Annotated in this window: 42 protein-coding genes (1 of these 42 running past the window's edge); 20 read left to right on the top strand and 22 right to left on the bottom strand. The window is 40.1% G+C overall.

The window, feature by feature from the left end; translation table 11 throughout:
* The 4 genes from ASU03_RS06410 to ASU03_RS06395 all read right to left on the bottom strand — a co-directional run.
* A protein-coding gene (locus ASU03_RS06410; protein ID WP_057831062.1) for a hypothetical protein crosses the window boundary here: on the bottom strand, positions 1–826 show its 5' portion. The gene continues 2 nt to the left of window position 1, outside the view; the window shows 826 of its 828 coding nt (coding positions 1–826); it begins with the start codon at positions 824–826; its stop codon straddles the left edge of the window (only 1 of its three bases is visible, at position 1).
* 122 nt (positions 827–948) lie between these two features.
* Positions 949–1,635, bottom strand: coding sequence for a LysE family translocator (locus tag ASU03_RS06405; protein ID WP_057831061.1), 687 nt, complete (start codon positions 1,633–1,635; stop codon positions 949–951).
* Positions 1,636–2,174: 539 nt separating this feature from the next.
* A complete protein-coding gene (locus ASU03_RS06400; protein WP_082627178.1) occupies positions 2,175–2,777 on the bottom strand; it encodes a DUF1415 domain-containing protein in 603 nt (200 codons plus the stop codon).
* Positions 2,778–2,877: 100 nt separating this feature from the next.
* Positions 2,878–4,689, bottom strand: a complete 1,812-nt coding sequence (locus tag ASU03_RS06395) for an ABCB family ABC transporter ATP-binding protein/permease (RefSeq protein ID WP_057831060.1) — start codon at positions 4,687–4,689, stop codon at positions 2,878–2,880.
* Positions 4,690–4,910: 221 nt separating this feature from the next.
* Here ASU03_RS06395 and ASU03_RS06390 point away from each other — a divergent pair, with 221 nt between their 5' ends.
* Positions 4,911–5,897, top strand: coding sequence for a sodium:calcium antiporter (locus tag ASU03_RS06390; protein ID WP_057831059.1), 987 nt, complete (start codon positions 4,911–4,913; stop codon positions 5,895–5,897).
* A gap of 476 nt (positions 5,898–6,373) precedes the next feature.
* Here the strand turns inward: ASU03_RS06390 and ASU03_RS06385 are convergent, their stop codons facing one another.
* The 6 genes from ASU03_RS06385 to ppsA all read right to left on the bottom strand — a co-directional run bounded on the left by ASU03_RS06385 (position 6,374) and on the right by ppsA (position 16,986).
* Positions 6,374–6,667 carry an integration host factor subunit alpha gene (locus tag ASU03_RS06385; protein ID WP_057180728.1) on the bottom strand — a complete coding sequence of 98 codons (294 nt, stop codon included), beginning with the start codon at positions 6,665–6,667 and terminating at the stop codon, positions 6,374–6,376.
* A 3-nt stretch (positions 6,668–6,670) separates the two neighbouring features.
* A complete protein-coding gene (gene pheT / locus ASU03_RS06380) occupies positions 6,671–9,106 on the bottom strand; it encodes a phenylalanine--tRNA ligase subunit beta (protein WP_057831058.1) in 2,436 nt (811 codons plus the stop codon).
* A gap of 11 nt (positions 9,107–9,117) precedes the next feature.
* The gene (gene pheS / locus ASU03_RS06375) at positions 9,118–10,113 is read right to left on the bottom strand and encodes a phenylalanine--tRNA ligase subunit alpha (RefSeq protein ID WP_057831057.1); all 996 of its coding nucleotides are present in this window, start codon (positions 10,111–10,113) and stop codon (positions 9,118–9,120) included.
* Between the two features lie 252 nt (positions 10,114–10,365).
* Positions 10,366–10,527 (bottom strand): hypothetical protein, encoded by a 162-nt coding sequence (locus ASU03_RS21075; protein ID WP_442855131.1) that lies wholly within the window; start codon positions 10,525–10,527, stop codon positions 10,366–10,368.
* A 613-nt stretch (positions 10,528–11,140) separates the two neighbouring features.
* Entirely contained in the window at positions 11,141–14,302 is a 3,162-nt protein-coding gene (gene ydiJ / locus ASU03_RS06370) for a D-2-hydroxyglutarate dehydrogenase YdiJ (RefSeq protein ID WP_057831056.1), read from the bottom strand.
* Positions 14,303–14,592: 290 nt separating this feature from the next.
* Positions 14,593–16,986, bottom strand: a complete 2,394-nt coding sequence (gene ppsA / locus ASU03_RS06365; RefSeq protein ID WP_057831055.1) for a phosphoenolpyruvate synthase — start codon at positions 16,984–16,986, stop codon at positions 14,593–14,595.
* Between the two features lie 359 nt (positions 16,987–17,345).
* Between ppsA and ppsR the strand changes: the two genes are divergently transcribed.
* On the top strand, positions 17,346–18,155 hold the full coding sequence (gene ppsR / locus ASU03_RS06360) for a posphoenolpyruvate synthetase regulatory kinase/phosphorylase PpsR (RefSeq protein ID WP_057831054.1): 810 nt from the start codon (positions 17,346–17,348) through the stop codon (positions 18,153–18,155).
* 186 nt (positions 18,156–18,341) lie between these two features.
* Complete coding sequence (locus ASU03_RS06355) at positions 18,342–19,397, top strand: 3-deoxy-7-phosphoheptulonate synthase (protein WP_057831053.1); 1,056 nt, start codon at positions 18,342–18,344, stop codon at positions 19,395–19,397.
* Positions 19,398–19,494: 97 nt separating this feature from the next.
* Here the strand turns inward: ASU03_RS06355 and ASU03_RS06350 are convergent, their stop codons facing one another.
* Positions 19,495–19,977: a low molecular weight protein-tyrosine-phosphatase gene (locus ASU03_RS06350; protein WP_057831052.1), complete on the bottom strand. Its 483-nt coding sequence runs from the start codon at positions 19,975–19,977 to the stop codon at positions 19,495–19,497.
* 952 nt (positions 19,978–20,929) lie between these two features.
* On the opposite strand from ASU03_RS06350, the gene ASU03_RS06345 reads away from it, so the two are divergent.
* The 5 genes from ASU03_RS06345 (at position 20,930) to ASU03_RS06325 (ending at position 26,559) form a co-directional block, all read left to right on the top strand.
* Entirely contained in the window at positions 20,930–21,907 is a 978-nt protein-coding gene (locus tag ASU03_RS06345; protein ID WP_057831051.1) for a DUF1852 domain-containing protein, read from the top strand.
* A 41-nt stretch (positions 21,908–21,948) separates the two neighbouring features.
* On the top strand, positions 21,949–22,998 hold the full coding sequence (locus ASU03_RS06340) for a methionine synthase (RefSeq protein ID WP_057831050.1): 1,050 nt from the start codon (positions 21,949–21,951) through the stop codon (positions 22,996–22,998).
* 164 nt (positions 22,999–23,162) lie between these two features.
* Positions 23,163–23,993 (top strand): sulfite exporter TauE/SafE family protein, encoded by an 831-nt coding sequence (locus ASU03_RS06335; RefSeq protein WP_057831049.1) that lies wholly within the window; start codon positions 23,163–23,165, stop codon positions 23,991–23,993.
* 257 nt (positions 23,994–24,250) lie between these two features.
* Positions 24,251–25,135 carry a LysR family transcriptional regulator gene (locus ASU03_RS06330; RefSeq protein WP_057831048.1) on the top strand — a complete coding sequence of 295 codons (885 nt, stop codon included), beginning with the start codon at positions 24,251–24,253 and terminating at the stop codon, positions 25,133–25,135.
* A 449-nt stretch (positions 25,136–25,584) separates the two neighbouring features.
* Entirely contained in the window at positions 25,585–26,559 is a 975-nt protein-coding gene (locus ASU03_RS06325; protein ID WP_057831047.1) for a transposase, read from the top strand.
* 255 nt (positions 26,560–26,814) lie between these two features.
* Here ASU03_RS06325 and ASU03_RS06320 read toward each other — a convergent pair whose 3' ends face one another.
* The 3 genes from ASU03_RS06320 to ASU03_RS21065 form a co-directional block, all read right to left on the bottom strand.
* Complete coding sequence (locus ASU03_RS06320; protein WP_057831046.1) at positions 26,815–27,525, bottom strand: DUF4336 domain-containing protein; 711 nt, start codon at positions 27,523–27,525, stop codon at positions 26,815–26,817.
* Positions 27,526–27,648: 123 nt separating this feature from the next.
* Positions 27,649–27,798 carry a hypothetical protein gene (locus ASU03_RS21070; protein ID WP_197411209.1) on the bottom strand — a complete coding sequence of 50 codons (150 nt, stop codon included), beginning with the start codon at positions 27,796–27,798 and terminating at the stop codon, positions 27,649–27,651.
* A gap of 12 nt (positions 27,799–27,810) precedes the next feature.
* Positions 27,811–28,023 (bottom strand): NADPH-dependent FMN reductase, encoded by a 213-nt coding sequence (locus tag ASU03_RS21065; RefSeq protein WP_197411208.1) that lies wholly within the window; start codon positions 28,021–28,023, stop codon positions 27,811–27,813.
* Here ASU03_RS21065 and ybaK point away from each other — a divergent pair.
* The gene (gene ybaK / locus ASU03_RS06315; RefSeq protein ID WP_057831045.1) at positions 27,997–28,458 is read left to right on the top strand and encodes a Cys-tRNA(Pro) deacylase; all 462 of its coding nucleotides are present in this window, start codon (positions 27,997–27,999) and stop codon (positions 28,456–28,458) included. The two genes, ASU03_RS21065 and ybaK, sit on opposite strands and share 27 nt — an antisense overlap.
* 93 nt (positions 28,459–28,551) lie before the next feature.
* On the opposite strand, the gene ASU03_RS06310 is transcribed toward ybaK, so the two are convergent.
* Complete coding sequence (locus ASU03_RS06310; protein WP_057831044.1) at positions 28,552–30,225, bottom strand: M28 family metallopeptidase; 1,674 nt, start codon at positions 30,223–30,225, stop codon at positions 28,552–28,554.
* Positions 30,226–30,462: 237 nt separating this feature from the next.
* On the opposite strand from ASU03_RS06310, the gene ASU03_RS06305 reads away from it, so the two are divergent.
* From ASU03_RS06305 to ASU03_RS06295, 3 genes are all read left to right on the top strand, one after another.
* Positions 30,463–30,786, top strand: coding sequence for a hypothetical protein (locus ASU03_RS06305; protein WP_057831043.1), 324 nt, complete (start codon positions 30,463–30,465; stop codon positions 30,784–30,786).
* A gap of 66 nt (positions 30,787–30,852) precedes the next feature.
* Positions 30,853–31,266 carry a hypothetical protein gene (locus tag ASU03_RS06300; RefSeq protein WP_057831042.1) on the top strand — a complete coding sequence of 138 codons (414 nt, stop codon included), beginning with the start codon at positions 30,853–30,855 and terminating at the stop codon, positions 31,264–31,266.
* A 269-nt stretch (positions 31,267–31,535) separates the two neighbouring features.
* Entirely contained in the window at positions 31,536–31,790 is a 255-nt protein-coding gene (locus tag ASU03_RS06295) for a hypothetical protein (RefSeq protein ID WP_231731507.1), read from the top strand.
* Positions 31,791–32,002: 212 nt separating this feature from the next.
* Here the strand turns inward: ASU03_RS06295 and ASU03_RS06290 are convergent, their stop codons facing one another.
* Positions 32,003–32,242, bottom strand: coding sequence for an RNA recognition motif domain-containing protein (locus ASU03_RS06290; protein ID WP_057180676.1), 240 nt, complete (start codon positions 32,240–32,242; stop codon positions 32,003–32,005).
* Positions 32,243–32,441: 199 nt separating this feature from the next.
* Here ASU03_RS06290 and ASU03_RS06285 point away from each other — a divergent pair, with 199 nt between their 5' ends.
* Positions 32,442–32,792 (top strand): 5-carboxymethyl-2-hydroxymuconate Delta-isomerase, encoded by a 351-nt coding sequence (locus tag ASU03_RS06285; protein WP_057831040.1) that lies wholly within the window; start codon positions 32,442–32,444, stop codon positions 32,790–32,792.
* A gap of 100 nt (positions 32,793–32,892) precedes the next feature.
* On the opposite strand, the gene ASU03_RS06280 is transcribed toward ASU03_RS06285, so the two are convergent.
* The 6 genes from ASU03_RS06280 to ASU03_RS06255 all read right to left on the bottom strand — a co-directional run bounded on the left by ASU03_RS06280 (position 32,893) and on the right by ASU03_RS06255 (position 52,661).
* Entirely contained in the window at positions 32,893–33,231 is a 339-nt protein-coding gene (locus ASU03_RS06280) for a hypothetical protein (RefSeq protein ID WP_057831039.1), read from the bottom strand.
* Positions 33,232–33,384: 153 nt separating this feature from the next.
* Complete coding sequence (locus tag ASU03_RS06275) at positions 33,385–34,983, bottom strand: PfaD family polyunsaturated fatty acid/polyketide biosynthesis protein (protein WP_057831038.1); 1,599 nt, start codon at positions 34,981–34,983, stop codon at positions 33,385–33,387.
* Between the two features lie 152 nt (positions 34,984–35,135).
* Positions 35,136–41,111: a hotdog fold thioesterase gene (locus tag ASU03_RS06270; RefSeq protein ID WP_057831037.1), complete on the bottom strand. Its 5,976-nt coding sequence runs from the start codon at positions 41,109–41,111 to the stop codon at positions 35,136–35,138.
* Positions 41,112–41,267: 156 nt separating this feature from the next.
* Positions 41,268–43,856 (bottom strand): PfaB family protein, encoded by a 2,589-nt coding sequence (locus tag ASU03_RS06265; RefSeq protein WP_057831036.1) that lies wholly within the window; start codon positions 43,854–43,856, stop codon positions 41,268–41,270.
* Positions 43,856–51,667, bottom strand: a complete 7,812-nt coding sequence (locus ASU03_RS06260; protein WP_442855130.1) for an SDR family NAD(P)-dependent oxidoreductase — start codon at positions 51,665–51,667, stop codon at positions 43,856–43,858. Before ASU03_RS06260 ends, ASU03_RS06265 begins: the two co-directional genes overlap by 1 nt.
* Before the next feature lie 130 nt (positions 51,668–51,797).
* Complete coding sequence (locus tag ASU03_RS06255) at positions 51,798–52,661, bottom strand: transcriptional regulator (RefSeq protein ID WP_057831035.1); 864 nt, start codon at positions 52,659–52,661, stop codon at positions 51,798–51,800.
* Between the two features lie 34 nt (positions 52,662–52,695).
* Between ASU03_RS06255 and ASU03_RS21740 the strand changes: the two genes are divergently transcribed.
* The 7 genes from ASU03_RS21740 (at position 52,696) to ASU03_RS06225 (ending at position 57,547) form a co-directional block, all read left to right on the top strand.
* On the top strand, positions 52,696–52,824 hold the full coding sequence (locus ASU03_RS21740) for a hypothetical protein (protein ID WP_269432995.1): 129 nt from the start codon (positions 52,696–52,698) through the stop codon (positions 52,822–52,824).
* Between the two features lie 309 nt (positions 52,825–53,133).
* On the top strand, positions 53,134–53,997 hold the full coding sequence (locus tag ASU03_RS06250; protein ID WP_057831034.1) for a 4'-phosphopantetheinyl transferase family protein: 864 nt from the start codon (positions 53,134–53,136) through the stop codon (positions 53,995–53,997).
* A gap of 484 nt (positions 53,998–54,481) precedes the next feature.
* Positions 54,482–55,285: an ankyrin repeat domain-containing protein gene (locus ASU03_RS06245; RefSeq protein WP_057831033.1), complete on the top strand. Its 804-nt coding sequence runs from the start codon at positions 54,482–54,484 to the stop codon at positions 55,283–55,285.
* A gap of 109 nt (positions 55,286–55,394) precedes the next feature.
* A complete protein-coding gene (locus ASU03_RS06240) occupies positions 55,395–55,844 on the top strand; it encodes a hypothetical protein (RefSeq protein WP_057831032.1) in 450 nt (149 codons plus the stop codon).
* Between the two features lie 144 nt (positions 55,845–55,988).
* Positions 55,989–56,288: a DUF3088 family protein gene (locus tag ASU03_RS06235; protein ID WP_057831031.1), complete on the top strand. Its 300-nt coding sequence runs from the start codon at positions 55,989–55,991 to the stop codon at positions 56,286–56,288.
* 136 nt (positions 56,289–56,424) lie between these two features.
* Positions 56,425–56,997, top strand: coding sequence for a hypothetical protein (locus tag ASU03_RS06230; RefSeq protein WP_057831030.1), 573 nt, complete (start codon positions 56,425–56,427; stop codon positions 56,995–56,997).
* Between the two features lie 121 nt (positions 56,998–57,118).
* Positions 57,119–57,547 (top strand): hypothetical protein, encoded by a 429-nt coding sequence (locus ASU03_RS06225; RefSeq protein ID WP_057831029.1) that lies wholly within the window; start codon positions 57,119–57,121, stop codon positions 57,545–57,547.
* Positions 57,548–57,671 lie beyond the last annotated feature (124 nt).

The following is a 57,671-nucleotide window of genomic DNA, read 5'->3' as shown; positions in this document are numbered from 1 at the left end:
AAGCAGAAAAAGTATCATCTGAGCCATTATGACCAGTGTCTTTAGTCGTAGGCTTACCTAAGTCGCTCGCAGAGCCACTGTCGTCGGTATAGACGCCAAATATTTCCCGGTACAATACGCCTTTAACGTTGTAATACCAGGGTGCTAAATAAGATAAACCAAATAAAAATACCATAATAGCGAGGGGGGCCAAGCTCGACTCCATTAATAAAACGATGGGAACGAGCAGAAAGATTAATGACATAAATAGCACTAAATAAATAACGAACAAAGGCATAATTTTAAAACGTAATGCTTTGACCGAGAGAATAATAGCTTGCATTGGTGTTAGCTTTTTTTCGACCACTAAAGGTATGGTTAATGACAATAATACGCCTAACAACACCCCAGGAATGAGGAGTAATTGAAAGCCAATACTGATGAGAATAGAGGTTAACAACGCACAGAGCGCTACCCAACTACCGCGATGTAAGAAAGATAGCACCATTTTGCTCTGGGTTGGTTTATTAACGGCGTGGTACACGCCCATCATTTCAATGCCGGCGATAAATGGCCAAACAGCCATAGTAACAATGACATTGAGCAACTGCATCGACTGCGGGTCGGCGATAACCTGTTCGATACCACCAAAGAAACTACTGGCAATATACGACACTATCATGCCAAAAATCAACACAAAAAACAGCGCTAGATTAATCGACATTCTCGACTTTAAAGTTTGCTGCCACGCTTCACTAAGCACAGCTTTCACATCAATTGAGTATTCGCCTTTTACTGCGCGCTCAAGACTACCACCAATGGATGCAATTATATTTTTTTCTGGCAAAGCTAACCCTTTTAATACATTAATACTAGAATTTGTGCACTATTATACTGGAAATACCAACAGATTGCTCATGGCGTAAATAAACGACAGATTTAAGCGGTAAACTGAGTGCATACAATAGCTTATTGAAGATCACTTAATACGAGCTGAATGGCTAGTGCCAATAAAATCAACCCCATAACACGATCAAGAATATAACCTTTACGTTGTAAGACATAACTAACTCTTTCTTGCGTAAGTATATAAGAGAGGAAGCAAAACCATGCTGCTGTAGCCACAACTAGATAAGCACCATAGGCAATTTTAATACTTAACATTGTTTCAGGGGCAATGACCACTGAAAACAAACTGACAAAAAACAATGTTGCTTTGACATTTAAAGCATTGATTAAAAAACCATTAAGAAAGGCGCTTTTAGCCGATGGACAATGGCTATCCGCATCGGTTTTTGCTGTACCACTAGGTGAAAGCATAATTTTATCAGTCGCTTTACCTGTTGATGCTACTAACTCATTATCAGGCTTCTTCGACCTAAGGCAATGCCATGCTATATAACAAAAATAACTAGCCGCTAGATATTTTAATGCGGTAAATAAACGCTCATCACTAGCAATTAATAGCCCTATACCCACCAATGAATAAGTCACATGGACAATAATGCCTGCGGCGATACCAAAACTAGTGTAGACAGCGATACGTCGGTTATAACGGATACTCTGCTTTAATATAAGCGCAAAGTCGGGGCCAGGACTTGCTACAGCCAGAAAATGTACCATAGCAATGAGTAAAAACTGTTCTAAAGCAGGCATATTACCTCGAGGAGTTTAATGAAACGTGTGTCATTTTACCTAAGAAAGCAAATAAAGCGACCTAAGCCCAGTAAAAGTATCAATGCCTTCTGTAAGCAATTAACTACTAACTACTAACTACTAACTACTAACTACTAACTACTAAGAGTATCTTCCGTCTTGAATAATTATCAAGAAAGAGTTTACTTATACCCGTTACCATTCAAAGTGCTCGATTTCAGTGGGAATTAAAATGACTTTAGGCAAGGTAAATCATTGAAGCATAGTCATTCTATGGTTTAATTATTTAACGCGGTATAAAGTCATTTTAAACCCATCGAAGAAGCGTTTGAGCAACATCACTTCATCGTTGCTGTAACTCATAATGACGCTGCATGGATGCAGCTTGTTAGAGAATGCAGGAGCATATTCTCCTGAACAACCATTATTTCATCACAGCGCCTTGAATTGAAATTGCTCAAGCACTCTGAAACATGCATCTTGAATGGTTACGGGTATAACGACTTTATCACCAAGTATTTGATAAGGTTTTAAAAGGACTATTTTGGCTGGTGTTTTTGATGAATACGGCTCAAAACATTTTGAAAAAAAGCACTACCCTTTTGCTCTGCTAAGGCGATATTATTTTCAGGTATTTTTTCTGGTTCCTTATATAGAGCAAGCACTTTTGCCATACTTGCTTCACGAATTATATGAAGCATAGGATAAGGAGAGCGATTGGTGAAATTACTGGCGGCATCAAAATCATCATCGGCAAAACAATATTCTGGATGCATAGTTGCTAGTTGAAATATGCCTTCAAAACCTGAATCAATCAGTAAATCATTAGCATAGTCAACCAGATCAAGATAACGGTCAAAGCCACGAAAACCATCACTATAGATAATTAAAGTGGTTTCAATATCATCATGTTTCTGCAAATACTGACATTGCTCTAGTAACTCTTCTAGTGCGGGCTTAACTTGCTCAAGCGTCGACTGATGGTAACGAATGCTATTATTAACAAATTCTTTTTTAGCAAAGGGACAAAAATTTAAGCCGATGATAATTTCATCTAACCACTGTTTAGTGGCATTCACGGCTGCTGATCCTTGCTCAGGTGTTTTTTTCTGCGCTGTGCTTTCTTTATCTTCTTTATTCATAACGGAAACTCTAAGATTGCTGTAACTGCCACATTTTACTGTATTGCCCTTGCAGAGCGAGTAATTTTTGAATGAATTTTTTGTTCATAACTGCCTGACTCTACGATTGCTGTAACTGCCACATTTTACTGTATTGCCCTTGCAGAGCGAGTAATTGTTGATGATTGCCCTGCTCTACTATTTCACCATGACTCATCACAATTATGTTATCGCTATCAACTATGGTTGATAGTCGATGGGCAATCACTAAACTGGTACGATTCTTTGCCACTTCATTAATGGCCGTTAAGATGGCTTGCTCGGACTGACTATCAAGGGATGAAGTTGCCTCATCGAAAACCAATATTTGTGGGTTTTTCAAAATGGTACGCGCAATAGCGACCCGCTGTTTTTCACCACCGGAAAGTTTTAAACCACGCTCGCCCACCCTTGTTGCTAAACCATCGGGTAAACTGGCGATAAATTCCGATAAATGTGCGAGTTCAATGGCTTTTAATACCTGCTCTTTACTTGCCGTTGGACAGCCATATTGCACATTATTAAATAAAGTATCGTTAAAAAGTACCGTGTCTTGCGGCACAATACCAATATGAGCACGCAGTGAATGTTGGCTCACTTGACTAATATCTTGGCCATTAATGCGAATAACGCCTGAGTCAACATCATAAAAACGAAACAATAATTTCACTAAGGTTGATTTACCCGAGCCACTTTGTCCCACCACGGCGACTTTTTCTCCCGCTTTGATTTCAAATGAAATACCTTTAATGATCGGCCGCTTTTCATTATAGGCAAAAGCAATATTATCAAAGACGATACTGGCTTGACTGGTGGTACTATCCCCTAGCTCGGCCAAGCTTAACGCGGGAGCTTGTGGAACATCTTGTACCTTGGCTTTTTTAGCGAGTAAACCAAACAAATTTTCAATGTTAGCCAAAGAACCCTTGATCTCACGATAGACAAAGCCTAAAAAATTTAGTGGTATAAATAATTGCATCATAAAGGCATTAATCAAGACAAAATCACCTAAAGTCATCACGCCAGCAGCTACTTCCTTGGCAGCCAAGGCCAACATAGCCGTTATGGCAAAGGCTATAATCAACGCTTGCCCACCGTTAAGGGCAAACAATGATAAACGGTTTTTAATTTTAGCCTGCTCCCAAATTGACAGATGCTCATCATACGCCTGCGCTTCATACTCTTCATTAGTGAAATATTTTACCGTTTCGTAATTCAGTAAACTATCAATAGCGCGGGTATTGCTTGATGAGTCTGCTTGATTTGCCGCGCGGACATAACGTGTACGCAGCTCAGTGACGTAAACAGAAAAGGCGATATAGCTAATAATCGAAGATAAGGTAATTACAGCAAACCATATGCCGTAATTAACAAAGAGAATAGTCACCACCATAACGATTTCAAGTAGGGTCGGCACAATATTAAACACCATAAAGCGCATTAAAAAATTGATGCCGGTGGTGCCCCGCTCGATATCTCTGGATAAACCACCCGTTTGTCTATTTAAGTGAAAATCTAAATCAAGCGCATGAAGGTGGCGAAATACCTTTAAACCTATGCGCCGAATAGCGCGCTCAGTAACCCGGCCAAATAATGTATCTCTGATCTCAGCAAAGACCACTATCGAAAAGCGTACTACCCCATAGGTGGCAACTAAGGCTAGAGGCACAATCATCAGGGCAGAGTTTTGCTTATCGGTGTTATTAGCATCTAAGCTATCAACAATATCTTTGAGGATAAAAGGTAAATAAACACTGGCAATTTTAGTGAATATTAGACACAACATAGCGAAGGCGATGCGTTTTTTATACTCAAACAAGTAAGGTAAAATCAGTTTAAAAGCTTGCCAGTTAATAGAGCGGACTTCTTGGTCGGGATAACTAGAGGGGCGCATAGACTACCTTATGAAAGAAAAGCTAATGTATGAAAAGCTTATAAAAGAAAAAGCTATGATAAAATATAAAGGCAATATAACCTACCTATTATGTAATATTTCTTGCTTTTATAGGGATTTTTTCCTTAGAATTCAAATATTAAAAATACGTTATCCCTCAACTACGAGTACGTTCAAAATAACGTCACAAAACATCCATAATGATTTTCTAAGGAATAGAAATGTTAATGCAAGCCGGTATATTAATTGTCGCCATTATATTAGCTGTTTTCTCAGCACAAATCCTTGTCACTGGTGCTATTAGCATTGCCAAACGTTTTGCCATTCCAGAATTCATTATCGGGGCTTTTATTATCGGCTTTGGTACCTCCCTGCCAGAGTTTGCCGTTAATATTCAAGCAGCCCTTGAAGGAAATACCGAGCTAGCGATGGCTAACATTTTGGGTAGTAATTTATTTAATACCTGTGTCACCTTAGGTTTACTCGGATTATCTGGCCAGCTAATTATCAATAACAATGTCAGAATTAAAGATGCCCCCTACAACTTAATGGCCGCGTTCATGATAGCTGTCTGTGGCAATCAACTCTATTTAGATCATATAGACTATCATCAGCTGATGATGAGCCACGCATTAATTTTCTTATGTTTTTTTTGTATTTATGTTTATTACACTTTACTGGAAGTCAAACAAGGCGCGCCCCATAAACAACCACTACATAAACACCATCATCAAGCAATACAAAGCGATGCTCCGTCGTCTTCCTTTAAAGCTTTTTCCTACATTATCGCCGGCTTAATCGGCTTAGTTTTTGGTGGCGAATTAATCGTAAACTCGGCAGAGAAAATTGCTCACCTGCTAGGTTTATCCAACCGTTTAATCGGTTTATTGATTGTTGGACCTGGCACTTCAATACCAGAATTAATTGCCAGTTTGGTGGCACTACGTACAAAAAGCACCGCACTTATTTTAGGGAATATTATCGGTTCAAATATCTTCAACATATTTTTTACCCTAAGTATTACCGCCACCATACAACCGGTACCACTAGACTTTTCTCTCAACCAAGCAGTGTTCTTTAATATATTAGCAGCGGCGCTGCTCGCCATAAGCTTTTGGCTGGTGCCGAAAGAAAAAATAAGCAGAATAACGGCATTGTTATTGCTGCTTATTTATGGTGTTTATACCGTATTAGCTATCTACCAATAACAGATAACCACACGGTAAGTTTTTCCCTCGCTGAAAAGTTGCCTCAATGGGCATTTAACGATGGCAACACTGCATGGACGAAAAATACCACTCTGAGCCTTTCTATTAGCGACGCTAAAGCCTTAATTAAATAAATGGACACCAGAGTAGCCGTAAAAGTAAAGGTCGCAAATTTCAGAGCACACGAGCGTATTAACCTAAACCGTGATTAATAGCTGTGCATGAATACTTACCGGTAAAAATATCGCGAATAAAGACTGAGTATATTTTAAACAGAGCACGTTAAACATAAAAAACCCGCATCAGCTTTCGCTAATGCGGGTTTTATTCTTTATTCTTTATTCGGTATTAGTTGTTAGCTACCGTTTTGGCTCAGTATCTACTGAATTTCGCTCAAAACAAAGCAGAAACAGCGAGCAACAAAGCTCGCTCAGCTTAAACTAGCCAAACATACATTCCGTGTATTAGTCACTAGATTATTTGCTATTTCCTGCTTCTACACGGCTTTTCAGTTTCTGACCTGGTCTAAAGGTAACGACTTTACGGGCAGAAATTGGAATATCTTCACCAGTTTTAGGATTACGGCCAGGGCGTTCGCTTTTTTGTCGCAAGTCGAAATTACCAAAACCCGAAAGTTTGACTTGATCGCCACTTTCTAAGGTCTCGCGAATCTCTTCAAAAAATATTTCAACCATATCTTTTGCGTCACGCTTGCTCAGCCCAACTTTTTCAAATAAATGTTCTGCTACTTCTGCTTTTGTAAGCGCCATTGCTTAGTCCCTCAGTGATGCATTTAACTCTGTTTTTAAGGTTTCAACAACTCTATCGATAACATCGGTGATGTCTTTTTCTTCAAGAGTTTTACTGGTATCTTGTAATACTAAGGTGATGGCTAAACTCTTATAACCATCTTCAATTCCTTGACCTTGGTATACATCGAATAAGTTTAGATCAATTAAATAATTTCCGCCAACCTTTTCAATAAGTTGTAACACTTTTTTTGCATCAACGTCTTCTTTAACCACTATCGCTAGGTCGCGACGATTGGCAGGAAAGCGAGATATGTCGCTGGCTTCAGGAATTTTTTGCACCAGTACTTCTGATAATAATAGCTCGAAAACTAAAGTACGGCCGTTCAAGCCTAATTTTCTTTCTAATTCAGGGTGTAAGGTTCCAACATGACCTACCAAAACACCATTCTTAGTAATTTGTGCGGTTTGACCTGGATGTAAGGCCTCAACCTCAGCTTTTGAAAACTCATAAGCTTGAGCATCACCCGTAAGTGCTAATAAAGCTTCAACATCACCTTTAATATCATAAAAGTCGCTGGCTGCTTTTTCCATGCTCCAATGTTCATCAACACGAAGACCACCGATAACACCGGCTAACATGTTTTGCTGACGAACACCGTTTTCAACACTTTCATCGGGCACAAAACGCAAACCTGCTTCAAATAAACGCACGCGACCTTGCTGACGGTTTTGGTTATAAACCATAGACTGTAACAAACCCGTCCATAAACTTAAGCGCATTACCGACATTTCAGAAGAAATAGGGTGTGGTAACGTCATCACCTCGGCCCCTGGATGTAATAATGTTTGTACTTTCGGGTCAACAAAACTGTAGGTAATCGCTTCTTGATAATCACGATTGACTAAGACTAGTTTTAGGTTCATTAAAGAAAGCTTGGCTTCTTTTTGCTCACGCATTTTCAACATTGCTTTTGGCGCAACATTGGGGATATTGTTATAACCATAGATGCGGGCAACTTCTTCTATTAAATCGACTTCAATTTTAATATCAAAACGGTAAGCGGGCACAATCACTTGCCACACCCTAGCAACACCTTCACCCGTTGTGCTAACAGTAAAACCAAAACGGGTAAGAATTTCGCTAACTTGCTCATCATCAATGTGATGACCAATACGGCTATCTAACTTTTCACGACGTAAACTTACGTCTTTTGTTTGCGGAATGTCAGCCTCAGATTTAGCTTCTACCACTGGACCGGCTTGACCACCAACAATACTGAGTAATAACTCGGTGGCACGCTCTATGGCATCATGCTGTAACGTTGGGTCGATACCACGTTCATAACGATGGGAAGAGTCGGTATGCAAACCGTATTGACGTGCTTTACCTAAGATAGCTAGCGGTGCAAAAAAGGCACTTTCTAAAAAGATATCGGTAGTGTTACTGGTAACACCTGAGTCAAGACCACCAAAGATACCAGCCATGGCTAATGCCTTACTGTCATCGGCAATCACTAAAGTGCCTTCTTTTAGCGTAACTTCCTTCTCATCTAATAAGGTTAGCTTTTCGTCTTTATTAGCGAAACGGACGGTTACTGTGGCATTAACGCCGCCGTCTAGTTTGGCTAAATCAAACGCATGCATTGGGTGACCCAATTCAAGCAATATATAGTTGGTGACATCAACAACAGGGTCGATTGAGCGGGTACCACAACGGCGAAGTTTTTCCACCATCCACAGTGGCGTTGTTGCTTTTGGGTTAATGCCTTTGATAACACGGCCTAAGTAACGAGGACAGGCTTGCTTCGCTTCAACATTGATAGTCAGCACATCATCAATCGTTGGCACTACCGCGCTAATGGTTGGCTCAGTAACGGCTAAAGAGTTCAACACACCGACTTCACGGGCTAAACCTTTAATGCCTAAGCAATCACCACGGTTAGCCGTTAAATCAACGTCAATGGTAACGTCATTTAAATCTAAATATTCACGAACACAGGTACCTACTGGTGCATCATGGGCTAATTCCATAATGCCCGCTGAGTCATCGGCTAAACCAATTTCAGACTCACTACACAACATACCAAAAGAGGCAACACCGCGTAATTTTGCTTGCTTAATGTTAAAATCGCCTGGCAGTACCGCGCCGACTGTTGCCACCGCAACTTTTAAGCCTTTACGACAGTTTTTAGCACCACAGACGATAGCAATCAACTCGCCTTTTTCTACGGTAGCAGAGCTGTAATCGCCTAAACTGATTTTTGTTACTTGCAACTTATCCGCATCAGGATGTGGGCCACATTCAACCACTTCACCAATAATAACACCACTAAACTCGCCCGCTACTGGGTCAACACTGTCAACCTCTAGACCGGCCATGGTAATTTGATGCGCTAATTCATCAGAAGAAAGTGCAGGATTAACCCACTCACGTAACCAAGATTCACTAAATTTCATTATGAGTTTTCCTACTTGAACTGTTTTAAGAAACGAAGATCGTTTTCAAAGAATGCACGTAAATCATTTACGCCATAACGCAACATCGTTAGACGTTCAACCCCCATACCAAAAGCAAAGCCGGTATAAACTTCTGGGTCGATACCAACACTACGTAAAACATTTGGGTGTACCATGCCACAACCTAATACTTCTAACCATTTACCATTTTTACCCATGATATCTACTTCAGCAGAAGGTTCAGTGAAGGGGAAATATGAAGGACGGAAACGAATTTCTACCTCTTCTTCAAAGAAGTGATGCAAGAAGTCATGCAAAATGCCTTTAAGGTGAGTAAAGCTAACGTCTTTATCGACCATCAAGCCTTCTACTTGATGAAACATTGGTGTATGTGTTTGGTCATAATCATTACGGTACACTTTACCTGGAGAGATAATGCGTAGTGGCGGCTTTTCAACTTCCATGGTACGAATTTGTACACCGGATGTTTGCGTACGTAATACTAATTTTGGATTGAAATAGAAAGTATCATGATCTTGACGGGCCGGATGATGCTCTGGAATATTTAAGGCATCGAAGTTGTGATAATCATCTTCAACTTCTGGACCGACTTTAACTTCAAAACCTAAATCACCAAAGAAGCTTTCAATACGGGCAATAGTGCGCGTTACTGGATGTAAGCCACCTATTTTTGTACCGCGACCTGGTAAAGTGACATCGATAGACTCTGCCGCTAGTTTTTCTTTAATCTCTTGGGCACGTAATAATTCACCACGGTCGTTAAGTAATTTAAGTACAGCTTGTTTAGCCGTATTAATTACTTGTCCCATTTTAGGCTTTTCTTCTTTAGGTAATTTACCTAAGCCTTTCATCTGCTCGGTGAATGAACCTTTCTTCCCTAAAAAGTGAACGCGCACTTGATCAAGTGCAGTTGGATCTGACGCTGCCGCAATGGCAATTTCTGCCTCCGCAACAATAGCATCTATAGTGGTGGTGTCTAAGCTCATGATTTCCTCTAAAACGGGGGTAGATAAACGACTTTAATTAGCATTCTTATGAAAAGGCCAGCGAGGTAAAGTATTTACCAATAGACTAATTCATATAATAAAAATGCGATTGATTTTACACGAAAATCAGTTATTAGGTAGGAGAAAAAGCGGATTTTTCATGATTAAAGGTTATAAATAGTATATTTATGCGCTACAGACGCAAAAACACTTTTACCTGCTGAGTAAATAGTGACGGTTATAAGTCGCTATTTAGGAGTTTTCCTTGTTTTCCTTAGCGGCCTCAGCGTTTTTTTCCGCTTCTCGCTTCATTAAGATAAAGGTCAAATACATTTTAGTGGGCAAGGAAAAAACCATACCAAAGGCGAAACATGTGGCGCTAATGAGAATACCGGTCACCCCCAGTGAGGTCATATATACCCGTTACCATTCAAGATGCATGTTTCAGAGTGCTTGAGAAATTTCAATTCAAGGCGCTGTGATGAAATAATGGTTGTTCCATTATGAGTTACAACAACGATGAAGTGATGTTGCTCAAACGCTTCTTCGATGGGTTTAAAATGACTTTATACCGCGTTAAATAATTAAACCATAGAATGACTATGCTTCAATTATTTCCCTTGCCTAAAGTCCTTTTAATTCCCACTGAAATCGAGCACTTTGAATGGTAACGGGTATAAGCACTGAACAAATGCAAATAAATCCCTAGCAGTAATAGGCATAGCCCAATAGCCATAGAGATTTTTAGTAATAACATTAAGTACCGATCAGACAAAGTGACTATCTTTTAGGAAACAGTGAGCAAACGTTAGCAGACCAGCCTTTAGAAAACAAACATCATGCCAACTCCCGTAGCACTTTCACCAAGGTTACTGCTTGCCACTTGTCTTTCATTCGATGGGACATAACAAATGTATAACGAGAGAAGCCATCATTGATTTACGCCGTTGCTAACGAGGTTTCTTGTGCCTTGATTCAACTCCTTAAGTGTATAATGTCGCTTATCTAGCTATCTATCGGCTTTTTTTTACATAGCGGCAAGTATTGCAGCTACCGGATGTCTAGCTTTTAACGCGCTAAAACGCTTCACTTGCGAACGACATGAAAAACCGGTTACTAATATTTGCTCGCTATCTAAAGCCTCTACTTTAGTTTGCCAACTTAACTCATATATACCTTTAGAGTTCTCAAAGTTGACTTTTTCATGACCATAAGTCCCGGCCATACCACAGCAACCCACACTCACTTTTTCTAAGGCTAAACCAAAATGGGCAAAAATGCTTTGCCATTCATTTTCACTGTTGACTAAGGCCGTTTTCTCGGTGCAATGAGCAAACAGTTTGAAAGGCTTACCTTTTGAGCGCTCAGTTGAGAGCAATGTCGATTTAAAAGTACTATCTTGCTTAATAAAGTCTAATAACCATTCATGAGCCAGTAACACCGAAAAATCGCCGCGTTTTTCTTGCAAGGTTTTAGTGTATTCATCGCGATAACACAGCACCATGGACGCATCCATGCCCAGCATTGGGATATTAAGCTTGCTAAGTTGATTTAAAAACTCACTGCTTGATTTTGCCGTTTTAGCGAAACGCGCTAAAAAGCCTTTGACATGTTGCGCTTTACCATTGGGTTTAAAAGGCAATAATATTGGCTCTAAGCCCAGTTTTTTAATCAAGCTCATCATACTTTGTACCGTATTGGCATCGTAAAATGAGGTGAACGGGTCTTGTACTATCAGTACATGATTTTTACGTTGTACTGGGGTTAACGCTTGTAACTTAGCTAAGTCAAAACCTGAAAAACCGGCTTTATGCACTTGTTTTTTCAAGGTGGGTACCGACAACAACGGCGTATTAACATAGCCTATAGTTTTCGCTGAGAGCATCTCATAAGCTTTACTATTAAGGACCGCATTAACAATTCTTGGTACTTTGGCCATTAGCGGCGCAAGTATTTCCACGTTAGCAACCAAGTGATCTTTTAAGGGTCTAGCGTAACGTGAATAATATATATTGATAAAACGCGACCTAAAGTCAGGTACATCTACTTTTACCGGACATTGACTGGCACAGGCTTTACAGGCTAAACAGCCTTGCATGGCGTCCATTACTTCATGGGAAAAATCGCCATTACCGTTGTCATCTTGCTGTGGTTTACTGATGAAATTAATGCGCAATTTTTCCGCGGCACTACTCAGTATCTCTTTTATCGACCAAAAACTTTTCGAGCGATTAATATTGTCTTCCAGGGCAAGAATATCAACACCTTGTTTCTCTAATAAACGTAACCATTCACGCATTAAGCCAGCACGACCTTTAGGTGAATGTCGTCTATCGCCAGTAATTTTGCTCGACGGACACATGGTACTATCGGCATCATAATTAAAACATAAACCATTACCATTACAGTCCATGGCAGCGGTAAATGACTCTTTAACCGTGACTGGAATTTGTCTATCAAAGAAGCCACGTTTGGTATCATCTACACTAACTAATTGCTCATTAGAAGCAAATGGCGTACAAATTTTACCTGGATTCATTTTATTATGTGGATCAAAAACCGCTTTAATTTTTCTCAGCTCAGTAAATAATTTATCGCCAAAAAATTCTGGCCCATATTCAGAGCGGTAACCTCTACCGTGTTCGCCCCACATCAAACCACCATATTTGGCCGTTAATTTAACCACTTTATCAGATATGATCCGTAAGAGCTTTTCTTGCTCTGGGTCACACATATCAAGTGCTGGACGCACATGTAACACTCCCGCATCGACATGACCAAACATGCCATAATTTAATTTATAGCCATCGAGTAGCGCGCGAAATTCAACAATATAATCGGCAAGATTTTCTGGCGGCACGGCCGTATCTTCGGCAAAGGCAAGAGGTTTTTGACTACCGGCGGTTTTACCTAATAGACCAACCGCTTTTTTACGCATGGCATAAATTTTATTAATACTGCCAAGATCAGAAGTCACTTGATAACCAATTACGCCACAATTACCTGATAAAGCGCTATCAGAACTGTCACCTTGAGCAATCAAATCATCCAATACCGAGGTAAGCTCACTAACCTGTTCGGCTAAATCGGCAATGCTATCGCCGTTATATTCAACGATATTAATGCCATCCATCACTTTTCCTGGCACATCGGTGATTAAATCACGAACACTATGCCAAACGATGTCTTGCTTAGCCAGATCCAATACCCGTGAATCTATAGTTTCAACCGAAGTTGCCTTGGCTTTAACCAAGGCTGGGGAGTGACGCAAGGCCGAATCAAAACTGTCGTATTTTATATTAATGAGTGTTTTAGCAACACGGATAACATTAATGTTTAGCTTGGCTGAACAGACAAAAGCCAATGAGCCTTCGGAGCCGGTGATCAAGCGTGATAAATCAACGCCAATAATATCGCCGTCATCATTGGCCGTTAACACATGTTCTAAATCATAACCGGTTAAAAAACGATTTAAGCGGGGAAACTTCTCTAACACCAAGGCACGATTTTCAATACATGACTCAAGTACTTGCGCCATTATTTTAGCATAAGTCTGGCCATGACTACTTTCCAATCCAGCTAAGTCCTGTGCTTGCGCTAAATCCATCGGCTCCGTATTAAATTCCTCGCCATTAGCTAATACCGACTCAAGCGATAAAACATGGTTTGACGTTTTCCCATAAACTAACGAGCCTTGTCCTGAAGCATCGGTATTGATCATACCGCCTACGGTAGCGCGATTTGAGGTAGATAAATCAGGGGCAAAGAAAAAGCCATAAGGGCGTAAATAATCATTCAGTTGATCTTTAATGACACCGGCTTCAACACGGACCCACTTTTCCTCAACATTTATCTCTAACACCTTATTCATGTATTTAGATAAATCAACCACCACACCTGGGGTTAAACTTTGCCCGTTAGTACCAGTACCACCACCACGAGCACTGAATTTAATAGTCAGGTATTGCTCATTACTGGCTGTTTTGGCCAATAAAACAATATCGGCTGTTGTGCGCGGGTGAATAACAAGTTGCGGTAACTGCTGATAAATACTGTTATCGGTTGCGACAGCTAAGCGAGCGCTGTAACTGGCATTAATATCACCAGTAAAATTATCACCTTTTAATGAACGGATAAACTCGTCATATAAGGGCGGAAGATGATGTTGATGACTAATATGGGGAAGCATAACGACTTAACTTTAAAATTAAACAGGACAGTGGACTGAGTATATCATGGAAGAAATGGATTTTTACCCTAAAAACGACCCTATATTCAATATATGGCAACTAAAATGAATAGTTTTGTATACTTTATGCAATAAGTATTTATCTTATTATTAAGCTTTTGATTAACATTACGAAGTTAGCGCTTATTGAAACAACAGCAAAGGTAAGCCTTAAAAAGTAACATAAAAAAGCGACTTACCCAGTAACCCGAGTAAGCCGCTTATTTCTAATTATTTTTACTCAGCTAAAGCTAACTTTTAGCTTTATTGGCTAATTGTTCCGCAAGGTATAACCAGGTTGGTAATACGGTATCAGGGTTTAACGAAATACTATCGATGCCCTGCTCCACTAACCAAGCAGCAAAGTCTTCATGATCTGAAGGTCCTTGACCACAGATACCCACGTATTTACCGCGTTTTTTACAGGCTTTAATGGCCATAGATAACAACATTTTTATCGCTGGATCACGCTCATCAAATAAATGAGCGATTAAACCTGAATCTCTATCTAAACCCAGTGTTAATTGCGTTAAATCATTTGAACCAATAGAGAAACCATCAAAGTAATCAAGAAATTGATCGGCTAATAAAGCGTTTGATGGTAATTCACACATCATGATGACGCGTAAACCATTTTCACCACGTTTTAAGCCATTTTCAGCCAGAATATCAATAACCTCGGCCGCTTCTTCTAGGGTACGAACAAACGGGATCATCACTTCAACATTGGTTAAGTCCATGTCATTACGAACACGTTTTATTGCTTCACATTCCAGGGCAAAACACGCTCTGAAATCTTTAGAGATATAACGTGCTGCACCGCGATAACCTATCATAGGATTTTCTTCGTGCGGTTCATACGCTGCACCGCCAACAAGGTTAGCGTATTCGTTTGATTTAAAATCAGACATGCGCACTATCACTTTCTCTGGTGAGAATGCCGCCGCTAAGGTTGAGATACCTTCAGTCAATTTGGCGATATAAAACTCAACCGGACTGTCATAACCGGCGATAATGTCATTAATTTCATCTTGTAACTCAGCCGGCTGTTCATCAAAATTAAGTAACGCTTTCGGGTGAATACCAATCATTTTATTGATGATAAACTCTAAACGCGCCAAACCAATACCCGCATGTGGTAAACGAGCAAAAGAAAAAGCTCGGTCTGGATTACCAACATTCATCATGATTTTAAGCGGTAACTCTGGCATATCATTAATTTCAGATCTTTTCACCTGATAATCTAATTCGCCACTATAAATAAAACCGGTATCACCTTCGGCGCACGATACAGTTACCTTATCGCCCGTTTTAATCAATTCAGTGGCATTACCACAACCCACTACCGCAGGAATACCCATTTCACGGGCAATAATGGCGGCATGACAGGTTCTACCACCGCGATTAGTAACAATCGCTGAGGCGCGTTTCATGATAGGCTCCCAATCAGGGTCAGTCATATCGGTAACTAACACATCTCCGGGTAAAATTTGATCCATGTCAGCCAGTGACGATAATACTTTCGCTACACCACTGCCTATTTTATGACCAATTGAGCGTCCTTCACAAACCACGGTAATATTGTCATCTTTTTGTAAGTGGAACTGCTCCATGATATTAGCATTTTCACGACTCTTAACCGTTTCAGGACGTGCTTGTACAATATATAACTTGCCATCTAAGCCATCTTTTGCCCATTCAATATCCATTGGACGACCATAATGTTTCTCAATGATTACCGCTTGTCTAGCTAGCTCTTCAACTTCGCTATCGGTTAATGAAAAACGGTTAGAGTCCGCCGCATCAATATCAACAATTTCAACTTGCTTTGAATGCTCTTGGCTGTCTGTGAACACCATTTTAATGGCTTTGCTACCAATATTACGACGTATTACCGCAGGTTTACCTTTAGCAAGTGTTGGTTTATGAACATAAAATTCATCGGGGTTTACTGCCCCTTGTACCACCATTTCACCTAAGCCAAAGCTTGAAGTAATAAAGACCACTTGGTCAAAGCCAGACTCAGTATCAATAGAGAACATCACCCCTGAGGATGAAATATCACTACGCACCATACGCTGAATACCCGCAGACAGTGCCACGCCACGATGGTCATAACCCTGGTGAACACGGTATGAAATAGCTCTATTATTAAACAATGAGGCAAATACATGTTTAATGGCAACCATTACCGCGTCAAAACCCCGTACATTTAAGAAGGTTTCTTGTTGGCCGGCAAAAGAAGCATCCGGCATATCTTCAGCGGTGGCTGAAGAACGTACCGCAAAAGAGGCATCATCAGAGAAATCACCGGCAAGTTTTGCGTAAGCCGCGGCAATATCTTGCTGCATTTGCGGGAGAAATGGTGTGTCAATAATCCATTGGCGAATAGTAGCGCCACATTTGGCTAGCGCATTAACATCGTCAACATCTAAACCATCCAGTAATTGGTAAATTTTTTCATTAATTCCGCTTTGCTCTAAAAACTCATTAAAGGCAAATGACGTGGTCGCAAACCCCGTAGGCACTTGCACACCAACACTCGCTAGATTCGAAATCATTTCACCAAGTGATGCATTTTTACCACCGACGCGGTCAACATCATTCATGCCTAAGTTTTGATACCAAAGAACATTTTCTTGCACGACACTTCTCCAATTAAAAAATAAATTTGTTTAATCATACTAATTCTATTAAGTTAATTCTCAACTCAGAGCTTCATTCGTAAATTTAAAAGCATTACCATGCAGCATTATTGATTTTGATAAGAGAATAATCATTACCTTCAATCAATGCCTTGCCGCAAAGCCTTTTAATTATCACTGAGTGAGAAGCCACCTGATAGACTTGGTATTTTTTGTAGTTAAGTACATTCTACACTGCCAGTTATAGTAAATAAAAGTCATAATAAAATATAAGTTAAAAGTTTTCATACTCGCTTTCACAATAAATTCACTACTAATAAATAACTATTCAATTCACTATCAATTAAGACAATAAAATTATGCGTTCAGCTTTTTACATCTCTGATGGCACCGCCATCACTTCTGAAGTCTTTGGTCATGCACTGCTGTCTCTGTTCCCTACTGAATTTGAGCACCATACCATTTCATTTGTTGAAAGCACTGAAAAAGCGCAAGAAGCAAAAATACGTATAGATAAAGCAACACGCCGTGCAGGCAAACCGGCCTTGGTTTTTCATACTTTTGTTAATAATGATATCCGAGAAATCATTGAGAGTTGTGATGCTGTGCTTTATGATTTTTTAGAACCTTTCGTGGCGCCACTTGAACAAGAATTAGCCCTTAAAGCTAAACCTAAAACCCATAGAACTCATAGTATTCATGAAAAAACCTACGATTATCGGATAGAAGCAGTGAACTACGCACTGGCAAATGATGATGGTTCTAATATAAATAATTATGAAGAAGCGGATGTTATTTTAGTCGGTGTTTCCCGCTCAGGTAAAACACCAAGCGCGTTATATCTAGCACTGCAATATGGTATTAAAGCGGCAAACTACCCTTTTACTGATGATGATATGGAAGAGTTAAAAATCCCGGTATTTTTAATGCCATTCAAGAAAAAACTATTTGGCCTAACCATAAATGCACAGCGGCTAATGGATATAAGGGAAGGTCGTATGTCTAACAGTAAATATGCGTCGGCCAGACAGTGTCGTATGGAAGTCAGAGAAGTAGAAAAACTCTATAAGAATGAAAAGATACCTTTCATCAATACCACCAAGTTTTCAGTGGAAGAAATAACCGCTAAAATACTGTCTCAAACAGGCTTACAGCGTTACAAATATTAATTTCAGCGAACTAATAGCACGCTAATATCAACTTATGGTGATATTATCGCTGTTATCGCTTTTTATTAGTAATAACAGTTCACATTAGCGGCTAATTTAGCTATGTTAGCGCGCATAAATTAGTTTATGCGCGCCCTATTGCGAACCAAACTAAAGCCAAACTAAAACCAAAAACATTAGAATTTCATGACCATTAAAACCGATGAACTACGCACCACGCTAATTGAAAACTTAACATCTCCCGCTGAGCTTGCTGAACAAATTCCCCTAAGTGCTGCCACCGCAGCTTTTATTATGCAAAGCCGCAAAGAAATTGAAGCCATTATTCGTGGAGAAGACAAACGTTTACTGGTAATTATCGGCCCTTGCTCTATTCACGATACCACTGCCGCTATTGATTACGCTAAAAAACTAACGGTATTACGTGACAAGTATAAAAATGAATTACTTATTGTTATGCGTGTTTACTTTGAAAAGCCACGTACTACCGTGGGCTGGAAAGGTTTAATAAGTGATCCTGACTTAGATAAATCTTTTCACGTTGCCAAAGGGCTAAAATTAGCACGCGGCTTATTAGTCGCTATTAATGACTTAGGACTCGCGGCTGGTACTGAGTTTTTAGATATGGTTACCGGTCAGTATATTTCAGATCTGATCAGTTGGGGCGCTATTGGCGCACGTACTACTGAAAGCCAAGTTCACCGTGAATTAGCTTCTGCGCTGTCTTGCCCAGTGGGTTTTAAAAATGGCACTGATGGTAACGTTAAGATAGCCCTTGATGCGATTCAGGCGTCAAGAGTACCGCATGTCTTATATTCGCCGGATAAAAGTGGCCAGATGTGTATTTACCAAACCCATGGTAATCCGTTTGCTCACGTAATTTTACGTGGCGGCAAGGTCCCTAACTATCATAAGGCTGATATTAAAGAAACCTGTCAACAACTTGAAAAAGCATCATTATCACCAAGCATTATGGTTGATTGTAGCCACGGTAATAGCGATAAAGACCATAATAAGCAAATAGATGTTGCTCGCTCTATTGCTGAGCAAATCAGCCAGGGTGAAGAGAGTATTTTTGGTGTGATGATTGAAAGCTTTCTAGTTGAGGGCAAACAAGCGGTGAAAAAAGAAATACCGTTAACCTATGGACAAAGTATTACCGATGCCTGTGTTGATTTAACGGTCAGTGATGACATTCTGGCCTTACTGGCTGATTCGGTGAAAACGCGCTTCGCCAGTTAAACTGTAGGGCTTGACCTGCTCTACCACTGAGCAAAAACTATTAACTAGATAAAAAACCTTAGCTTTTGGCCAAGGTTTTTTTATTTTTAGTGGTGGTTTACATTTTTGCTAATAAACCATCACTGGCCGCCTCAACCAAATCGAGTACATAGTCAAAACCTTTAGCGCCACCATAATACGGATCGGGTACCTGCTCTTCTTCATGGCCAACAGCAAAATCTAACATTAAGTGTATTTTACCTAACATAGCCGGCGGTGCTATTTTTTTTAATTCGTCAATGTTGTCATGGTCCATCGCTAGTATGAGATCAAAATCGCTAAAATCTTGCACCGTCACCTGACGTGCTTTAATACCGTCAAAAGAATAACCACGGGCAATACCCGCTTTTTGCGCACGATGGTCGGGTTTTTCTTTGGCATGAGCACCCAGTGTCCCTGCAGAATCGACTTTCAGACTTAAGCCTTGCGCTTTCATTTTATGTCTAAAAACGGCCTCAGCACTGGGCGAGCGGCAAATATTGCCCATACAGACGAAAAGAACACTGTTAATTCCTTTTAAATTCAACATTTTACCAGTCATTCAACCTTCCTTTACCTGTTGATTATTGAGTATTATCACTCTAATAAAATCAACAACTTGTAGTTTTGTTTTGGGGGATATTTATAGGAATATATACCCTAAGTTAAAACGCTAAGTTTGAATAATAACCCGATTAATAAAATAAAAACATAGTTTGCTATAATTAAATGTATAGCTAAGTAACCTGAACTCTGGATAAGCAGCACTTGCTCAATATTCCCCTTTATCTGATTATCAGCGTTAAAACGTCGATAAATAACCCGTTATTCATAAACGTTTTGCCTTGATAATCGAATAAATTGAAACATTGATAATATATATCGCGACTAATGTTGTAAATTTTATTCTTAATAATCGTAAATTGTTGTTTTTACTTAACCATCAAGCACTCATTATCCAGAGTTCAGGTTAAGTAAATTAATAAAAAGTTGAATTGTAAGCTTTGAATAAGTTGGATTGGCTTGAAAGATTCGAGTTATATTTTTTATATTTATTATTAGCCCTATATTCCTATTCTATAACGCTTATATCATGATAATAGAGTACTAATAGTTAATCATTTAAATTAAAAAACATTCAATCGCGGGGTGCTTGCTCGATAATCAGTTTAAGCTCAATGTGTGATCGTATACCCCCGAAATGACTGGTAAGAATGCTCCCAAACTTACCAATAAAACCATCCATGAACACAGCTCATAGTTCAATGAAATAAAATCATTTTTATTCATGTAACCAACCCAGTATAAAATACACTTTGCTTTTAACTTTAGACAATATTGCCGTTGGTTCTCAATTAAGCCTTTAGGCATAAACCCAAAAAGACTGTAAATACTACTGACTGAGAAAATCAGTAAAGACGATTGGAACGTCCAGAAAGAGTAAGCAATAAATTTAGGTTTTATCTCAGGATTTCACTTCAACTTTTATCTCAGAAATAGGATACCGGATCACCATGAATAAAGACTTTACCTTTACGATTAGGAGCATTTGTTTCGATGAAAATTATCACCCAGCAGACAATACACGTATCACTACCAACTTTGCTAATTTGGCCAGAGGAAGCTACCGCCAAGCGAACTTACGCAACACCTTAAAGATGATTGACAATAGGTTTAATGCCTTAGCGCATTGGGATAATCCCAAAGGAGAACGATACTCGGTCGAACTTGACATCATTTCGGTTGATATAGATATTGAAGGCAGTGGTCAAACCTTCCCATCGATTGAAATATTAAAAACGAATATTGTTGATCATAAAACTAACCAACGCATTGCAGGCATTGTTGGTAATAATTTTTCTTCTTATGTACGAGATTATGATTTTAGTGTATTACTGCAGGCTCATAATAAGAATCAGCCAAAATTTAGCATTCCAGATAACTTTGGCGAACTGCATGGCAAGCTCTTTCAGTCTTTTGTCAATTCAAATATTTATAAGCAGAATTTTAATAAGCCACCGGTAATATGTCTCAGTGTTTCAGATAACAAGACCTATCATCAAACTGAAAATAATCACCCGGTATTAGGGGTTGAATACCAGCCAAATGAATCTTCTTTGACTGAGCAATATTTCAAAAAAATGGGCTTACAGGTTCGTTATTTTATGCCACCAAATAGTGTTGCGCCTTTGGCTTTTTATTTCTTTGGTGATTTACTTAATGATTACACCAGTCTTGAGCTTATAAGTACCATCAGCACGATGGAAACTTTTCAAAAAATATACCGACCTGAGATTTATAATGCCAATGCTGTTGCAGGAAAATGCTATCAACCAAATTTACAGAACCTAGATCATTCATTAACTCAAATTGTTTATGATCGAGAAGAGCGTGGCCAGTTGGCTAATGAGCAGGCAAAATTTACTGAGGAGCACTTCATCAAACCCTATCAAGCTGTTCTTGAGCAATGGTCTGCTAGCTACGCTCAATAACTAGGTTCAAAAATCAATCCAAATTTACGGCATCATCACTTATGAAAACTAATATTATTAAAGCATTATTACCTACTTCAACTGCAGGCAGCTTACCTAAACCGGCTTGGCTTGCACAACCTGAGACACTTTGGTCACCTTGGAAATTGCAGGGTGATGAATTAATTGCCGGCAAACACGATGCGTTACGTTTGTCATTACAAGATCAACAACAAGCAGGGCTTGATATTGTCAGTGATGGCGAGCAAACCCGACAACATTTTGTTACTACGTTTCTTGAGCATCTCAACGGTGTTGATTTTGAGCAACGTAAGACCGTTAAAATTCGTGATCGTTATGAGGCAAGTGTCCCAACGGTCGTTGGCCCTGTTAGTCGCCAAAAGCCAGTTTTTGTTGACGATGCCAAGTTTTTACGTCAGCAAACCAAGCAACCCATAAAATGGGCCCTGCCTGGTCCCATGACGATGATAGATACGCTTTATGATGATCATTATAAAAGTCGCGAAAAACTCGCCTGGGAATTTGCCAAAATCCTTAATCAAGAAGCCAAAGAGTTAGAGGCGGCTGGTGTTGATATTATCCAATTTGATGAGCCTGCCTTTAATGTGTTTTTTGATGAGGTTAATGATTGGGGTATTGCTTGTTTAGAGCGAGCAATTGAAGGGCTTAAGTGTGAAACGGCGGTACATATTTGCTATGGCTATGGCATAAAAGCCAATACAGATTGGAAAAAAACCTTAGGGTCTGAGTGGCGACAATATGAACAAGCGTTTCCCAAACTGCAAAAATCTACTATCGATATTATCTCGCTAGAATGTCATAACTCTCGTGTGCCAATGGAGCTACTTGAACTTATTCGCGGTAAAAAAGTGATGGTCGGTGCCATTGATGTCGCAAGCAATACCATTGAGACACCAGAGGAAGTCGCAGATACCCTACGAAAAGCACTAAAATATGTCGATGCCGACAAGCTATATCCTTCGACAAATTGTGGCATGGCGCCTTTATCTCAGCAAGTGGCAAGAGGCAAGCTAAAGGCTTTAACTGCAGGCGCAGCAATAGTGCGAAGAGAGCTCTCTACCAGTAACTAACCCATATAATGATGCTTAGTAGGGGTAGCTAAATTGGTAAGCCTTAACTGAAGGCTAAAAATCATAGGGAGGCATACCATTTACTGTTCAACAACAATTAACAGCAGTACCCTTGAATTGAGAGTAAGGTCTTTGCCGTTATTTAAAAATAGAAGTAGTCGTTAATGAATATCATTGAATTTATAACAAATAATATCGCCACCATTTTGGCATTGGTTGCCACAGGTGTATTCGCCGGCATTTTAGCTGGCTTGTTAGGCGTAGGTGGCGGTATCGTAATCGTACCTGTGCTATTTTTCTTGTTCCAGAGCTTTGGCGTATCACCAGAGTCGGCGATGTTAGTTGCGACAGCAACCTCACTGGCCACCATAGTACCAACGTCTATTAGTTCAATTCGTGCTCACAATAAAAAAGGTAATGTAGATTTTGACCTGCTCAAACGTTGGGCGGTATTTATTCTTATGGGTGTATTGGTTGGTAGCTGGTTAGTGACGCGTGTTGAAGGGTCTATGCTTGCTATGTTGTTTGGGATAATAGCGGTTTTATCGGCACTAAACATGCTGTTTCGAACGGGGAAATCCGCTCTGTACCAAAAACTGCCTAATAGAACAGGACAAACGGTTATGGGGGTATCCATTGGTTTTTTCAGTTCTATGGTGGGGATCGGCGGCGGCACACTCTCGGTGCCACTACTCACCCTATATAACTACCCCGCCCACAAGGCCATTGGCACAGCTGCGGCAATAGGGTTAATCATTTCGTTGCCGGGTGCGCTAATAATGTTGATAATGGGCAGTACACCAACCGATGCTCCCGCTGGTACCTTTGGCTTGGTCAATCTATTTGCCTTCACTTGTATTGTGCCGCTAACGGTATTATTCGCACCTGTAGGGGCATCACTGGCAGCAAAATTAGATGCGGTAAAACTGAAAAAGATCTTTGCCTTCGTCTTACTATTTACTGGTTCACGTATGCTGGTGCAACTTTTCTTATAGGTTTTATTGCTGTTAATAGGGGCTGTGAACAGTAAAAGTTCAAGGGGCAACTGCAGCCTGCGTTGTTAGGTCTTTACGTAAAACAACAGTTCAAGCATGTCCCAGCAGCTCGGCTCTGGCAAAAGCCAAGGTAAGGTATGGTCGTAATTATTTATTCCTATTGTCATTGTAAATAAACTTGTTTGATTGATATAATTTCATCAATCAATGAACGAATGAATGAGTTCATCATTAAAGCTAAAGATAGGAGTTAACCGGTGTTAGAGAGGATTCATTTAGAAATACTAACGGCAATAAAAGAACATGGAACTCTGACTAAAGCTGCTGATTCGTTGCACTTAACCCAATCTGCGTTAAGTCACAGTATCAAAAAATTAGAAGGCCAAATTGCTACTCCAATATGGAAAAAAGACGGACGAAATTTGCGTCTTACGGCTGCAGGAGAACGCATTCAAACGCTTGCTAATAGAGTATTGCCTCAGTTTTTACACGCGGAATTATTACTGAATCAGATTGCAAAGGGAGAAATGGGCTCGCTACGCATAGGAATGGAGTGCCATCCTTGTTATCAATGGCTACTTAGAGTCATTCAGCCTTATCTAGAGCAGTGGCCAGACATTGATATGGACGTGAAGCAGGAGTTCCAGTTTGGCGCTTTAGGTGCATTACTTAACTACGAAATAGATATACTTATTACCCCAGATCCGCTTTTTAAACCTAAAATAGACTACATCCCCGTTTTTTCCTATGAACATAGACTCGTCGTTTCTGCGTCTCACAAATTAGCCAAGCAAAATTTTGTCTTACCCGAGCAACTAAGCGAAGAAGTACTGTTTACTTACCCTGTTGAGCCCCTGAGGCTCGATATTTTTAGTCAATTTCTTAATCCAGCAAAGTGTTCAGTAAAGAAACACAAACACATTGAAACAACTGAGATCATGTTACAGATGGTCGCCGCTGGTCGAGGTATTTGTGCCTTGCCGGGCTGGCTAGTAGATGAGTACTCAAAATCAATGCCTATCAAGAGTATTCGTTTTGGAGAGAAAGGCATTAGTAAACAGATCTTTGTCGGTATTCGCAAGACCGACCAGCATATTGACTACTTAAACGATTTCATTGCTAGAGCTAAAAAAACAAAATGATCACTTGGCGAGGGTGTACCTTGTCAATCAAGTTAAGCGGTAACCTTATTTTTAAAGAATAAATAGAAGAATAAATAGAAGACACCCCTTCCAATGGAAATAAACAAAAACCTCAACTATGCTTATTTAATCAGCAATAAAATAAGGTTGAGGTTACTATGGCAACAGCAAGAAAACAGCAAATCAGTTTAAAATTAAATAGAAGACACCCCTTCCAAAAATAAATAGAAGACACCCCTCCCAATGGAAATAAAAAAAAGTCTCAACTATGCTCATTTAATCAGCAATAAAATAAGGTTGAGGTTACTATGGCAACAGCAAGAAAACAGCAAATCAGTTTAATTGATACCTGTTATTATCACTAAATAGAAGACACCCCTTCCAATGGAAATAAACAAAAACCTCAACTATGCTCATTTAATCAGCAATAAAATAAGGTTGAGGTTACTATGGCAACAGCAAGAAAACAGCAAATCAGTTTAATTGATACCTGTTATTATCACTGTATCTCTCGTTGTGTTCGTCGTGCTTTTTTATGTGGCGAAGATAAAGTGACAGGGCAAAGTTATGAGCACAGGCGAGGTTGGGTTGAAGATAAACTATTAGCGTTAAGCCAAACCTTTGCCATTGATGTATGTGCTTATGCGGTAATGAGTAATCATACCCATATTGTTTTATATGTTGATGTTGAACAAGCCAAAATATGGTCATTACATGAAGTTATCACCCGTTGGCATCAGTTATTCAAAGGCACATTAATCACTCAACAATACTTACGTGGTGATAAACTGATTAAGCCTCTGCAACAAATACTGGAAGAAACCGCAGAGGTGTATCGAGCCCGGTTAACCGATATCAGTTGGTTTATGCGCATTATAAATGAAAGCATTGCCGTACAAGCCAACAAAGAAGATAAATGCACAGGACGCTTCTGGGAAGGTCGCTTTAAATCTCAAGCCTTACTGGATGAAGCCGCTATTATAGCCTGTATGGCGTATGTTGACTTAAACCCAATACGGGCCAATATAGCCATAAGCCCCGAAACATCTAATCACACCAGTATTCAACAACGTATAAGAGCCGCCAAAAAAGCGAAACAACCCACCTTACTTTGCCCCTTTGTCGGTAACGCCCGACAAAATTCGCCTAAAGGTTTAACGTTTGAGCTAAAAGATTATATTGAACTGGTAGAGTTAACGGGTCGTTGCATTAGGGAAGATAAACGTAGTTACATTGACAATAATTTGCCCAGCATATTAACGCGATTAAACATCAGTACAGAAAACTGGTTAATATTAACGACACAATTTAGAAAAGTATTTCATGGTGCGGTAGGTAAGCCTGAAGCGTTAACCGAATTTTGTCAGCATCAACACCTTAAAAAACGCGCAGCGGTATCTGCTTGTCAAAAATTATTCGCTTAGCGTCACTTCATAGGGAAAAGTCATAATAAATTAAGCTGATTTATTGAGAATTAAAGCTTTATGACGCCTAAAATTTATCAAATATCATATTTTATCCAAACCTCTCAATAATTTATTTTTGTTCATATAAAAATCAAGATATCAGGTGATTTTAATGATGAATATTAAAGGGCTTGTGACAATTTATGGTGATTGTTTTTAGAGGGGTGTCTTCTGTGTTTTTCTTCTGTATTTTTGTTAGGCATTCATGCAATTTCAATCAGTTTTTTTAAGTCCAACCCACTTAAATGATTTTAAAAGAAACTCAGTGGCATTACTGTAAATACACTCCCCATGGGAGATCACAATCTTGTTTGGTTTCCAGCTAATTATTTTCGCCAACGATTTTCGCGCTTCACTTTTTCCAAATATAAATGATGCTCGCCAATCAAGAGGAGTTTTACCGTTGGGACTTACTATTCCAGTAAGTTTTGCTATAACTTTTTTGTAACCCGAAAAATGATTAGGATGAAAGTTCTCTATTAAATCAGTGAGTATTAATACTCTGCTAGTTTTATGGAAAAAAACCACCTCTTCCATTGCACTACTCCCCTTAAAAATCACTTGATCAATTTCTGCTTCCCATTCCTGTTCCGGAGCATCCGACAAATCTTTGTCAAATGAGATATCCTTTCTTTTCTCTCTTAATCCCGGTGATGAATATGAAATAGCATTCGGAAAAACATTTATCCAATCATTTATAAATAGATGATGTATCTTATTTGGAGATACCAAATAGGATACTTGACCTAAAGATTTTATTTCATCAATCATTTCTTCGATAATTTTTCCTGGAGAATGAACCCATAACTTCCCATCCTTCAACTTTACAATAGTCATACGGGTTGTATAAGCCATTCCATACCAAGAAACAGCGTCACCATCGCTAATCCAAATGTTATCATCTAATTTTATCAAAAAATTCATATTGAATACTCACTCAAATTTAGACCGAATGCCTAACGCCCTGTTAACATGCAAAAAATAGTTGGTTAAAATTAGTGACGAAGGAGCAAAACCAACTGTTTTTTGTCCTTGTTTAACAGCTTGTTATGTTTTGGTAACTTCACTATAAAAACGATCAAGACCTTCACTCAACATAGAGTGGCAATCATTGTTTTGACTAATCTCTCCGTCGAGCATCACGCTACCTAATAATGGGATTGAAACATAAGCAGTCTCAATGATAATTCCCGACATGGTAGTTAACACTTATTTTAATGACTCTAATGCATGAGTAGCGCGTGGGGACGTATTGATTAACATAATAGGAATATCAGGAAACTCATAACTGCTCACTAACCAATCTAACACATTTTTCATTGGCGCACTGATGCCGTGCGCATACTCTGGGCTTGATATAATTAAACCCGAAGATGATTTAATGTTTTTAGAGGGGTGTCTTCTGTTTTTTCCAAACAGCATAAGGTTATTTATCATCTACATGAGTACCAGCATGATTCAACAAATGAGTCTTATGGTGGTCAAGCAGCACAAAAACTTGGCATAAGTGAAAATAGAGTTTTTAAGACCTTAGTGGTGAGTATTGATAATAAAGCCTTGGCTGTCGCAATAATACCGGTGTCAGCCATGTTAAGCATGAAACTGATAGCCAAGGCATATTCAGGAAAAAAAGCCATAATGGCAGTAAAAATCGATGTTGAACGCTCAACCGGTTATGTACTTGGCGGTGGTAGTCCGCTGGGACAAAAAAAACGCTTGCGCACTTTTATTGATGCAACTGCAAAACAATTTACTACCATTTTTGTTAGTGCTGGCAAAAGAGGCTTAGAAATAGAATTAAGTCCCTATGATTTGGCTAACATAACTCAGGCAACGATGGCGGACATTTGTCAGTAAATTTATTATGCTAAAAAACAGCAAAAAAAATAGGTAGTGCCATACGACACTACCTTTTTGCTTAATCATTCAAGACTACTTTAACACCTTTTCTTAACGCTTGAACTCAGAGGTTTTGCTCCATTGTGGCCATACGCCAGATTTAGATAACTCTACGCCCACGTCAAAGAACAATTGCATATCTTCAACAGCACCGGTTAAGTCCCACTCTTCGCTGTATTCATCACAAAGACCGTGATAACACTTAGCTAAAATTGGGTCTAACTTCGCTCTTAAATCTGCTGTTGCTTGGTCGGCGGGTATAGTTCCACCTTTTGCATATAACGCTGGAATACCAACGTTAGCAAAAGCAAAGTGATCAGAGCGGTAGTAAATACCTGCCGCAGGTCTTGGATCGCCCGAAATAACACGGTTTTGCTTTAACGCCGCTTTAGTTAAAAAGTTATCAAGCTCTGATTGCCCTAAACCATAAACAGCAACGTCTGCACTCTTACCGTTTACATTCAAGGCATCCATATTAATATTAGCAACGGTTTTCGCCACTGGGATAATGGGATTTGCTGCATAGAACTTAGAACCAAGTAAACCTTGCTCTTCCGCAGTTACCGCTAGAAAGGTGATTGAACGTTCAGGTGTGTGAGGTAATTTTGCAAACGCTTCAGCGACTTCAATTAAGGCGGCAGTGCCCGTGGCATTATCACGAGCACCATTGTAAATTTGGTCACCCTTTTTAGATAAATCAGTACCTAAGTGATCCCAATGGGCAGAATATATAATATGCTCATCGGCATTTTTCTGTCCAGGTAAGGTCGCAATAAAGTTGTACGATATTGATTTTTTGATGGTATTTTTAATGGTAATAGAGGCATCTAAATCACCCATATCTATGTTAAAACTGCCTTGGGCGGCACGCTCCTTCATTTTAGTAAAATCTAGACCTGCTTTGGCAAACAATTCTGTGGCAACACTACTACTAATCCACCCTTCTACGGCAACGCGGTCTTTATTTAAATCGTCACGTTGAAAACTAAACTGAGGACCTGTCCACGAGTTTTTTATCACCGACCAACCGTATGATGCGGGTGCCGTTTCATGAATGATAATGGCCCCTTCAGCGCCTTGACGACTTGCTTCTTCATACTTGTAAGTCCAACGACCATAGTAAGTCATGGCATTACCGGTAAATAACTCAGGATCTTGCGTAGCAAAACCCGGATCATTAACTAAAATGACAACCGTTTTACCCTTAACATCAAGATCTTTATAATCATTCCAATTATATTCTGGCGCATTAATACCGTAGCCAACAAAAACCAATTCAGAGTTTTTAAGCTGCTCAAAATCACTAATTCGCGCACTGCCCATGACCATATCAGTACCGTATTGGTAGTTTTTACCGCCAATAGCCAAGGTCATATCACTTGATACTTCAATAGATACCAGAGGTACTTCTTGTAAAAAACTATCACCATTACCTGGCTTAAAACCTAAAGCTTTAAATTGTTCAGTTAAGTAGGCAAGGGTCAGTTTTTCACCTTCGCTTGATGGTGCACGACCGCCGAACTCATCTGAGGCTAACACTTTTATATGCTTAATTAATTGCGCGGTATTGATACTGTCATAGCTAGCACTAATGTCTTGAGCACTGTTCACTGGTGAAGAGCTAACGTGGGAAGAGTTAGCTTGGGAAGAGTCATCAGACGTTGTTGCCACACAACCTACCAGCACGGCGACCGAAAGAAGTGATAATGCAATTTTTTTTATCATAATAATTATACTTATACTGTGAAAAAGAGGGTCGCAGTATAAATGTTCTCAAAACAACTAACCAGTATGGATAGGTAAATCAACGCAGGTCAAGGTAAGTTAACTGTCACGCACCGTTGCCACAAGGGTAAAGCAAAGGCTTTACTTAGCGATAGATTTTACCTGCTTGCTAGTTTACAGTAAGCCCAATTACTTGCCGGTCTATACCCAAGCCACCACACTACTGATAAGAATAAAATGAAAGAATCCCTAACACAGCTCTCAGATATAGTCGCCACCGCCAATGATTTATTTTATGACCGTAATAAAAAGGTAGATACCTTGATGGGTATTATGGATAAAACATTACGTAAGCAAGGCATGAATGCGGATGCGATAACCATTGACTGCATCACTATGGATAAAAAAATTGTCTTAGTGCTACATGATAGCAAGCCGGACACTGTCGACATTGCCTTTGGAGATAAAGCGGGTGTAGTGCATTCTTCAGCAGAGCATGTATTAAAAGACGTTAGCGTGAAGCAAATACTCGCTATGATGGAAATAAATTTTCTTAATTAATTAAAAATAAATGCATTTTAAACAACGCTTTTTCCGCTTAAGCGGACTTGATATGGCAGTGTCATCATGAAATCCTGGCTCCTCATCATCATACTATTAAGCCTTACCTCAACCTCGGTATATGCAGAAGATGAGATTAAACCGTTCACCTCTGATGGCTGTAGTTCATTTCCAGATGGTACTCTTAAAGATAAAGAGTTATGGCTTTCTTGTTGTACCGCTCATGATTTTTCATACTGGATGGGAGGGACTTATCAAGCGCGTGTTGAGGCTGATGAGTTGCTGCGTCAATGTGTTTCAAATGTAGGAGAGCCCTTCATTGCAGAGCTTATGTTAGTAGGAGTGCGTGTAGGTGGCACGCCTTACCTTCCGACTAAGTTTCGTTGGGGATATGGTTGGCCTTACCCTCGAGGGTATAAAGCAATTAATGAGAAAGAAAACAAGAAAATACAGATTCAACTAAAGCTTGTAAGCAATTAAGAACGGACCCGCGACACAATTTTATGAGTATAATTTTGCTGGTACTAATATTGCTAATATTTTAACTACTTCGTCTGCATCATTGTTGCTTACCTTTGATAATCCTATTTTCGTTTAACAGGCTATTTTACCCATAGAATAGTTATTAAGCATTTGATTAAGCTAGTGAAATAAACTAAGGTTTTTACTTAGTATTTTTATATGCGGTGCAAATCACTCCACTCCATATTTTAGCCACTTAAAACAGCGATATAACATCTGAGGAATTAATGATGCCGACAAATAAGCACAAACGAAAAGCGTCAAGCAAGGTAAAATTTAAAGCAGTGAAAAATGTTCACTCATCGGGGCTCATCTCTGCACACCCAAAACTTTTTGTGCTAGTGGGCTTGCTCTTGGTTACCTTAGCTATATACCTTTTGGCTTTCGAATCCCAGTTTGGCTTTGCCATGCTTGCTCTTATTACGGGTGTGACGCTAACCATTTATGCAAACTTTGCTAGACCTAAGAAAAAACAAGATTAGAGTAGTTATAGGACAAACAAGAAAACCTGAAATGGACCTTTATAGTACCGTGTGTGCTATTCAAAATAGGTGGTTAGCGGCAATATTGATTTAGCCTGGGTGAGCTTCATACATGATGCCATTAACATGGCATGCAAATATAGAACACCTAACCGACAAAAAAGCCAACATTAACTTAACGCTGGCTTTGCTTTTACTTTATCTTTTTGGCTCTAGCTTTGCGCTATTTTCACTCTAATTTTATTCTTTGCAACTCTACTTTCATGTAAAGCAGACAGTGCCGCGGCTGCTTCCTTTTCATTAGGCATTTCTACAAAAGCAAAACCTTTTGATTTAGCTGTTGCTTGATCTAAAACTAAGTTACATTCAGTGACTGAGCCATGTTCAGAAAATAAAATACGGATTTCTTGTTCAGTGGTTGAACGGGAAAGGTTACGAACTAAAAGTTTCATAATGGACCATGTAGTATGTGATTTCGATCTCAATTATCTCATAGTTTACCGCAGACTAAGTAACTTTTTTTACCCTTACGGTAAAGGTAAGCCACACCGAGCGGATGGCCTGCCTTTGCAGGGGGGTGAAATGACCTTAAAATCGAAAAATCACTCAGCAACGGATATTAAGTAATCACCTTAAATAACGGAGAAAAATATGCCACATTGCGTGATTGAGCATTCATCAACGATAGACAGTAATACGTTAATGCCTTTAGTTTTTAACGCTAGCCTAGAATCGGCATTATTTGAACAAGACGGTAGTGATATCAAAGTGAGAGCCGTGTCCTTTGTTTATTATCAAACGGGTGCTTTACAAAATACCTCAAAGCAAGATTATTTTATTCACGTGACCTTAAAAATACTTTCTGGTCGAAGTACTGAGCAAAAACTTATGCTGTCAAAACGAGTACTCGCCAGTTTAGAAACACTTGCGATAAAGGCCTGCTCAACCTCGGTTGAGGTTGTTGATATAGAGCGCGCTAGTTACGTAAAGCTGGTCTCTTAAGTAAAGCCGTTAAAATCCCGCTTAACTACTGTGTCTAAAGAAAGTAGCGAACAGGCGATATTTTAGTCGCTGAAGTAACATGGGTATATCAGCAAGATTATTACTTTGCTATCACCGCAACAAAGTGTCCGTAATAGAGCTTTTTACCTACTAAACGATCTATTTCCGCTGCGCTTGGGTAGGTTGACCATTTGCTCGAACTTGCCTCAACAGCGGCAACGTTTGCCCAAGTGAGATGCCAACAAACTTCTTGTACACCCTCGACTGAATTCTCTTTTAAGTGCTCTTTGGCAAGAGCGGTTTTTACTAATATTTCATGCGCAACAATGTTCTTTTGCTCCGCATTAATTTCAGCAAAAAGCGACTCACTTAAGGTGATAATTCGCGCTAAATTGGCGTGCTTGACCTCAAACACGGCAAATTCGGTACATGTGGGCATATGAATTCCTTTAATGAATAACCCCACGCCAAGGCTTCTAGCTTCGGCTTAAATTCGCTACGCGAAGAGGGGCATCTTAATTAGACGAAGGCCAAAACCATTTACGCCGCAAACGACGGGGACTTATACCCGTAAAGATTACATACCAGCTGGCTAATCATCAGTACGATAACTGGCCAAGTCAGTAGTTAACGTTACACCTTGTAACTTTAACTGATTTACCCGTTGTAAATACGCCGCACCTTTTAACATGTGCAAAGCGACATCTACTGCGCCACGGCGAGTATAATCTTCCAAATAAGTACCTTTTACCCAAGTATTAAAAGCGCCTAAGCTTGGACCTGCCCAAATTTGATAATCCATTTCACGGCCTTTTTCACCGGTATTTGACCAGCGAGAACTTAATCCTAAATACCAACGGAATATAAGTGCCATTTTACGTTTAGGGCTCGATTGTGCACGCGTTAACATATCTGGATCACGCTCTTGGAAAAATGCTTCGGTGCCAGACCAAACTTCGTCTAAGTTTGCCCGGAAGATTTGTTTCTCAATTTTTAAACGCTCTACTGCCGGGATCGCTTCAATTGAATCATAAGTAACATAGAGCTCATATAACTTTTTCGCGCGCATGGCAAACATTGAACCACGTTTAACCACTTGTAATTTAACGCCCATTTCAAACATATCTGCCGCAGGCGCCATAGTAACGTCAGCCATTTCTACTTTCGATAATAATTCACGGGTATATTCAGAGGCGCCAGCTTCAACACAGGCTTGGTTTACTGAACCAAGCACTATATAGGCTGCGCCCATGTTAAAGGCAGCTAGTGCGGCTTCAGGCGTTCCGATACCACCACCGGCACCAACGCGTAATGCTGGTGAGAAATTATATTGCGCTTGCACTTCATCACGTAACGCGATGATAGTTGGTAATAACGTTAAGAAAGGGCGGTTATCGGTATGGCCGCCCGAGTCTGCCTCAGCGGTAATATCATCAGCCATAGGAACAAGCTTGGAGAGCTCGGCTTGCTCTTGCGTAACTTTACCTTGAGCCAATAATTTATCAATCAACTTTTGTGGTGCCGGCTCCATAAAGCGGCGCCCTACTTCGGTACGTGATACTTTGGCTATGACCTTATTACCAATATTAACACTACCATCCGCATTTCTACTTAAACCTGCAAGGCGATACCAAACAATATGCTCGGTCAAACCCAAATATGCTGAAGCCTCTACGGTGTTAACACCCAACTTTAAAAAGCGCTCAACCGCGCCACGCTCTAATGCTTCTTCGCTAGGTGCATGAATAAGGTTGACCGCGTAAGGACCGTTAGGCAATTCAGCTTGAATACGTTTAATGGCATCTTCCACCGCATCTGGTACTAAACCTGCTGCGCCAAATGAACATAAAAAGCCGGCTTTACCCAGAGCAACTACTAGCTCAACCGAGGCAATACCATTAGCCATAGCACCGCCATGGTAAGCGTATTTAACGCCATGTTGCTTTTTATAGGCATCATCACCTAAATCTTCAGGGTTTAACTTTTGCGCAAACGCTAAAACATCACTGGCACCTGATGTTGAAGTAATATTGGCAACACCAAAATCATTACCCTTTTTAGCCAGGTACACTGGTTTACTTAAATCCAGTAAAGCTGATTTAATTTCAATATTGCTGCTTTTAACGTCTTTGGCATCCACTTTCCATGCCCAGTCGATGGCATTGTTATTATTAAAACTTAAATTCGACATGTTATTTTCCTGTGTGTTCTTGTTCGGTATTGGCATAAGCATTGTTGAGTGAACAAGCAAGACGCGTAAACCCATCCGTGGGGCTAAACACAAGCATCCATGCTTGTGAAACTTGCTTTTATCACATCAACAACACTTAGGCTGAATAAGTATTATGCTTCGATGATGGAAAGAACAATATCTTTCACTTCGTAAATGCGTAAACCATCTTTCGATAAATTAGCATCACCGATTAAACGCACTTCACCCTCTTTACGAACGATATCAGTGATATGTACATCAAGTGACATTTGTTTATTGAGTGGCGTGATTTGACCACGGTATTTCCATTTCACTAAGGTTGCTGGTGCAATAAATCTTGGATTAGTGAACTGGGCACCTAAATCATTTTTCAGCGCGTAGGTTTGCATTAATTCAATAATCGCTTCAACACCTAATGAGCCTGGCATAACCGGATCTTGATGGAAGTGATAACGGAAGAACCAATCAGTGGCATCTATGGTGCGTAGTCCATGTACATAAGCGACACCGGCTTTACCGCCACCTTCAACAATAGAGACGGTATCGATAAAGTTCATTTGTCCGCCAGCAAGTTTATAATGCGGTTTATTAACCGGTGCTTGGTATAACGCTAACGTTTTATCGGTTAGGTCAAACACTTCAATGTCTGCTTTGGGGGTATTATTGTCAACAAACCAAGGATAAGTGACTTTACCGTTGTCTATGCCTAACTGGTTCGTTAAGGCATCCGCGCCAAAATAACCAAATACTGCCTTGCCTTTATAAAATAAATCATGACTGGCAAGGGATTGTGCGGCTTGGCTATCATCTTTAACATACAGCTCAAAGGTGAAACTTTGAATGATCATACCGCCAGCCATGGTGGTACTTAACAATTCCGATTTATTGACGATAGTTTTACCGCGTAAGTCGACTTGTTTAAGTAAGTCACCACTACCATCTAAGTTACGGAAAAATAAATCTTTTTCTGGATAAACTAAAGTAGTGCCCATATAACCTGAAATAAAGCCATTTGGTTGTAGCGCTATTTCCATAATTAATGAATATGGCATCCAGTTATTGACGCTGTTTTTGGTGAAATACCATGCGTCTTCAGGCACATAATATTCAGCAATACAGCTGGATGGTTTTTTCAGCTCTAAACGTGTGCCAGTAACTTCAACCACTTGCGTGACAACTTGTAAATCGCCACATGGTGTACGCGGAGGAATTCTCCCCTTGTAGACGTCAAAATCAGCACCAAAACATTTTGAGATATTACCCGTAGCAAATTCAAACATATGCCACGGGGTAAACGGCGCGGTATCAGGCACGCGATTTTGCCCGGCAACCATTGGCGCTTCAAAATGCTGCAGCGGGGTTACACCCTTTTCTTTTGGCGCATCAAAGTCAGACATTACTTTCATTAACGGCCGTTCAATATGTTTAAACGGGTTAATGCCACGCTCGTCTAACTCGCCACTTTCAACAATACTTGCCACTTCATCAACCGCAATATTACTTACTAAGGCGACATTGTCAGGTAAGGTTACTGGGTACGGCGAGTTGTCATCTTGCTCGGTGATCATCATCGCCAAGTTTTTAAAATCAACCACTACTTTGCCATCAAGAATAATATCAATATTGGCTTTAAGATACGGATATGGCTGCATGCCCATTTCCGTGACTTCCATGCGATAAGTCAGGGTATTATGCTGGGGCTGAACTTGACCACGACAACGAACCGTTTGCGACTGACCCGGCATAGGTTGGAAACGCGCATTGTTCATATTGGCGTGCATGCCTAATGACAACATCAAGAACATCGCCATTTGACCACAACCTTCACTCATTAATGAGCCAGCCATCACTTCATCACCTTTAAAGTGACAAGGGAAGTACCAATGATCAGGGGCTAAATCTTTCTGACCTTCAATAAGTCCTAAACCCCAATGGCCGCCACTGGCATCAATATTAATAATACGTTCGATCATTAAGAACTTTTCTGATGAAAATTTTAATGACGGGTTACGGCCTTTTTGATCATAATCAGCGCCAAAACAACCGGCAACATCGCCATTCACTAACTTCATCATATCAGCGTAATCGTATTGATCACGTGGACGATTTAATAAAGGTGTGAATGAACTTTTGACTGCATTGGCAAATTCCGTTTTGTCTTTATCGTTATGAATAACACCTTTACCGTCTTTTAATTCGTCGTCAGTAAAGAAGCCGGCACAACCTTTACGCATGATTAAGACTTTCTTATCACCAACATAACAGTCGTAGTGAAAGAAGAATAATAGTTGTTCGCCATTTCTCGCATAAGAGTCTATGTGAATTTCATAACGCAGGGTTTCGCCACCAAAGGGCATTTCTTCCAAGAAGGTTAATTCACAATCCAGTAGTCGGTAAACACGCTCACCTTTGGCTTGAAAATCAATACCTATATAAGAAATTAATAATAAATCACATTGGCCTGATTCAACCGATACCGACCATGGAATCTGGCCATCAATTAAAAAAGGTGCATCGACAGGAATATCATACTCAGTACACATATATGATTTTTTATATTCATTGATGGTCGCGTCAAGCTCAGTTACCCGTGATACCAACAAATAATCTGTAGTGGGTAAACGTACCCGACGTGAGTAACTGTCAATAATTTTATATTCTTCACCAAAAACATTACCGATATCACCTTCAGCAAATTCAACTAAATCAGCGGTATCCCAAATAATGTTTTCCGGTTGACTAAATTGCTCTTTTAATTGCAGTGGTTGATAGTTATAGCCTTTAGGGCCTTTAATTTTAAAACCAGCTTGCTCTGCCCAATTATCATTAACCACAGCTAAAGTTGCTGTGTTAACCGTTGAGCTAACAACAGCAAGTTCAGGTGTATGCGCAATACTTACCGGCTGCGACTCGGCGCTATAAGCGGGTTGGCCGGCACTGGCGTTGGCTTGCATTGCTATCAGCTTAGAAATTTGCTGACCGGCTACTTGACGAGTGGTCAAAAACGCCTGATGCGTAGCAGATTCTTGATAAATTTCTTTACTGGCCTTATGTTTTACATTGTTTTTAATAGTCGCTTGAGAGGTACTTTTCACTTGTGCTCCAGTTACGATTGTTGATCGGGCTTTGGCTTGAGTTTGAACATTAGCTAGGGTTTGAATTGGTCTATGAAGTTTTTCTTGCCCCGCTAGTTGCGCAAGCAGCTTAGGCTTGACATTATTTAAGGTAATTCCTACTTTTACTGGCGCTAATACTTTGCCCGTAAAAGCGTGTTTAATACTCACCATTTCTGCTAGTTGCCCTTTGGCGACAATAGCATCGAAAATGGCATTACCACCTAGGGTAATGGTTTTAATTAATTTAGGTTTTGGCTTACCTGCTAGTGTCGGAATAGGTACAGGTGCTGACTGATGAGCATATTTGCTCGAAGATAAAATAAGGTGAGCACAACTGCCATCTTTTCCTAAACCATTCACTGCAATGTGAGAACGGGCAATATCAGTCGCTGTATTCGTTTTAGCTGATCGCTCATCTAAAAGCAGCGCACTTTTAACAATACTGGCAACACCTGAAGCATTAAAGGTATGGCCGATATTGCTTTTAACCGAGCTGATAGTCTTGCCTGAGTATAGTTTTGGTAACGCTAGCTTTTCTGCACTATTCTCGGCAATAAAACCACTGGCATGGGCTTCCACCTGGCTAATATCTGCGGCTTGAATACCGGCAAGCGCTAATGATTTGTTCGCTGCTTTGGTAATAGCTTGTTCGTCACAGCCGTTAGCAAAACTAATGCTGTCGATTGTGGCGTAGACGCTGCGCTCTCCAATTTTTGATTGCGCTACTTTGGACTCAGGAATAATAACAAAAGCCGCCGCGCCCTCACCGACTAACCATTGCTCTTGAGCCAATGTATTAGTGGCACTTTCAGCATCAACAGATACCTTACCAAAGTGCTGTCTTAAGGTGATGTTTTCTATCGAACCGGCTAGATCAACCGAAGCGATAATCACCGCATCGACATCTGAGGTTTGGAATAAATTTTCCGCTAATTCAATACAGCGATAAACAGAATTTTCTTCCGCCGACAAGGTAATGGCGGGGCCAGAAAAATCCCATAAAGCTGAGATACGTGACGCCATAATATTACCAATAAAGGAGGTATATTGGTTTAGCTGGGCAGCGTGGGCAACACCATCTTTGGCAATATTGGTTAAGGTTTCGCGCTGTTCATCGCTTAAGCTAATACCTTGTTGCAACAAACTTTCTTCAATTTGTGTGCTTAGGTTTACTCGGCCACGGTATTGATGCAGTTCTAACTCAATGCCCATAGCAACTAAAACCGCAACATTACTACCCTCTTTAAGGCCAGCATCTTTAGCGGCGTTGTCAGCTACTTTCATCATCATTAGCTGCTGGGGGATCAAACAGTCTTGCTCATTAGGTGGCACTTTAAAACGTAAAAAATCGATATCAAAATCTTCAACATAGCCACCTACTGGTGCTTTAGTTAAAGATAAGGCCTTCATCACGTCGCTGTTCTTTTCAATACCTTTCCAACGCTTAGTCGGCAATTCTCTAAAGGTATTACCATTACTCTCAATAAGCGTTTTAAAACTGGCCAAATCTTTAGCGCCACCAAAGTGCGCGTCCATACCAATAATAGCTAGCGGTTCACGGGCTTTGGGAGCAGTAGTTACCGGCGCTAGCGTCTGTGTTGGCTGTTGCAAAACCAAATGCGCATTAGAGCCACCAAAACCAAATACGCTAACCCCTGCTGTTCTAGGCTTGTTATTAGCTATTGTCGGCCAATCAATGGTCTCCGTAGGCATTTGTGCGCCAGTTAAGTAACCCTTTTTTGAACTTAAGGGTTCATTTAGGTTTATCGTCGCTGGAATTTTTCCTTCTTTCAGTGCCCAAATCGCCTTGGTCATGCCCGGCATGCCCGCGGCGGTAAGTAAGTGACCTAAATTTGATTTTACCGAGCCAAGTAATGGTTTATTGCCATTTTCTCTGGGAAAACGACTAAAAAATGTATCCATTGAGCCGAGCTCAACGTTATCACCTTTGGGCGTACCTGTTGCATGACATTCAAGGTAATCAACATCACGTGGGTCAACACCGGCATTTTCATAGGCACGTTCGTAAACCAAAACCTGACCTTTGGTATTTGGACTTAGAACAAACTCACCTTTACCATCATTCGATAAAGCGCCGCCTTTGATAATGGCGTGAATTTTATCACCATCACGTACCGCGTCACTATGGCGTTTAAGCACCATCATGCCAGCGCCTTCGCCAGCAAATAAACCTTGAGAGTTTTTATCAAAAGGTGCGTGAATATTGTTGGCTGGATACGCTTGAAAAATAGAGAAACCCATATTAACAAACATAGGATCAGCGCCAGAAACTGCGCCGGCTAACATCATATCAGCCTTGCCGGTATGCAGGTAATCACAGGCTAATTTCACTGAATAACAACTTGACGCACACGCCGCATCAAGGGAAAAGTGTGTACCACCTAAACCGGCCGCTTTGGCTAATAACGCCGACGGATAACCGGCAACTAAAGCATTATCCGCATGAATATTTTCCGCTAAATTTGCTTGTTGCATAGGTGAAAAATGGCTTAACTGAAAATCTTTATGCAGGATGTTTTTTAATGCACTATCAACAACTTGATGATAAAGCGGCATAAACAGATGATTAGATGACTTAGTTGGAAACGATAAATTACCTAAAATCACCCCACATTGTTCAAGTTTATCGCTGCGCCAATAGCCAGCATCGGTTAACGCTTGCTGGGTGACATAAAGCGCCCATTGGTTTAAATCATCCAATTGATTGAGATAATCAGCGGTTAAACCATTTTTGGCTTGCACAAACGATGTGGCATCAAAGTCGAAACCTCGGATATAACCACCTTGCACACAGTAAAACTTATCAGTATCACCCTTCTTGCCGGTGTACTTGGCCGGATCAACACCCATTTGTTCTTTGGTGGCTTTGCTACGGCAATCTTGTTTATTCAGTAACTGCTGCCAAAATTCTTCCGGCGCACTTGAGCCAGGGAATAAATTAGCAATACCTACTACGGCAATATTTTCCATACTTTCCTCAATAAAGAGTCTTTAATGCTCTTTGCTCTGTTTGAATACTTTTATTCAAACAGCCTAATTTCGTCATACTCGAATTATTTTATCGAACATGCCATGGATGGCATTTATTAGACAATGCATGGAGTTGATTGTCCTGTAGCCAATTTTTTATTTTTTCTGTACTATGATTGAACCATAAAATAAGCGACGTAGATCTAGCTTCACGCCATGGCTTATCAATTTTGCCACGGCTCTAAAATAGGTTAATTCATCACTGGTGCCTTTGGCATTAACTGGCACAGCAACACGAGGTTTACGCTGGCCATTACCCTTACCGTCAAGGTCAAAGTCTAAAATCTTATCAGTCCAACTACACAATGAACGACCAGGCCCCATTTCAATAAATACCCGTGCACCTTGGTCATACATGGTATTAATCAAACGAGGGAAATCAACGCGTTCACACAAGCATTTAGCGACACTGTGAGCAATGGCTTTACTCAACTGTGGTATAGGTAAGTAACACGAGCTTGAGTACATTTTTGTGGGCAAACGACTCGTCACGTCCATGGTATAAAGTTCAACCATATCATCATATTCGATATTTGCCGGTGCACTATGAATCGCATTAGCCATGTTTAACGCCATAGCGCGTACACCTAACTTTTTAATGACCCGTAGGCAATCTTCTGGGTAGCCGGCAATTAATAAGCTGTCTGGGGTGTTGATTATGGTGCAATAAACTCGGTCTTCACCTTCACTGGCAGCTATAACTTCAGCTAACGTTGCTTTAATGGTGTAGGTTTCCCAAATAAACTCATCATTTTTACCGGTCGTTTCGCTAAGTTCAGGTAAGCCCCAATGTTCACGCAGCGTTAATAAATCACCACATAAACGTTCATTAAAGGTGTCAGAATTGGCTAAACGTGCGCTCATTAAACCCGGTTGCTGCCACGCACCTAACGCCGCATACATACTCACTTCGCCCATGCTATAACCTGTGGCAAAGTCAGCTTTAAGTTTAAAAACATTTTCAAAGACTTTGGTAAAGACACAAGCAAAACCAACCCCTGCTTCAGCGATATCGGCTAAATTACCGCGCAAGTCTAAATCAAGCTGTTTAAGGGCTTTAAAACTAGGTCGAACAACCGAGCGGGGATTTAATAAGGTATCTTTTAAACTGGCGCCAATATCATCAGCTAAATTGGCAACATCTTGATATATTTCAGGAAATAAGTGCAATAAATCGCGACCTAAACCTATATAAGTCGCGCCAATACCCGGATATAAAAACGAGACATTGTTGGTATCTCCATCTCTATTTACCGGCTTGGGGGTAAAATAACTGCCTTTTGGCGTTCGCCATTCTTTACCCGTTGCCAGTGCAGTAACAATACCTGACTTAGCCGAAGCTACTTCTTTTAATAACTCGGTTTTTGATTCACATAACAACACAATACTGTAGGTGTTTTTTATAGATTTAGCTTGCTGGTAATAACTGAGCGCAATAGCTTGAATTGATTGCGCATGCTTTTGTAGGGAGCTTTCAAGCTCAGTGAGCTTTGATAATAAGCTTTGCTGGTTATCTGCTGCCACCAGTACCATTTTCAAATCACTGCAAGCAATAAAACCATTGTCACGAATATCCACCAAGGGATGTTTTTCACCGGCAACAATAATTTTGTTTTCTGCCAATATCACATGGCAGTAATCATTGTTAGCCGCCAAACAACTATAAGCGGCAAGATGAGCATTACCCGCTGGATGTGGATACCAAGGTCTAGCCTCGGTAGCTAGGTAAAAACTTGAGTTTTGCCAGTGTATTAGCTCATTTTCTGCTGGCTGTTGCCAGTCAGTGATAGCAGGAATATATCGCTGCTGCAAAGCAATAATAGTACGTAACAGTCCGAATACTTGCGAAAAACCCGCACCTTCACCGGTAAGACTACGGGCACAGGAAACGGCCGTGTTTAGTTTTTTCTGATGAGCATAACTGGCAATTAAACCGCTAGACTCAGCCGTGGCAAGCTTGCTATCCGCTAAGGCTGAAACTTCTAACAAAGCAATATCATTAGCGCTAACTTGAGCATTATCTAGTGCTGATGCAGTAACCTCGGTCACCTCAGTAGAATTAGTGACCTCATCACCAACGGCAAAACCTTTTAACCATGAATAAACATAACTGTTATTGCTTTGCGCAAAACTTATCGAGGCAAATAATATCGCGGCTAGGCCATGACAGTTTTGATAACCGCTAAAGTTCTCATCAAAACTGATAGTAGTTACTGTATCTACGGCTAAGTCATTCCCAGCAGAACTTTGTTGCCCTGGCTCTGCTGACAAAACGTGGCTAAGACTTTCAGCTAAGTTAACACCAACTAAGGCCACTAAGGCATGTTGGCCAATAAGCACATCAATTTGTAACATGGCCTGAGCGAATGAACTCACCACAATTGCACTATCTACATCAACATCAATGTCGACCATTTCGCTGACAGCGCTTTCAGCAAGAAGGATAACCTTGATATCAGCGCTGTTTACTTTATTAGCAAGCGCCATTCGCTCAACAGATGCTTTAACGCTTAGGGTCAGCACTTTATCTTGCTCTTCACCTTGCCCTTGGCCTTGCTCTTTACCTAAATTTTTACCTAGATATAGCGCTCGCTCGACATTATCAATATTATTTTGAACAGTGAATTGGTTTTCAAATTGTGCATCTAAACCAATAATGGCGCTGCTATAATTACCTTTCGCCATTAAGCACTTGCCTCATCGTTGCCCTTTTTAGCCGTACTTTTAGGCGTAACTTTGGGAAGAAACAACTCATTTAAATTGGCACTGGCGGTCACTTTAGCGGACTTTAATTCAGACAATACTTGCTTATTTTCAGCAATAAATTGTATGTCTGCCACTAACGAACCACGTTGTTTGCCTTTTGCCGAGCTTTTAACCACGGTTAACTGCAGGTAAAAACGTTCTCCAAGCGCTACTTCACGATATACCGTCCAGCTTTGCGTACTTGAAGGCAAACTGCCTAAACCGAGTTGTTTTTTCACCCACACCAACATCGCTTGGTAAGCAAGGTCATTGGCGAAAATGTTACTTTGGTTTTTGCCTATGATATTGCCTAAACATGGCAGCGCGAATTCACCTTGCTTAGCACTGGCTACTTCCGGTACTTGGCAACTTAATAATAACCCTTGCTCGTTACACTCAAGTATTTCACTTATGCCTTGTAAGCTTGGCCCATGGAATAATGTGCCGTTGCTATAAAGTTCCGCGGCACTTTCACCTGTAGTCGGTACTGTTAACTCAACCGTTGGACTAACGGCTAACTTGTTCACTAACGTCAGCTGTGCGCCATAATGAAATACGGTTTTACCTTGCGCATTGATGCTTGAGATCTTAGTTTCAACCACTAAACGAACGCCATCGTCAAACACTTCGGCGTTCATGTCAATTTTATAATCACTCGCTTCATTGCCATCAAAGATGATGCCTTTAAAGAGTTTGTAATTTTCTAAACCTTGGTAGTGATAACCTTGATAAGCTTGTTCGCTGGCATCTTGCATCCAGGCAATAGCACACACAGTTGGTAATACTTGCTCATCACCAATAGTGTGGTCAGCTAAAAAAGCATTGTTAGTCGCTAAAAGTGTTTTACTAACACTTATTGTTAAGCGACTAACTTGTGGCTTTTTTACAGAGTCACCTGCTGCTTGGTCTTTAGAAAGGTCATTACCAACAAGAATTTGTGCACAACGGTTATTGTCCGCCGCTAATTCACTGACCAATAATTTTGCGCCAGCATCAAGCGGAATAATATAAACACCACGGTCGTTAAACATACGTTTAAGTTCAGGTGTTACCATGCCACCATCCCAAGGACCCCAGTTAAAGCTAAGCACTTGCGCACTTGGGTTTAATGCTTTAAAGCGATAAGCAGTTTTATTTAAAATATCGTTAGCAATTGAGTAATCAGACTGACCTGGATTGCCGTAGAAACCTGCTGCTGAGGAGAATAAAACCAGGTGTTTAATATTCTTTTGCTCGGTAGCAGCAAGTAGTGATAACAGACCATCAATTTTTGTGCTGTATACCGCATTAAATTCTTCTAGCGTTTTTTGCTCGATAAACTTATCAGCTAACACGCCAGCGCCATGGATAATGCCGGTAATTTTTGCATAGTCAGCGCCAAAGTCTTTAATAATGGTCGCAACAGCAGTAGTAACACTATCACTGTTAGTAACATCGGCAGCAGCATATTGTGCTTGGCCGCCAGCAGCTTTAATAGCCGTTAATGTTTTGGAAATTTCACGATTTGCCAATACTGGACGAACAAATTGTGTCACTTTCACTGGCGTTGGTTTATCACCTGCGGCTATCAAGGCTTGCATCGCGGCTTTTTTCAGCGCTACTTCTTCCGTAATACCTTGTGCCCAGCTTGGCTCATTTTCGTCAAAGACACTACGACCTAGTAGGATAAAAGTAGACTGGTATTGTTTAGCAATTTCGATAACACAATGGGCGGTTACGCCTTTTGCGCCACCACTGACTAAAAATACTGACTTGTTATCAATACTTGAGCCAGTTGCCAGTGCATAACTGTCGGTAGCCACACCGGTTAGCGTTAAACGTGTTCCCGTGTTGTTGCTAAGGTTGTCAGTATCGTGAGCAACTTCTATGGTTGTTGTATCGATATCAAGTAATTCATCACTGATAATAGTCGCCGCTTTATCTGCGGCTAATTTACTTGATAAATCAACAATACGACAGAAAACACTATCCTCTCCTTTACCTTGAGAAGAGCCCCATTCATGAGACAGGGTTTTCACCAAACCGGCTAAACCGGCTTGTACTAAATCCGCTTTAACATCAGCCTTAACTAGATTCGCACCCTCGGCATTAGCAAAACCTAACGCGCCACCTTGACGTGTTACCACAACAAAGGAAGCACGTGCTTTAGTCGCATTCTTAACCTTACACAGTTTGGCTAAAACAAAGGCTAACATTAAGCCTTGTTTTGCCGCTGCTGGGTATTCAATAGCATCAACGGTTTGCTTACTTTGCAGATAAATAACCGCATCAAGTTGTTCGTTATTTTCGATGATGTCTTTAATTTGTCCTTCATCAAGTGTTTTTTCGCTGCTGCCAATTTCAATAACATTAACGGCTTTGCTAAAGGCTTTTTTAGAGCTACTCACCACCCAGTTAGGTTTTAAGGCGGTGACCTGCCAACCTTGTTTAATAAGCTTGGCACTTAGTGCCACTGCTGTGCCAGTGCCGTCATCGACGACTAGCGCGTTTGCTCCACCATTACCTGTTAAGTCTTGAACTATTTTATTAATTGAAGATAATGCAGTTAACGCCACTGTTGCACTAGGTGCCCCTTGAAAGCTGGCACTAACGTCGCTAGCTTTTTCAGCTACTGGTACTGTTTTAGCGCCAGGACCTTTTGGGTCAGTCGGCTCGGTCGGTGCAACTTTAGACTGCATATAACTAACGATTTCGCCTAACGTTCTTAATTCAGCTAAATCTTCTGGGTTAAGCTCAGGCAAATCTGGAATAGTCTCTTGTACAGCACCTAAGATTTCAACACGTTTAATAGAGTCGATACCTAAGTCTGCTTCCATATCCATTTCAAGCTCTAACATTTCCGTGGGGTAACCGGTTTTCTCGGCAACCACTGTCATCATCACTGATTGGATGTGTTCAAGGTCAATTGTTGGTGCAGCTGTATTAGCTTGAGCACTTTCATTGGCTGACGCACTAACTGCTGTGCTTACAGTTTCATTAGCTACAGGAGTTGCTGCTACTTTAGATTGCATGTAACTAACAATTTCGCCCAAGGTACGTAGCTCAGCTAAATCTTCTGGATTAAGCTCTGGTAAATCTGGAATAGTCTCTTGTACAGCACCTAAGATTTCAACACGTTTAATAGAGTCGATACCTAAATCTGCTTCCATGTCCATTTCTAGCTCAAGCATTTCCGTGGGGTAACCGGTTTTCTCGGCTACTACTGTCATCATTACTGATTGGATGTGTTCAAGGTCAATTGTTGGTGCAGCTGTAACACTTTCTATGGCTGAAGCTCTTGGCGCACTTGCTACAACAGCTGTAGGAGCCGCTGCTACTTTAGATTGCATGTAAGCTACAATTTCGCCTAAGGTACGTAACTCAGCTAAATCTTCAGGGTTAAGCTCAGGCAAATCTGGGATGGTTTCTTGTACAGCACCTAAGATTTCAACACGTTTAATGGAGTCGATACCTAAATCTGCTTCCATGTCCATGTCAAGCTCTAACATTTCCGTTGGATAACCGGTTTTCTCAGCAACTACTGTCATCATCACTGATTGAATGTGTTCAAGGTCAATGGCTGGTGCACTTTCATTCGCTGGCGCACTTTCACTTTCTATGGCTGAAGCTCTTGGCGCACTTGCAGCAACAACTACTGGAGCTGCTGCAACTTTACTTTGCATGTAAGAAACGATTTCGCCTAAGGTTCTTAACTCGGCTAAATCTTCTGGGTTAAGCTCAGGAAGGTCTGGAATAGTTTCTTGCACAGCCCCTAAAATTTCAACACGTTTAATGGAGTCGATACCTAAATCTGCTTCCATATCCATGTCAAGCTCAAGCATTTCCGTTGGGTAACCCGTTTTTTCAGCGACCACATCCATCATCACGCTTTGGATGTGTTTTAAATCAATGGCTGGAACACTGGCAGTATCTGTCTCAACTAAGTGCAGTGCTGGCGCGCTTTCATTAGCTGACGCACTTGGCGCAACTGATTCAGCTTTAGACTTCATATAGTCAACAATTTCGCCCAAGGTGCGTAATTCAGCTAAATCTTCTGGGTTAAGCTCAGGTAAGTCAGGAATTAATTCTTGCACCGCACCTAAGATTTCAACACGTTTAATGGAGTCGATACCTAAATCTGCTTCCATATCCATTTCAAGCTCAAGCATTTCCGTTGGATAGCCAGTTTTGTCGGCAACTACATCCAGCATCACTGTTTGAATCTTTTGTAAATCAATCGATGCTACTGGAGCTGTTTCAATGGCAACGGCAACAACAGTTTCAGCCACAGGTGCGAGTGCTGCAGCGGTTGCCACTGTTGATATCGGCGCTGGCGTTTGCACTATCGGAGAAGCTACAGGAGCTACCGTAGTTACCGGTGCTGGTTGCGCTACTTTTGGCATTGTTGGTGCAGCTACTTGCGCTTTAACTTCGGCTGTTTTAACTGCAACCGGAGCTGGCGTTGCTGGTGCATTTGTTTCAGCAGTCGACAACATGGCAGCCATATTATCGGTTTGATTATTTAGATATTGCTCATGGACACGTAAAGTTTCTGATTGGAACTCGTGGTACATGCCTAAGGTACGATCGAGACTTTCAGGTAATTCACCTGGCTCTTGTGAAGAAAGTACCGCATCAAACGTTTTCGCGTAGTCTTTTGGACCTTGCATGTATTGCTCATGCACATTTAATAACTGTTGCTGATGATCGACAAACTGACTAACACTGCGTTCAATACTGCTCACTAAGCCATTAGCATCACTGGTAGTTGGAGCGGTTATCTGGCTTGGGTCAGCAATACTGCCATCAAGGTTCAAATAAACAATCTTCTCAACTTCAACAATGCGTTCTACTTCAACAATTTTTTCTACTATTTTAACTTGCGCCTCTGGCACAGCAACAGGTGTAGTATGCGCTTGTTTAATAGTCCAACCATCATTTAAAGCATCATCAAACGCTTTTTTTGTTTTAGGGCTAACATAAGAGGCACCGGTAAGCTTCATTGCTAGTGGTGACATTTTAACTGGCTTTAAAGGGCGTTTTATCGCGCTGTACGGGTCAATCTCATTAAGCGCTAAACCTAATACCGCCATTTGTACTGCGGCTTGGCGCATTTGCATATCGGCTGATTTTTTAGGATTGGCATTAACGGCGATAGCAACAACATCGTCTTTATCTTTTAAGATGTTTTCAACCAGTTTGGTTAACACATTTTTTGGTCCAAACTCAACAAAGATTCGACCGCCATCTGCGTAAATATTGTCAATTTCTTCATTAAAATGTACTGCTTCTAAAATATGCTTTTTCAGTGCCTTTTTAATATCCGCTGGTTTGTTGGAATGGGCTTTTGCCGTGCCATTTGAATAAACCGGTACAACAGGCTTATTGAACTTAGCCTTATCGATTGCGTCGCTAAAGGGTTTTTGTGCATGACCAACCAGTGGTGTATGGAACGCCGCCGATACTGGTAAAGGCACAACCTTATAACCTTTAGCTTTAAGCTCTTCAATGGCAATGGCTATTTGACTGGTTACCCCGGCAACCACTACTTGGTTATTCGAATTGTAATTAGCAATTGAAATATCTTTAATGTCTTTAATATCAGCCGCTACTTTATCCGCTGCTCCCACAACGGCAATCATAGTACCGGTATCAACCGAGCTGTCTTTCGGCGCAGCCATGGCTTGACCGCGACTACGAGCCAACATCATGTAATCTTGCTCGTTTAATACACCCGCTGCCCAAAGCGCTGTTAATTCACCAAAACTATGTCCGGCAGTAAAGTCAGCTTTAAAACCGGCATTAATAAAGGTTTTATATAGGCCAACACTTAAGGTGCCAATAGCAGGTTGCGCGTGTTGCGTTAAACGTAACGCTTCATCTTGTGCTTTACGGGCATCATCACTAAAAACTGGAATAGGATAAGTAGTTGGGGTTAATTGGCCTAAACCGGCATTAGCAAATTCAGTATCCATATCTTGCGCTGCTTGCATAACACTGGGGAAATTACAGGCAAGCTCTCGACCCATGTTAACGTATTGTGAACCTTGACCGGAAAATAACGCCACCACTTTACCGGTTAACGCTAAAGCAGATTGTCGGTAATAAATGCCGGTTGGTACTGACCAGTCTTTACTGCCTGCTTTGTCAGCAAACTGTTTTAATGCGCTATCAATCATCTTAATGGCTTCATCGGCATTTTTAGCAACAAACCCACAACGGGCTAGGTCGCTAGCAGGTGTTGATAAAGTGTTTTCGGTCACTAAGGCATTAAATGCATAAGGCTGAGCATCACTATCAATGGTTAATTTACTTTTCCAGTCGGTTAAGGTACTTACTAAGCCTTGTTCATTGCTCGCCGTCACTAAAATAGTTTGTGGTACGGCATTTAAACGATACTGGCCTTGTGCTGTTGGCGTATATTCTTCTAATACTATGTGGTAGTTAGTGCCACCAAAACCGAATGAACTAACACCGGCGCGACGTGGTAAACCATCTTCGCGCGTCATCCATGGACGGGTTTCATTGTTCAAATACATTGGGCTATTTTCAATGTCTAGTGACGTATTGGGTTGGTCGATATGAATGGTCGCTGGCAATACTTTATGATGTAGTGCTAACACCGCTTTAATCATACCCGCAGAGCCGGCAGCTGCTTTGGTATGGCCAATTTGTGACTTCACCGAGCCCATAGCTATATGTTGAGTTTGTTTGTTGTTCAAACCAAAATGTTTAATTAAACCACCAAATTCAGCCGCATCGCCAGCTTTAGTACCCGTGCCGTGCGCTTCAATTAAACCACAAGTACGCGGGTCAAATCCGGCATCATCATAGGCACGTTTTAACGCTTTAGCTTGTCCGTCTGGACGTGGTGCATAGATAGATTTAAAACGACCATCTGAAGAGGTACCAATACCTTTAAGTACCGCATAAATTTTATCGCCATCACGCTCAGCATCTTCTAAGCGTTTAAAGGCCATCATGCCGATACCTTCACCTATCATCATGCCTTTTGAGTCATTATCAAAGGGACGAATATCTTCACCTGTGGTGAAAGCCGGTGTTTTTGAGAACGACATATACATAAAGGGTGAGTTATCACAACAAACACCACCAGAGATCATCACTTCTGAGCGATATTCTAATAAATCAGATACGGCTAATTTAATCGCCGCTAATGAGCCCGCACAAGCCGCATCAACCACACAGTTAGTACCACCAAAATCAAAACGGTTAGCAATACGACCAGCAATTACGTTACCTAACATGCCAGGAAATGAGTTTTCTTCCCAACCGATATAAGCTTTCTTGAATTTTTCGATGATCATGGCGCGATCTTCGGCGTCAACTCCTGACGCTTTTAATACTTTTTCTAATACTGGGCCTTGCAAACGAGACGTTAGTGGTGAAATTTGTTTTTGTCCACCACCGACACCTAAAGTAATACCGATTTTATCGCGGTCATAACCTGAGCCATCACCAATGCCGGCATCATTTAAAACATCACGAGCAACCACTAGTGATAATAATTGCGCGATATCGGTTAATTCTAAAATATTTGGTGGCAGACCAAATTCCATCGGATCAAAATCAATTTCTGGTAAAAAACCACCACGCTTACAGTAGGTTTTATCGGCATCTTTTGGATTGCTTGAGTAATAATCATCAATGGCCCAGCGATCACTAGGAACATCTTTAATTCCATCTACTGACTCAAAAATGTTATCCCAATAATTTTCTAGGTTTTTTGCATCGGCAAAAATAGAGGCCATGCCAATAATAGCAATTGGACATTCTTGCAAACGAGAATTAAAGCTTTGTTCCTCGTTATCCATATTTGTTGTTTTTGATGCAGTTTTTGATGATTTTTGCTGTTTTTTAGCCATTAATATTACTCTACTGTTAGTATTTATTTGCATTTTCGCTATCGATATTTTGATCATCACGGTTGGAAGACAGCGCACTGGCTTCATCTGGACTTTCATTTAATAAACGAAAACGACTTAAAAATTCGGCATAGTTCCCCGCTAAAATGCGGCGAATATGAAATGGGGCTTTGGTGAGTACGTAACTCATGTAACGGCTGGCGGCTTCTCGCTCATTGCCATCATAAATATCCACATAAACCCAATTGGAACTGGGATCATTGGCAATTAATAAACGGCGGTGCTCTGAACTTTTACCTGCATCTGCCGTTGCTGTTTTAACTTTGCTTTCGTCTGCAAAGTGAGGTAATTGGGTAACTTTTATCTGTACCACTTCATCGGGTGATAAATTATTACTTTTATTTAAGACCTCACGCATAGCTGAGGGTGATAGCTGAGAGACAAGTAGCTTATTTTCTTTAGTGTCTTCAATTGCCACGGCCACTGTTTCATCAGCAACACTATCGGCATCACGCATTTCGCCACCCTCTTGCATATCAGTAAGGCGTGAAACACCATGACGCTTTAAACAACGTTGCAGACCCGCACGGGATACATTGACGTTAATAAACTGTTTGCTCACCGCGAGCAATTCATCAAGCGACAGTAATAAACGTGTTCTCAACTCAACAACAACATACTCTTGCGCTTCGCTTAAGGTGGTATTTAACTGCTTAGGTACGTGAGACGCATCGGCAAGAGATTCTCGTTTACGCCATTTACGTACGGTTGATTCGGAGATTTTCAATAAACGGGCAAGCACAGCGGTCGGAAGCGCTGACTCGTGGATAAACGCCCTCATTTCGGGTGTGGTCGTTGCATTCGCATGTTGCTTAGTCATTTATCACTCGGATATTGCTTAAGGTAATGTTCACATGAATAACAGCTCGCAGCTCATTTTTAAGGAACGTGCTAGTCGCATGGGCATCATGCGTGATAGTACTTGTAGTTTGCTTGCTCATTTTCATCGGTATATTTTTTCCGTTATATTCATGAGTAAATAAGACACGACAAATGACTTACCGCGGCTAATATACACAGGTTTCAAATCCAACACAATCACCCGATACATGATTTTCACTAAAATAGACTAAGGTCTTAACTCATCTGTTCGACCAGTTGGCAAGATATCTGTACTGTTAGCGGTGTATACTGTCAAATAGCTAGCACTAATGACAGCTAGCTATTTTTTACATTTAACAACATTAAATAAACCCATAAAAAAAAATTACCACTGAACTCTTTATGATAAAATTATCTTTCAGTAAACATTAACTACACGTTAAATAAACAACACAAGCTACCGATACTTTATGACCTCATTCTCTCAAGCTGAACTTTCAACTAGATCAAAAAAAAAGCTCACCCTAGCTAACAATGAAATTCATTTATGGATGACCAAGCCGGAAGAGTTACTGGGTAATGATGAGCTATTAACAACTTACGCAACATTACTAACCAGTAAAGAAACAGCAAAACAGCAACGATATAAGTTTGTTAAGGACAGGCACGATGCCTTGATTACTCGCGCTTTTATACGTGACTTATTGTCTTATTATGCGGATATAGCGCCACAGGATTGGCAATTTGAAAAAGGTGAAAAAGATAAACCGGAAATCGTTAATTGCCCACTACCATTACGCTTTAATATCAGCCATACCAAAAACCTCATTATTTGTGCGATAACGCTTGAAGATGATATTGGCTGTGACGTTGAAAATACCGGCCGTAGCAATGACGTATTAGCCATTGCCGAACGTTATTTTTCCCCTAAAGAAAGCCAGGAACTTTTCGCACTGCCACTAGCACAACAACGCAATCGATTTTTTGATTATTGGACCTTAAAAGAGTCTTATATTAAAGCGTGGGGTTTGGGTTTAGCGATACCACTTAAGGATTTCAGTTTCAGTATTACTGACACCGAATACAAACATAAAAACCTATTTACCATCAAGCAGAATATTAGCCTGAGCTTTGCAGCACATCGAGTAGATGAACCACGAATATGGCGTAGCTGGTTAGTTTACCCAACGGCAGCAATTGATGAAAACCAAGAGCACCGTATTGCCATCTCTTTAAGGACTAAAAAATCAACCGAAAAAGGCGATAATCAAAAGGCTGATTACCAATTACGCTTCTTCAACACCCTACCCTTACTTGGTTACCGAGAAATATAGGCACAAATTGTGGTTTACACTGTTAGCTACTGATTTCCTAGCGGTATTACATCCTTATTTGGATGGTTGAACTAGCATACCTTGATATACCGCGACTTAAGAGTTAATTAAATCCTGACTTAGGTAAATTAGTCCTGTTGTTGTTCAAGTTTTAGTAAAGCTGTTTAACGTGTTCTAAAAAATAATTTTTAATAACCAAATAATCTTAATAAATAACTCAAAAGCACTGTATAAATAAACAGCCACTGCTACTTATTTCTTTCTACAAGAAAACGGGAATAATTCCTGCTTTCACACATCAACCAGCTTGGTAGTTGAATGTATAAGTTATTGATTATCCGATAAATCTGTTGTACTGTTGTTTTTTAACAAAAAACATGAAAGTATGAATTTTTCCGTGTTTAAATAAGGAAAAATTCCTACTAATACGCTGTTATGTTTTAGTGGTGATGCTCAGCTTGCGAGTGAACAACAGGGAGGTGTTATGAATGTAGATGAACTTTATGAACTTATTGATAATCTAGAAGAGGTAGAAGAGCCTAAGCGAAAAAGTATCAACGATGCCGAGAAACTTATCTTAAGTGAACTTGATACAAAACTCCTCCTTAAGAAAAATTTCTATCAACATTATATTCTTGACGTTGTAATTTCTAAAGGATCACTTGAATTTATTAAAAGTATTTTTGGTCATGTACCAAAGTTACCAAATAGAAATGAATTTTATGAAACCTTGATTTACTCTAATGATGCTGAAGAAAGGATAATAGATGTATTAAATATTTTTGAGGAGCTAGGTTTTTTCATTAAAGCTGAAAAATATAGCTTAATGATTAAAAAAATGGGGAACGCTTGTAAACAATACCGTAATTGTTATGACCTATGCTTTGTAACAATCAAGTATTTACTATCTAAAGGTGGTGAAATAGATTTTACAGGTAAAAGCAATAAGGATTCATCTTTATTAATGGAAGTTTCTTCTTATGGTGATGCTCGGTCAGTTTGCCACTTAATCAAACTTGGTGCTGATCCAAAGAAAAAATTAGCTGATGGCTCCACTGCATTGACATTTGCCGCAGGGAAACAACTTCCAGACCTTACCACTTATAATTTCAATTATAGTGGACGCCTTGAAGTTATGTATTTTTTGAATAACTCAATAGATGTGCCATATGAAAAAGAAACAGTTAAAAAGGCTCTGTATTTTGCTAAGAAACTTAGGAATATGTTAAAAGAATACGATAGCTATTTTGATAATGACATGGTGGAGCGTTTAAGTAAAAAAACATAACAAGGCATTTAAACGGAAAATTTACAGTTGGCTGTTTTTCGTGCCTCAAACATTTTAGCCAACAGTAATTTTCCGCTTAATGCGGCGTTAGCTTTATAAAGGATTATTTGTGCTATTTCTATTTAATACTCATCAACCAAAATATCTGTATGTGATTCAATCATTCATATTAGCTCTTTGTTTGGCACTACCTGCTGCTTACGGTGTGCATATTTTTTTTCCGTTATCAGAAAGCCCTGATTCTGAATTAACTATATTAAGTTTTTTTAGTGTTATTATTTTTGGTCCATTTATTGAAACTCTCTTAATGACCTTAAGTTTTAGTGTAATAAAATCATTCACTAATAAATTCGGTATTATTTGTTTTGTTAGCGCTTTATTTTGGGCTGGTTTACATTCATTATTAATACCTGTTTGGGGGCTTGTTACATTTTTTACTTTTTTAGTCTTCTCAATTGCTTTTCAAGTTTGGGATAAGGTTTCGAGAAAAGATGCATATATAATAGTTTTTTCAATTCACGCTTTAATAAATGCATTTGCTTTTCTAATGCCGGAGTAATAAAAAGCTAACAAGCCATTCAAAAGGACAAAAAACAGTTTGCTGTTTTCGTTCCTCAAACATTTTAGCAAACTATTTTATTGCCTCTTAATGGGGCGTTAGGCTTACAGGCAATTTGTGTATATATACTTAGAGTAGTATTTGATGAAACCGAAATTATTTGTTTTAAAAATGCCATTTGAAGATGGTCCCGGAAAAAGGTGGCTATGTTCACATTGTGCACTTATTGAAGGTGCATTATCAGTAAACACGCACTGGGAGAGTATGGTGGATATTCGCCGTATAGAGTTCCAAAAACCAAGACAAGAAGTAGTGGATATTTTAGGTGAAGGTAACCAGTGGCTTCCTGTACTTATACTTGAAAATAATGAGACGATCACTGAACCAGTGGAAATTATTAACTATTTAGCAAATGAATTTGGTGGGGCTGCGGTACACCCATAGTTCGAGCAAAGTAAGCCTAACAAGCAAATTAATCAGGACAAATAACAGTTGGTTTTTGCTCCTGCGTCGCCTATTTTAACCAACTGCTATTTGCCCATTATTTGGGCGTTATATTGCCATAGGGAATGGAATCAACATGGGTGCTTCTAAGCGAATAATTCTAAGCCAAGAAAGAATCTTAGGTAAATTACTAAAAAGTATGGGCATTGGTTTTGGGGTTATGGCAACTATTCTATTTGTCTCTGATTTCAAACTAATCGGCTTTTTTGTGTTTTTCATGATCCCGACATTAGGACTATATTTTATGGGTGCCTATCAAGATAGAAAGTATAAAATGTTAGGGAAAACCCCATTAGAACTAAACTCTAATTACTGCAAAAAGGGTCAAGTAACGAAAGCTAAAATCATAATAAACCGAAAGAATTTTAATAAAGTTAAAGAGATTAAATTGAGTTGTCTTCGATCTCATGGTGACTCTTCAGGCATTAGAATTGTTTGGAAAACGACCATTGAGCCAACAATCCATTTTATAAATAATATAACTCTTATAGAGTTTGATATTAATATACCAAAACGGCTCCCTGAGTCTAGTAATGGGTTTTCCTCGTTTTCCCCCCGAGGTAAATGTAGCTATGAGGCTTCATTCAAGTTTACTGAATCAATGGAGTTTGTAGAGAGAACTTGGAAGATTCCTGTAAAAGCAATATAACAAGCAAATTAATCAGGACAAATAACAGTTGGTTTTTGCTCCTGCGTCGCCTATTTTAACCAACTATTATTTGCCCATTATTTGGGCGTTATGTACTCAGTGGTAAAATTCAGGTTTAAATATGCACTTATCATCCTTATTAAAAACCAAAGCAAGTAAGGCATTAGTTTTTTCTCTTGCTCCATTATGGTTTGCTCCAATAGCTTTCTGCCTTATGCTTCTTGAAAATGCAACGTCTGCGGGTGGATTCGCTTCTGTCGGTCGTGGGTGGCTTGTGTTAGGAATATTGATTTTTTGCGTTGTTGGGTTACTTTTAGCAGCATTATTTTACTTAATATTAATTTTCGTTAAAGAACGTCCTATTAATCAAAATCCTGAAAGGTTAAAAATTTACGCCTCATTATCAGTGTTTCTGTTGTACCTTATTGCTTTATCAGGCTTTCTTGGTGGGGGAATGGATGCATTTAAAGTAACTATTTATATATTAGTTTTATTAGGTTTATTGATTTTGGGTAAATACACAATTAATAAAGTTCGGAACCGTACATAACAAGTGACTATGGTGTCAAACCCTAATATTTAATTCATTTTAGGATCCCAGTAGACACCATCTCTCACCATCGAATTGAGCGTGATAACTAGCTTTCTAATACACGCGATTATCGCTACTTTCT

This window comes from Colwellia sp. TT2012, from assembly GCF_001440345.1.
Classification (GTDB): Bacteria; Pseudomonadota; Gammaproteobacteria; order Enterobacterales; family Alteromonadaceae; genus Colwellia.
Note: the sequence above shows the minus strand (reverse complement) of the source record. Positions and strands in the feature narration are given on the sequence as shown.

Bases quoted from the DNA above. Each gene is read 5' to 3' on its own strand.
- ASU03_RS06405 (WP_057831061.1), bottom strand. From the start codon at position 1,635: ATGCCTGCTTTAGAACAGTTTTTACTCATTGCTATGGTACATTTTCTG.
- ASU03_RS06400 (WP_082627178.1), bottom strand. From the start codon at position 2,777: ATGAATAAAGAAGATAAAGAAAGCACAGCGCAGAAAAAAACACCTGAG.
- ASU03_RS06395 (WP_057831060.1), bottom strand. From the start codon at position 4,689: ATGCGCCCCTCTAGTTATCCCGACCAAGAAGTCCGCTCTATTAACTGG.
- ASU03_RS06390 (WP_057831059.1), top strand. From the start codon at position 4,911: ATGTTAATGCAAGCCGGTATATTAATTGTCGCCATTATATTAGCTGTT.
- ASU03_RS06385 (WP_057180728.1), bottom strand. From the start codon at position 6,667: ATGGCGCTTACAAAAGCAGAAGTAGCAGAACATTTATTTGAAAAAGTT.
- pheT (WP_057831058.1), bottom strand. From the start codon at position 9,106: ATGAAATTTAGTGAATCTTGGTTACGTGAGTGGGTTAATCCTGCACTT.
- pheS (WP_057831057.1), bottom strand. From the start codon at position 10,113: ATGAGCTTAGACACCACCACTATAGATGCTATTGTTGCGGAGGCAGAA.
- ASU03_RS21075 (WP_442855131.1), bottom strand. From the start codon at position 10,527: ATGACCTCACTGGGGGTGACCGGTATTCTCATTAGCGCCACATGTTTC.
- ydiJ (WP_057831056.1), bottom strand. From the start codon at position 14,302: ATGCTTCCCCATATTAGTCATCAACATCATCTTCCGCCCTTATATGAC.
- ppsR (WP_057831054.1), top strand. From the start codon at position 17,346: ATGCGTTCAGCTTTTTACATCTCTGATGGCACCGCCATCACTTCTGAA.
- ASU03_RS06355 (WP_057831053.1), top strand. From the start codon at position 18,342: ATGACCATTAAAACCGATGAACTACGCACCACGCTAATTGAAAACTTA.
- ASU03_RS06350 (WP_057831052.1), bottom strand. From the start codon at position 19,977: ATGACTGGTAAAATGTTGAATTTAAAAGGAATTAACAGTGTTCTTTTC.
- ASU03_RS06345 (WP_057831051.1), top strand. From the start codon at position 20,930: ATGAATAAAGACTTTACCTTTACGATTAGGAGCATTTGTTTCGATGAA.
- ASU03_RS06340 (WP_057831050.1), top strand. From the start codon at position 21,949: ATGAAAACTAATATTATTAAAGCATTATTACCTACTTCAACTGCAGGC.
- ASU03_RS06335 (WP_057831049.1), top strand. From the start codon at position 23,163: ATGAATATCATTGAATTTATAACAAATAATATCGCCACCATTTTGGCA.
- ASU03_RS06325 (WP_057831047.1), top strand. From the start codon at position 25,585: ATGGCAACAGCAAGAAAACAGCAAATCAGTTTAATTGATACCTGTTAT.
- ASU03_RS06320 (WP_057831046.1), bottom strand. From the start codon at position 27,525: ATGAATTTTTTGATAAAATTAGATGATAACATTTGGATTAGCGATGGT.
- ASU03_RS21070 (WP_197411209.1), bottom strand. From the start codon at position 27,798: ATGTCGGGAATTATCATTGAGACTGCTTATGTTTCAATCCCATTATTA.
- ASU03_RS21065 (WP_197411208.1), bottom strand. From the start codon at position 28,023: ATGCTGTTTGGAAAAAACAGAAGACACCCCTCTAAAAACATTAAATCA.
- ASU03_RS06310 (WP_057831044.1), bottom strand. From the start codon at position 30,225: ATGATAAAAAAAATTGCATTATCACTTCTTTCGGTCGCCGTGCTGGTA.
- ASU03_RS06305 (WP_057831043.1), top strand. From the start codon at position 30,463: ATGAAAGAATCCCTAACACAGCTCTCAGATATAGTCGCCACCGCCAAT.
- ASU03_RS06300 (WP_057831042.1), top strand. From the start codon at position 30,853: ATGAAATCCTGGCTCCTCATCATCATACTATTAAGCCTTACCTCAACC.
- ASU03_RS06295 (WP_231731507.1), top strand. From the start codon at position 31,536: ATGATGCCGACAAATAAGCACAAACGAAAAGCGTCAAGCAAGGTAAAA.
- ASU03_RS06290 (WP_057180676.1), bottom strand. From the start codon at position 32,242: ATGAAACTTTTAGTTCGTAACCTTTCCCGTTCAACCACTGAACAAGAA.
- ASU03_RS06285 (WP_057831040.1), top strand. From the start codon at position 32,442: ATGCCACATTGCGTGATTGAGCATTCATCAACGATAGACAGTAATACG.
- ASU03_RS06280 (WP_057831039.1), bottom strand. From the start codon at position 33,231: ATGCCCACATGTACCGAATTTGCCGTGTTTGAGGTCAAGCACGCCAAT.
- ASU03_RS06275 (WP_057831038.1), bottom strand. From the start codon at position 34,983: ATGTCGAATTTAAGTTTTAATAATAACAATGCCATCGACTGGGCATGG.
- ASU03_RS06270 (WP_057831037.1), bottom strand. From the start codon at position 41,111: ATGGAAAATATTGCCGTAGTAGGTATTGCTAATTTATTCCCTGGCTCA.
- ASU03_RS06265 (WP_057831036.1), bottom strand. From the start codon at position 43,856: ATGGCGAAAGGTAATTATAGCAGCGCCATTATTGGTTTAGATGCACAA.
- ASU03_RS06260 (WP_442855130.1), bottom strand. From the start codon at position 51,667: ATGGCCTCTATTTTTGCCGATGCAAAAAACCTAGAAAATTATTGGGAT.
- ASU03_RS06255 (WP_057831035.1), bottom strand. From the start codon at position 52,661: ATGACTAAGCAACATGCGAATGCAACGACCACACCCGAAATGAGGGCG.
- ASU03_RS21740 (WP_269432995.1), top strand. From the start codon at position 52,696: ATGAATAACAGCTCGCAGCTCATTTTTAAGGAACGTGCTAGTCGCATG.
- ASU03_RS06250 (WP_057831034.1), top strand. From the start codon at position 53,134: ATGACCTCATTCTCTCAAGCTGAACTTTCAACTAGATCAAAAAAAAAG.
- ASU03_RS06245 (WP_057831033.1), top strand. From the start codon at position 54,482: ATGAATGTAGATGAACTTTATGAACTTATTGATAATCTAGAAGAGGTA.
- ASU03_RS06235 (WP_057831031.1), top strand. From the start codon at position 55,989: ATGAAACCGAAATTATTTGTTTTAAAAATGCCATTTGAAGATGGTCCC.
- ASU03_RS06230 (WP_057831030.1), top strand. From the start codon at position 56,425: ATGGGTGCTTCTAAGCGAATAATTCTAAGCCAAGAAAGAATCTTAGGT.
- ASU03_RS06225 (WP_057831029.1), top strand. From the start codon at position 57,119: ATGCACTTATCATCCTTATTAAAAACCAAAGCAAGTAAGGCATTAGTT.